The 57,671-nt window shown below is 73.7% G+C and carries 46 protein-coding genes (2 of these 46 cut by a window edge); 40 read left to right on the forward strand and 6 right to left on the reverse strand.

The window, feature by feature from the left end; translation table 11 throughout:
- The 7 genes from rph to mmsB all read left to right on the forward strand — a co-directional run.
- Positions 1-64 carry the final stretch of a rifamycin-inactivating phosphotransferase gene (gene rph / locus CO540_RS00770; protein ID WP_099160432.1) on the forward strand. 2,540 nt of this gene lie to the left of the window's left edge, so 64 of the gene's 2,604 nt are visible here — the last part of the coding sequence; the start codon falls outside the window, past its left edge; it ends in the stop codon at positions 62-64.
- A gap of 173 nt (positions 65-237) precedes the next feature.
- On the forward strand, positions 238-606 hold the full coding sequence (locus CO540_RS00775) for a MerR family transcriptional regulator (RefSeq protein ID WP_091573854.1): 369 nt from the start codon (positions 238-240) through the stop codon (positions 604-606).
- Between the two features lie 44 nt (positions 607-650).
- A complete protein-coding gene (locus tag CO540_RS00780; RefSeq protein ID WP_099160434.1) occupies positions 651-1,745 on the forward strand; it encodes a 12-oxophytodienoate reductase in 1,095 nt (364 codons plus the stop codon).
- A gap of 165 nt (positions 1,746-1,910) precedes the next feature.
- Positions 1,911-3,266 (forward strand): endo-1,4-beta-xylanase, encoded by a 1,356-nt coding sequence (locus CO540_RS00785; RefSeq protein ID WP_099160436.1) that lies wholly within the window; start codon positions 1,911-1,913, stop codon positions 3,264-3,266.
- A gap of 195 nt (positions 3,267-3,461) precedes the next feature.
- Positions 3,462-4,601, forward strand: coding sequence for a multiple monosaccharide ABC transporter substrate-binding protein (chvE, locus tag CO540_RS00790; protein ID WP_099160437.1), 1,140 nt, complete (start codon positions 3,462-3,464; stop codon positions 4,599-4,601).
- A 79-nt stretch (positions 4,602-4,680) separates the two neighbouring features.
- Positions 4,681-6,219, forward strand: coding sequence for a multiple monosaccharide ABC transporter ATP-binding protein (gene mmsA / locus CO540_RS00795; RefSeq protein WP_099160439.1), 1,539 nt, complete (start codon positions 4,681-4,683; stop codon positions 6,217-6,219).
- Positions 6,216-7,466 (forward strand): multiple monosaccharide ABC transporter permease, encoded by a 1,251-nt coding sequence (mmsB, locus tag CO540_RS00800; protein ID WP_099160441.1) that lies wholly within the window; start codon positions 6,216-6,218, stop codon positions 7,464-7,466. The genes mmsA and mmsB overlap by 4 nt, the downstream gene beginning before the upstream one ends.
- Before the next feature lie 59 nt (positions 7,467-7,525).
- Here mmsB and CO540_RS00805 read toward each other — a convergent pair whose 3' ends face one another.
- On the reverse strand, positions 7,526-9,178 hold the full coding sequence (locus tag CO540_RS00805) for a glycoside hydrolase family 27 protein (RefSeq protein WP_099160443.1): 1,653 nt from the start codon (positions 9,176-9,178) through the stop codon (positions 7,526-7,528).
- A gap of 646 nt (positions 9,179-9,824) precedes the next feature.
- Here CO540_RS00805 and araB point away from each other — a divergent pair.
- The 9 genes from araB to CO540_RS00850 all read left to right on the forward strand — a co-directional run bounded on the left by araB (position 9,825) and on the right by CO540_RS00850 (position 22,079).
- On the forward strand, positions 9,825-11,504 hold the full coding sequence (gene araB, locus CO540_RS00810) for a ribulokinase (RefSeq protein WP_099160445.1): 1,680 nt from the start codon (positions 9,825-9,827) through the stop codon (positions 11,502-11,504).
- On the forward strand, positions 11,501-12,256 hold the full coding sequence (locus CO540_RS00815; protein ID WP_245666300.1) for an L-ribulose-5-phosphate 4-epimerase: 756 nt from the start codon (positions 11,501-11,503) through the stop codon (positions 12,254-12,256). Before araB ends, CO540_RS00815 begins: the two co-directional genes overlap by 4 nt.
- Positions 12,253-13,245 carry an ABC transporter substrate-binding protein gene (locus CO540_RS00820; protein WP_091573861.1) on the forward strand — a complete coding sequence of 331 codons (993 nt, stop codon included), beginning with the start codon at positions 12,253-12,255 and terminating at the stop codon, positions 13,243-13,245. The genes CO540_RS00815 and CO540_RS00820 overlap by 4 nt, the downstream gene beginning before the upstream one ends.
- A 68-nt stretch (positions 13,246-13,313) precedes the next feature.
- Positions 13,314-14,858, forward strand: a complete 1,545-nt coding sequence (locus CO540_RS00825; protein ID WP_099160447.1) for a sugar ABC transporter ATP-binding protein — start codon at positions 13,314-13,316, stop codon at positions 14,856-14,858.
- Positions 14,855-15,925, forward strand: coding sequence for an ABC transporter permease (locus CO540_RS00830; protein WP_099160449.1), 1,071 nt, complete (start codon positions 14,855-14,857; stop codon positions 15,923-15,925). Before CO540_RS00825 ends, CO540_RS00830 begins: the two co-directional genes overlap by 4 nt.
- Positions 15,922-16,914: a galactofuranose ABC transporter, permease protein YjfF gene (gene yjfF / locus CO540_RS00835; protein ID WP_099160451.1), complete on the forward strand. Its 993-nt coding sequence runs from the start codon at positions 15,922-15,924 to the stop codon at positions 16,912-16,914. Before CO540_RS00830 ends, yjfF begins: the two co-directional genes overlap by 4 nt.
- A 26-nt stretch (positions 16,915-16,940) precedes the next feature.
- The gene (araA, locus tag CO540_RS00840; protein WP_099160453.1) at positions 16,941-18,443 is read left to right on the forward strand and encodes an L-arabinose isomerase; all 1,503 of its coding nucleotides are present in this window, start codon (positions 16,941-16,943) and stop codon (positions 18,441-18,443) included.
- Positions 18,444-18,712: 269 nt separating this feature from the next.
- Positions 18,713-20,770, forward strand: a complete 2,058-nt coding sequence (locus CO540_RS00845; RefSeq protein WP_099160454.1) for an RICIN domain-containing protein — start codon at positions 18,713-18,715, stop codon at positions 20,768-20,770.
- A 319-nt stretch (positions 20,771-21,089) separates the two neighbouring features.
- The gene (locus CO540_RS00850) at positions 21,090-22,079 is read left to right on the forward strand and encodes a LacI family DNA-binding transcriptional regulator (RefSeq protein WP_172967769.1); all 990 of its coding nucleotides are present in this window, start codon (positions 21,090-21,092) and stop codon (positions 22,077-22,079) included.
- Between the two features lie 6 nt (positions 22,080-22,085).
- Here CO540_RS00850 and CO540_RS00855 read toward each other — a convergent pair whose 3' ends face one another.
- Positions 22,086-23,027, reverse strand: a complete 942-nt coding sequence (locus CO540_RS00855; protein ID WP_099160456.1) for an acyltransferase domain-containing protein — start codon at positions 23,025-23,027, stop codon at positions 22,086-22,088.
- A 205-nt stretch (positions 23,028-23,232) separates the two neighbouring features.
- On the opposite strand from CO540_RS00855, the gene CO540_RS00860 reads away from it, so the two are divergent.
- On the forward strand, positions 23,233-24,168 hold the full coding sequence (locus CO540_RS00860) for a peptidoglycan-binding protein (protein WP_099160458.1): 936 nt from the start codon (positions 23,233-23,235) through the stop codon (positions 24,166-24,168).
- A 56-nt stretch (positions 24,169-24,224) separates the two neighbouring features.
- On the opposite strand, the gene CO540_RS31115 is transcribed toward CO540_RS00860, so the two are convergent.
- Entirely contained in the window at positions 24,225-26,633 is a 2,409-nt protein-coding gene (locus tag CO540_RS31115; RefSeq protein ID WP_157779033.1) for a family 10 glycosylhydrolase, read from the reverse strand.
- 168 nt (positions 26,634-26,801) lie between these two features.
- On the opposite strand from CO540_RS31115, the gene CO540_RS00870 reads away from it, so the two are divergent.
- The 17 genes from CO540_RS00870 (at position 26,802) to CO540_RS00950 (ending at position 46,868) form a co-directional block, all read left to right on the forward strand.
- Positions 26,802-28,112, forward strand: a complete 1,311-nt coding sequence (locus tag CO540_RS00870; RefSeq protein WP_099160462.1) for a sugar ABC transporter substrate-binding protein — start codon at positions 26,802-26,804, stop codon at positions 28,110-28,112.
- Positions 28,113-28,179: 67 nt separating this feature from the next.
- The gene (locus tag CO540_RS00875; RefSeq protein ID WP_216642321.1) at positions 28,180-29,064 is read left to right on the forward strand and encodes a carbohydrate ABC transporter permease; all 885 of its coding nucleotides are present in this window, start codon (positions 28,180-28,182) and stop codon (positions 29,062-29,064) included.
- Positions 29,061-30,185: a carbohydrate ABC transporter permease gene (locus tag CO540_RS00880; RefSeq protein ID WP_253866320.1), complete on the forward strand. Its 1,125-nt coding sequence runs from the start codon at positions 29,061-29,063 to the stop codon at positions 30,183-30,185. The genes CO540_RS00875 and CO540_RS00880 overlap by 4 nt, the downstream gene beginning before the upstream one ends.
- Positions 30,182-30,913, forward strand: a complete 732-nt coding sequence (locus CO540_RS00885; protein ID WP_099160464.1) for a GntR family transcriptional regulator — start codon at positions 30,182-30,184, stop codon at positions 30,911-30,913. Before CO540_RS00880 ends, CO540_RS00885 begins: the two co-directional genes overlap by 4 nt.
- Positions 30,910-31,824 (forward strand): ROK family protein, encoded by a 915-nt coding sequence (locus CO540_RS00890; protein WP_099160466.1) that lies wholly within the window; start codon positions 30,910-30,912, stop codon positions 31,822-31,824. Before CO540_RS00885 ends, CO540_RS00890 begins: the two co-directional genes overlap by 4 nt.
- Positions 31,821-33,290, forward strand: a complete 1,470-nt coding sequence (locus tag CO540_RS00895) for a DUF4127 family protein (RefSeq protein WP_099160468.1) — start codon at positions 31,821-31,823, stop codon at positions 33,288-33,290. The genes CO540_RS00890 and CO540_RS00895 overlap by 4 nt, the downstream gene beginning before the upstream one ends.
- The gene (locus tag CO540_RS00900; protein WP_172967770.1) at positions 33,287-34,957 is read left to right on the forward strand and encodes an FAD-dependent oxidoreductase; all 1,671 of its coding nucleotides are present in this window, start codon (positions 33,287-33,289) and stop codon (positions 34,955-34,957) included. The genes CO540_RS00895 and CO540_RS00900 overlap by 4 nt, the downstream gene beginning before the upstream one ends.
- On the forward strand, positions 34,954-35,643 hold the full coding sequence (locus CO540_RS00905; protein ID WP_099160472.1) for an N-acetylmannosamine-6-phosphate 2-epimerase: 690 nt from the start codon (positions 34,954-34,956) through the stop codon (positions 35,641-35,643). Before CO540_RS00900 ends, CO540_RS00905 begins: the two co-directional genes overlap by 4 nt.
- On the forward strand, positions 35,640-38,150 hold the full coding sequence (locus tag CO540_RS00910) for a hypothetical protein (protein WP_099160474.1): 2,511 nt from the start codon (positions 35,640-35,642) through the stop codon (positions 38,148-38,150). Before CO540_RS00905 ends, CO540_RS00910 begins: the two co-directional genes overlap by 4 nt.
- Before the next feature lie 81 nt (positions 38,151-38,231).
- Entirely contained in the window at positions 38,232-39,494 is a 1,263-nt protein-coding gene (locus CO540_RS00915; protein WP_216642322.1) for a cyanophycinase, read from the forward strand.
- Between the two features lie 132 nt (positions 39,495-39,626).
- Positions 39,627-41,054, forward strand: coding sequence for a hypothetical protein (locus tag CO540_RS00920; RefSeq protein WP_099160476.1), 1,428 nt, complete (start codon positions 39,627-39,629; stop codon positions 41,052-41,054).
- 100 nt (positions 41,055-41,154) lie between these two features.
- Positions 41,155-42,039: a MurR/RpiR family transcriptional regulator gene (locus tag CO540_RS00925; RefSeq protein WP_172967771.1), complete on the forward strand. Its 885-nt coding sequence runs from the start codon at positions 41,155-41,157 to the stop codon at positions 42,037-42,039.
- Between the two features lie 92 nt (positions 42,040-42,131).
- Complete coding sequence (locus CO540_RS00930; protein WP_099160478.1) at positions 42,132-43,073, forward strand: transporter substrate-binding domain-containing protein; 942 nt, start codon at positions 42,132-42,134, stop codon at positions 43,071-43,073.
- A 113-nt stretch (positions 43,074-43,186) separates the two neighbouring features.
- A complete protein-coding gene (locus CO540_RS00935; RefSeq protein ID WP_099160480.1) occupies positions 43,187-44,044 on the forward strand; it encodes an amino acid ABC transporter permease in 858 nt (285 codons plus the stop codon).
- Positions 44,041-44,802 carry an amino acid ABC transporter ATP-binding protein gene (locus CO540_RS00940; RefSeq protein WP_305777690.1) on the forward strand — a complete coding sequence of 254 codons (762 nt, stop codon included), beginning with the start codon at positions 44,041-44,043 and terminating at the stop codon, positions 44,800-44,802. Before CO540_RS00935 ends, CO540_RS00940 begins: the two co-directional genes overlap by 4 nt.
- Positions 44,802-45,977, forward strand: coding sequence for a M20/M25/M40 family metallo-hydrolase (locus tag CO540_RS00945; protein WP_099160481.1), 1,176 nt, complete (start codon positions 44,802-44,804; stop codon positions 45,975-45,977). The genes CO540_RS00940 and CO540_RS00945 overlap by 1 nt, the downstream gene beginning before the upstream one ends.
- 45 nt (positions 45,978-46,022) lie before the next feature.
- Positions 46,023-46,868 (forward strand): DUF6671 family protein, encoded by an 846-nt coding sequence (locus CO540_RS00950; protein WP_099160483.1) that lies wholly within the window; start codon positions 46,023-46,025, stop codon positions 46,866-46,868.
- Between the two features lie 14 nt (positions 46,869-46,882).
- On the opposite strand, the gene CO540_RS00955 is transcribed toward CO540_RS00950, so the two are convergent.
- A complete protein-coding gene (locus CO540_RS00955; protein ID WP_099160485.1) occupies positions 46,883-47,425 on the reverse strand; it encodes a carbonic anhydrase in 543 nt (180 codons plus the stop codon).
- 92 nt (positions 47,426-47,517) lie between these two features.
- Between CO540_RS00955 and CO540_RS00960 the strand changes: the two genes are divergently transcribed.
- The 6 genes from CO540_RS00960 to CO540_RS00985 all read left to right on the forward strand — a co-directional run bounded on the left by CO540_RS00960 (position 47,518) and on the right by CO540_RS00985 (position 55,890).
- A complete protein-coding gene (locus tag CO540_RS00960) occupies positions 47,518-51,777 on the forward strand; it encodes a putative inorganic carbon transporter subunit DabA (RefSeq protein WP_099160487.1) in 4,260 nt (1,419 codons plus the stop codon).
- Complete coding sequence (locus tag CO540_RS00965) at positions 51,774-52,124, forward strand: DUF190 domain-containing protein (protein WP_099160488.1); 351 nt, start codon at positions 51,774-51,776, stop codon at positions 52,122-52,124. Before CO540_RS00960 ends, CO540_RS00965 begins: the two co-directional genes overlap by 4 nt.
- An 80-nt stretch (positions 52,125-52,204) precedes the next feature.
- On the forward strand, positions 52,205-53,386 hold the full coding sequence (locus tag CO540_RS00970) for a sensor histidine kinase (protein ID WP_099164520.1): 1,182 nt from the start codon (positions 52,205-52,207) through the stop codon (positions 53,384-53,386).
- Positions 53,383-54,060 carry a response regulator transcription factor gene (locus CO540_RS00975; protein ID WP_091573888.1) on the forward strand — a complete coding sequence of 226 codons (678 nt, stop codon included), beginning with the start codon at positions 53,383-53,385 and terminating at the stop codon, positions 54,058-54,060. Before CO540_RS00970 ends, CO540_RS00975 begins: the two co-directional genes overlap by 4 nt.
- 91 nt (positions 54,061-54,151) lie before the next feature.
- Complete coding sequence (locus tag CO540_RS00980; RefSeq protein ID WP_091573889.1) at positions 54,152-55,072, forward strand: ABC transporter ATP-binding protein; 921 nt, start codon at positions 54,152-54,154, stop codon at positions 55,070-55,072.
- Positions 55,069-55,890: an ABC transporter permease subunit gene (locus CO540_RS00985; protein WP_099160490.1), complete on the forward strand. Its 822-nt coding sequence runs from the start codon at positions 55,069-55,071 to the stop codon at positions 55,888-55,890. Before CO540_RS00980 ends, CO540_RS00985 begins: the two co-directional genes overlap by 4 nt.
- A gap of 7 nt (positions 55,891-55,897) precedes the next feature.
- Here the strand turns inward: CO540_RS00985 and CO540_RS00990 are convergent, their stop codons facing one another.
- Together CO540_RS00990 and CO540_RS00995 are read right to left on the reverse strand one after the other, a co-directional pair.
- Complete coding sequence (locus tag CO540_RS00990; protein ID WP_157779034.1) at positions 55,898-57,061, reverse strand: low temperature requirement protein A; 1,164 nt, start codon at positions 57,059-57,061, stop codon at positions 55,898-55,900.
- Positions 57,062-57,147: 86 nt separating this feature from the next.
- A protein-coding gene (locus CO540_RS00995; protein ID WP_099160494.1) for a response regulator transcription factor crosses the window boundary here: on the reverse strand, positions 57,148-57,671 show its 3' portion. Its footprint extends 112 nt past the window's final position; the window shows 524 of its 636 coding nt (coding positions 113-636); the start codon falls outside the window, past its right edge; its stop codon occupies positions 57,148-57,150.

Raw genomic sequence — 57,671 nt, forward strand, 5'->3', positions numbered from 1 at the left:
GATCCGGGACGGGCAGCGGATCCGGGTGCACGGCTCCGGCGGCTACGTCGAGCTGCTGCCCTGACCGGCCCGGACGGTCCGGGCGTCGACCACCCGGCGGGGATGCGTTCCCGCACCCCGCCGGCGAAGACGTCGCGCGATTCGAGCGGCGTCGAGTAGACGTACCCGATCGGCAGTCGAACACCACGGCGGCGGCTGGCATGCTCGAGGCACAGGTCGGAACGGACGGGAGGCGTGATGCGCATCGGGGAGCTGTCGGCACGCACCGGGGTCAGTGCCCGGTCGATCCGGTACTACGAGCAGCAGGGCCTGCTCGCGGCCGTACGCAACGCCGGCGGACAGCGGGTGTTCGCGGAGTCGGCGGTCGAGCGGGTCGACCTCATCCGGCGGCTCTTCGACGCCGGGTTGAGCAGCCGGCGGATGTCCGAGCTGCTGCCCTGCGTCACCAATCCCGACATCCGCACCGGGTGGCTCACCGACCGGCTGCGCGAGGAGCGGTCCCGGATGGTCGCCGAGATGGCCCGTCTCGCGCACGCCGTGTCGGTGCTCGACGACGTGGTCGCCGACATGACCGTCCCCGGGGAGGCCGCGACACCGGCCGCCTGAACGGGCTTGCCCCTGACACCGGTGTCACCTCCTACGGTCGGGCCATGACCGCAACCGTCGACACCGTTTCACCGGTGGCCGCCCTGCTCGAACCCGCCACCGTCGCCGGGATGCCGCTGAGATCGCGAATCGTCATGGCCCCGATGACCCGCAACCGCGCGCCCGGCGGGGTGCCCGCCCCGGAGGCGGCCGACTACTACCGGCGGCGCGCCGAGCAGGGCATCGGGCTGATCGTCACCGAGGGCGTCCTGGTGGACCACCCCAGCGCCGGCCACGAGGACACGGTGCCGAGGCTGACGCCCGGCCCGGCCGAGGCCGGCTGGCGGCGCGTGGTCGAGGCGGTCCACGCCGCCGGCGGCCGGATCGCCGCCCAGCTGTGGCACCTGGGCAGCCTGCGCGAGCCGGTGGACGGCCGCCCGGCGTGGACGCCGTCCGGCGTGCCGGAACCGGGGCGGCCGGCCGCCTGCGCGATGACGCTCTCCGACGCCGACGAGCTGCTGGCGGCGTACGCGGCCGCGGCGCGGGCGGCCGGCCGGGTCGGCTTCGACGCCGTGGAGATCCACGCCGCGCACGGGTACCTGCTGGACGAGTTCCTCTGGCCGTACACCAACCGGCGGACCGACCGGTACGGCGGCTCACCGGCGCGGCGGGCGGCCTTCCCGGCCGAGGTCGTGCGCGCGGTGCGCGAACAGTTTTCGGCGGACCGTCCGGTGATCGTGCGGTTCTCGCAGTTCAAGGAGCGCGCCTTCGACGCCCGCATCGCCGAGACCCCGGCCGAGCTGGCGGAGATCCTCACCGCGTTCGCGGACGCGGGCGCGGGCGTCCTGCACGCCTCGCAGCGCCGGTTCTGGCAGCCGGCGTTCGCCGGCTCGGCGCTGAACCTGGCCGGTTGGGCGAAACGGCTCACCGGCCTGCCGTCGATCACCGTGGGCTCGGTGGGACTGACCCGCGAGTTCCTGCGTCCGGGTGGCCCGGAATCGGTCTCCGGCCTCGCGAGCCGGCTGGTCGGCGGGGAGTTCGACCTGGTCGCCGTGGGTCGCGCGCTGCTCGGCAACCCGGCCTGGGCGACACTCGCGGCGACCGGCCGCCTGGCGGAGATCGCGGACTACCGCAAGGCGCACGAGGACGTGTATCCCTAGCCCGCCGGGCTTGACGGGGCGGATGTTATCGCTCACAGTCGATGGCAGGGCAGGAGCACCGCAGGGCTCACCGGGCGAGCCGTGCTGGTCGGACCTCGACACCACCGCCGGAAACGGGTCGAGGCGTCGCATCACCACCGTCGCAATCCCGGAAGAGGAATCCGTATGAGACCAACGAGAGCCCTGCTGTCCACCGGCCTGCTGGCCGGCGCGCTGGCGGCCGGCATGGCGGTGGCGCTGGCCCCCGCCGCCGACGCCGGCACGACGCTGCGCGCGGCGGCGGCCGAGAAGGGCCGCTACTTCGGCGCCGCGGTCGCCACCGGCAAACTGTCCGACAGCACGTACTCGACCGTCCTGAACCGCGAGTTCAACTCCGTGGTGGCCGAGAACGAGATGAAGTGGGACGCCACCGAGCCCCAGCAGGGGCGGTTCAGCTACACCGGCGGTGACCGGCTGGTCAGCCACGCCCGGGCCAACGGCATGAGCGTGCGCGGTCACACGCTGCTCTGGCACGCGCAGCAGCCGAGCTGGGCGCAGGGGCTGTCCGGCAGCGCGTTGCGCAACGCGGCGATCAACCACGTCACCCAGGTGGCCACCCACTTCCGGGGCCAGATCTACGCCTGGGACGTGGTGAACGAGGCGTTCGCCGACGGCGGCTCCGGCGGGCGCCGGGACTCCAACCTCCAGCGCACCGGCAACGACTGGATCGAGGCGGCCTTCCGGGCCGCGCGGGCCGCCGACCCGGGCGCGAAGCTCTGCTACAACGACTACAACACCGACGGGATCAACGCGAAGTCGACAGGCGTCTACAACATGGTCCGCGACTTCAGGTCCCGGGGCGTGCCGATCGACTGCGTCGGCTTCCAGTCGCACCTGGGCACCACGATCCCGGGTGACTACCAGGCCAACCTCCAGCGCTTCGCCGACCTGGGCGTGGACGTGCAGATCACCGAGCTGGACGTGACGACCGGCGGCAACCAGGCGAACATCTACGGCACGGTCACCCGCGCCTGCCTCGCCGTGTCGCGGTGCACCGGCATCACGGTGTGGGGAGTGCGTGACTGCGACTCGTGGCGCGGTTCGGACAACGCGCTGCTGTTCGACTGTGCCGGGAACAAGAAGGCCGCGTACACCTCGGTGCTCAACGCGCTCAACGCCGGCGGGACCACCACCCCGCCGCCGAACACCACGTCGCCGCCGCCCACCACCACCTCGCCGCCGCCGACGCAGGGCGGGTGCTCGGCGTCGGTGTCGCTGAACTCGTGGACCGGCGGGTTCGTGGCCACGGTCCGGGTGACCGCCGGTTCGGGTGGCACCCGGGGCTGGACGGTCACCATGACGCTGCCCGGTAGCGCGAGCGTCACCAACACGTGGAGCGCCACGGCCAGCGGCAGCACGGGCACGGTCCGGTTCGCCAATGTGGACTACAACGGCCAGCTCGGCGCCGGGCAGAGCACGGAGTTCGGGTTCCAGGGCAACGGCAGCGGTTCGGGCATGACGCCCACCTGCGCCGCCGCCTGACCACCCGCCGAAGGGGCGGCGCGACGACCCTCGCGCCGCCCCTTCGCGGTGCCGCTCGCCGCCGCCCGCGTCGACTCCTGTTACGAGACCGAGACATATGCGTTTCGTCCGATCGGTTGACGCTGCAACTTGTGAGCGTTAACACTCCGGAGGGGATACCGGTGCGGTTCCGGCAGTGGAGGGGAGATGAGGCTCGTGCGCAGACGTTTTCTGGCCGCTCTGGGCGGCGTGGCGATCGCGGTCAGCCTGGCCGCGTGCAGTGGAGAGGGCGCGGGAGGCGGCGGGGACACCAAGGGGGCCGAGCCCGGTGACCTCACCATCGGCGTGTCGATGCCGACGCAGACCTCCGAGCGGTGGATCGCCGACGGCAACTCGGTGAAGGAGAAGTTGCAGGCCAAGGGCTACAAAGTGGACCTGCAGTACGCCGGGGACGAGATCCCCACCCAGTCGCAGCAGATCGATCAGATGATCACCCAGGGCGCGGACGTGCTGGTCATCGCCGCGATCGACGGCACCGCGCTCAGCGGCCAGCTCCAGGCGGCGGCCAACGCGAAGATCCCGGTCATCTCCTACGACCGGCTCATCCGCAACAGCCCGAACGTCGACTTCTACGTCAGCTTCGACAACTACAAGGTCGGCGTGGCGCAGGCCAACGCGCTGCTGGTCGGTCTCGGGCTGCAGAACAAGGACGGCTCGAAGGGCTCCGCCGCCGGTCCGTTCAACATCGAGCTGTTCGCCGGCTCCCTGGACGACAACAACGCCCACTTCTTCTTCAGCGGCGCCATGGACACGCTCAAGCCGTACCTGGACGCCGGCACGCTGAAGGTGAAGTCCGGCCAGACGAAGATCGAGCAGGTGGCCATCCTGCGCTGGCAGCAGGAGACCGCGCAGAAACGGATGGAGGATCTGCTCACCTCCAGCTACAACGACGGCGGCAAGGTCGACGGGGTGCTGTCGCCGTTCGACGGCCTGTCCCGGGGCATCATCACCGCCCTGCAGAACGCCGGCTACCGCGGCGGCGCCAAGAAGATGCCGGTCGTCACCGGCCAGGACGCCGAGGTCGCCTCGGTCAAGCTGATCAACGACGGCGTGCAGAGCTCGACCGTCTTCAAGGACACCCGCCTGCTGGCCGACCAGGCCGTGGTCGCCGCCGAGGCGTTCCTCAAGAAGGAGCAGCCCAAGGCGAACGACACCAAGACGTACGACAACGGGGTCAAGGTCGTGCCGTCGTTCCTGCTGCCGGTGCAGACCGTCTACAAGGACGACATCCAGTCGGTGCTGATCGACTCCGGCTACCTGACGGCCCAGGAGGTCGCCGCCGGACGAGCCGGGTGACCGCCCGGCGGGCCCGGGGCGGACGCCGCCGCCGGGCCCGCCAGCAGCGGACCCGACGGCCACGACCAGGACGGTTGCCATGAGCGATCACATCCTCGACATGCGGAACATCACGAAGACCTTTCCCGGGGTGGCGGCGCTCCAGGACGTCTCGCTCGCCGTGCGGCGCGGCGAGATCCACGCGATCTGCGGCGAGAACGGCGCCGGCAAGTCCACCCTGATGAAGGTGCTGTCCGGGGTGTACCCGACCGGCAGCTACGACGGGGAGATCGTCTTCGACGGCGAGCCGGTCGACTTCCGCGGGATCCGGGACAGCGAGTCCTGCGGCATCGTGATCATCCACCAGGAACTGGCGCTGGTGCCGTACCTGTCGATCGCCGAGAACATCTTCCTCGGCAACGAGCGCCGGGGCCGCGGCGGGCTCATCGACTGGCACCGGACCAACGCCGAGGCGGCGGCGCTGCTGCGCGAGGTCGGGTTGCACGAGAACCCGGTCACCCCGGTGGTCCAGCTCGGGGTGGGCAAGCAGCAACTGGTCGAGATCGCCAAGGCGCTGTCCAAGAAGGTGCGACTGCTCATCCTGGACGAGCCGACCGCGGCACTCAACGACGTCGACTCGGCACACCTGCTGGACCTGATGCGCCGGCTCCGCGACCAGGGCATCACCTGCATCATGATCTCGCACAAGCTGGGTGAGATCACGGCGGTCGCCGACTCCACCACGGTGATCCGGGACGGTCGGACGGTCGAGACGCTCGACATGCGCGACGGCGCCGTGACGCAGGAGCGGATCATCCGCGGCATGGTCGGGCGCGACCTGTCCGCGTTCTACCCACCCCGGTCGGTGACGCCCGGGGCCGAGGTGCTGCGGATCGAGGACTGGACGGTGCGTCATCCGACCCAGGACCGGCTGGTGGTCGACCGGGCCTCGCTCTCCGTGCGCGCCGGCGAGGTGGTCGGCATCGCCGGCCTGATGGGCGCCGGCCGCACCGAACTGGCGATGAGCGTGTTCGGCCGCGCGTACGGGCGGGAGATCAGCGGACGGCTCTACGTCAACGGCCGCCAGGTGCGGGTCCGGACGGTGGCCGAGGCCATCGCGAACGGCATCGCCTACGCCACCGAGGACCGCAAGCACTACGGCCTGAACCTGATCGACGACGTGCGCGGCAACATCTCGGCCGCCGCTCTCGGCAAGCTGGCCCGGCACGGCTGGATCGACGGCAACCGGGAGATCGACGTCGCCGAGCGGGGGCGGCGCGACATGAACATCAAGACGCCGACGGTGATGGCGTCGGTGGGCAAGCTCTCCGGTGGCAACCAGCAGAAGGTCGTGCTGGCGAAGTGGCTGTTCACCGACCCCGACGTGTTGATCCTGGACGAACCGACCCGGGGCATCGACGTGGGAGCGAAGTTCGAGATCTACACGATCGTCAACCGCCTGGTGGCGGACGGGAAGGCCGTCGTCGTCATCTCCTCCGAGCTGCCCGAGCTGCTGGGCATGTGCGACCGCATCTACACCCTGGCGGCCGGTCGGATCACCGGCGAGCTGCCGGTGGGCGAGGCCACCCAGGAGAACCTGATGGAACTCATGACCAAGGACAGGGATCGCGTCGGATGACCAGCACGAAGCCCTCCAGCTCCCCGAAGGTGGCCGCGCCCGACGCCGGGGCGACCGCCACCCTGCACACCGGGACCAGCGACCCCCGCACGCTGATCCTCGGCAACCTGCGCCAGAGCGGCATCTACATCGCCCTGGTGGTGATCGTCGCGCTGTTCGCGGTCCTCACCGACGGCGTCTCGCTCAGCCCGGGCAACATCACCAACATCGTGCTCCAGTACTCCTACATCCTGGTGCTCGCGATCGGCATGGTCATCGTGATCATCGGCGGGCACATCGACCTGTCCGTGGGGTCGGTGGTGGCGCTCACCGGCGCGGTCTCGGCGGTGCTCGTCATCCGGGAGGGCCTGCCCTGGTGGGCGGGCGTCCTCGCCGCGCTCGCCGTGGGCGTCGCGGTGGGCGCGTGGCACGGCCTCTGGGTCGCGTACGCCGGGATCCCGGCCTTCATCGTCACCCTGGCCGGCATGCTGCTGTTCCGCGGGCTGACGCTGCGGGTGCTGGACAACATCTCGCTCTCGCCCTTCCCGGAGGAATACCAGCGGGTGGCCGCCGGGTTCCTCAACGGGCTTCTCGGCGGGCAGGGGTTCGACGCGTTCACGCTGTTCATCGGCGCCTTCGCGGTGGTCGGTTACGCCGCCAGCGTCTTCCGCACCCGGGTGGCCCGGGTGCGGCACGAACAGCCGGTCGAGTCGTTCCCGCTGTTCGTCCTCCGGGTGGCGGTGGTCGGCGCGGTCGTCATGTGGTTCGCCTGGCAGCTCGCCCACGCCCGGGGCCTGCCGATCGTGCTGATCGTCCTGGCCGTGCTGGTGCTGGTCTACGGCCTGCTCACCCGCCGCACGGTGTTCGGCCGGCAGGTGTACGCGATCGGCGGCAACCTGCCGGCGGCGACGCTGTCCGGCGTGCGGGTGAAGACCGTCAACTTCTGGGTCTTCGTCAACATGGGCTTCCTCTCCGCCGTGGCCGGGGTGATCTACTCCTCCCGCTCCAACGGGGCCCAGCCGGCGGCGGGCAACATGTTCGAGCTGGACGCGATCGCGGCGGCGTTTATCGGCGGCGCGGCGGTCACCGGCGGGGTCGGCACCGTGGTCGGCGCCATGGTCGGTGGCCTGATCATGGCGGTGATGAGCAACGGCATGCAGCTCATGGGCGTCGACCAGTCCGTGCAGTCGGTGGTGAAGGGCCTGGTCCTGCTCGTCGCGGTGGCGTTCGACATCTGGAACAAGCGCCGCGCCGCGGGCGCCCGGTGACGACCGGCCGGACGGTCACGTGCCGTCCGGCCGGCCGTTCGGTCACCTACCGGCGTCGGTCAGGCCCGGCTCCACCGCTGGTTGGTGTTGCCGTGACAGGTCCAGACGATCACCCGGCTGCCGTTGGCGGTGCCGCCGTTCTCCACGTCCAGGCACAGCGACGGGAAGCGGACGTTGCTCACCGTGCCGTTGCCGTTGAACGTCCACTGCTGGTTCGTGCCGCCGTTGCAGTCCCAGATCTGCACCCGCGTGCCGGCGCTCGCGCTCGTCGGCACGTCCAGGCACTTGCCCAGCACCTGCAACGCCTGCCCGGTGGCGGTGAACTGCTGGTTCGGGTTGCCGTGACAGTCCCAGACCAGCGTGCCGGTGCCGTTGGCGGTACCGGAGTTGTCGACGTCGAGGCAGCGCCCGGCCGACTCGCTGCGCAGCCGGAACGTGGTCGGGGTGGGCGGCGGGGTGGTGGTGCCGCCGCTGACCCGGTAGACCACCGTGCCGTGGGCCGGCACGCTGGCGGAGATCGCGCCCGAGGTGCTGGTGGTGGCGTCGGTCCAGGCGTCGCGCAGGGTGAACGAGCTGCCGTTCTTGCCCACCGCCGCGGCCGTGGTGGAGACGGTCGTGGTGCTGCTGCCCTGGTTGAACAGGGCGACCGCGACGTCGCCGTTGGCCAGCGGCTTGGCCAGCACCCGCCGGGTGCCGTCGTTGGCGATCTGGACCGCCTGACGGCCGAGCGTGTCCTGGTTGATCGCGACCAGGTTCTGGTTGCGCAGGATGGCCAGCGTGGCCGCGTTCGTCGACCGCGCGTCGTGGCCCATCATCAGCGGCGCGGCCAGGACCGACCAGAGCGCGAAGTGGCTGCGCATCTCGGTGTCGGTCATGCCGCCCCGGCCGACCTCCAGCATGTCGGGGTCGTTGAACCCGCCGGGGGCGGCGTAGCCGGCCAGGGGCACGGTGACGTCGACGATGTTCTGGATCCCCATCGGGTAGCCGTTGGTCTGGCCGGTGTTCCACGCGTTGGTGATGTCCTCGGTGGTGCGCCAGAGGTTCGCCACGTCGCTCCAGTTGCGCTGCGGCCCGGTCTTGGCGTGGTAGCTGTTCGGGTTGATGCTGTAGACGATCTGCCGGCCGGTGGACGCCAGCGCGTCGCGCATGATGCCGAACCTGGCCACCTGGTCGTTGATCGTCCCGGTGGAGGAGCACCAGTCGTACTTGAGGTAGTCCACGCCCCACGCGGCGAACTGCCGCGCGTCCTGGTACTCGTGGTTGAGGCTGCCGGTGGCGCCGGGAAAGGCGCCGCCGACCTGGGCGCAGGTCTTGTCCAGCGGCACCTGGTAGATGCCGAACAGCAGTCCCCGGGCGTGCAGGTAGTCGCCGAGCGCCTTCATCCCGCTCGGGAACCGCTGCGGGTGGGCCTGCAGGTTGCCCTGGGCGTCCCGGTTGGGGTCGAACCAGCAGTCGTCGACCACGACGTACCTGTACCCGAGGTCGCGCAGCCCGTTCGCGACGATCGCGTCGGCGGTCTGCCGGATGAGGGTTTCGTTGATGTTGCAGCCGAAGGTGTTCCAGGTGTTCCACCCCATCGGCGGGGTGCGCGCGACGCCGTTGTCGAGCGCCCGGGCCGGGCGTGGGGCCATGACCCCGTCGGTGACGGTGGCCGCGAGCGTCACCGCCGTGACGCCCAGGGCGGCCAGCATCCATCGTGTCCGTCTGCGCACTGATCCTCCTCGCTGGGCGGACGCCGGCCGTGCCGACGGCCGCGGCGGAGCGGCCCGCCTGTCGCCGGCCAGCGCGCCGGCCCGGGACGAGACGGCGCGGCGTTCGGGACGGGTCGGCGGATCGCGGTCGGCCGCTCCGGGTGGTGGGTCCGGCGGTCACCCGGGTCGTCGTCCGTCGCCGCCGCGCTGCGGTGCGGGGTCGTCCACGGAGTGCCACGCCGGTGCGGTGATGCCGCGGATGTTATCGCTGACATAAAAGCCTGTAAATAGCAAAGGGCTCCGCCCGGCGGGGTGGCCGGCACCTCGCCGGAGTGGGTGTGGACGGGGAAATGGCCGCTGAAAGGCCCTCTGTCGGCTCGCCGGGGGCGTCGACGGGCGGATCCCGAGGGTTGTCGACCGAACCCTTGCAGTGATCACCAGAGACGCACGATGTTTTCGCTAACACCGGTGCGATTCCGCACCTGGACCGACCGTCGCCGCGGAGTGTCGGGGATCTCGTCCGCACGGCGGCCCCGCCGGTCCGGTGCCCACCGTAGTGATCGCTCACCCGATCGCGCTCCCCGTTACGTAGCTGTTGCGCAGAGGTGTCTTGACGGATGTATATGTGAGCGCTAACACTAACCTCCGTGATGCGGCGGAGGTGCAGATGAGCGAAGTGGACGCGGCCGACCGGTACGTGGTCGGGGTCGATTTCGGCACGCTGTCCGGGCGGGCGCTCGTGGTGCGGGTGCGCGACGGCGCGGAGGTCGGCACGGCGGTGCACGACTACCGTCACGGGGTCATCGAGTCGGCCCTGCCCGACGGCGGCCCGGCGCTGCCGCCGGACTGGGCGCTCCAGGACCCCGACGACTACCGCGACGTGCTGCGCGAGGCGGTGCCCGCCGCGCTGGCCGTCGCCGGCGTGGATCCGGCCCTGGTCGTCGGCATCGGCACCGACTTCACCGCCTGCACCGTCCTGCCGACCCTCGCCGACGGCACCCCGCTGTGCGAGGTGCCGGAGCTGCGGCACCGGCCGCACGCCTGGGTGAAGCTGTGGAAGCACCACGCCGCCCAGCCGCAGGCCGACCGGATCAACGCCCTCGCCCACGAGCGGGGCGAGCCGTGGATCGGCCGCTACGGCGGCAAGATCTCCGCCGAGTGGCAGTTCGCCAAGGGGTTGCAGATCCGCACCGAGGATCCCGAGGTCTATCGCCGGGCCGAGCGCTTCGTCGAGGCCGCCGACTGGATCGTCTGGGAGCTGTGCGGGGTGGAGACCCGCAACGCCTGCACCGCGGGCTACAAGGGCATCCGGCAGGACGGCCGGTACCCGTCGGCGGACTACCTCGGCGCGCTCGACCCCGGCTTCACCGACTTCGTCGCCAAACTGGACGGTCCGCTGCTGCCGCTGGGCGCGCGGGCGGGCACGCTCGGCGCCCGGGCGGCGGCCTGGACCGGGCTGCCCGAGGGCATCGCGGTCGCCGTGGGCAACGTCGACGCGCACGTCACCGCCGCCGCCGCGCAGGCACTGCGCCCGGGTCGGCTGGTGGCGATCATGGGGACGTCCACCTGCCACGTGCTCAACGGCACCCACCCGGCCGAGGTGCCGGGCATGTGCGGTGTGGTCGACGGCGGCATCAGCCCCGGCGCCTGGGGCTTCGAGGCCGGGCAGAGCGGCGTGGGTGACATCTTCGGCTGGTTCGTCAGCAACGCCGCCCCGGCGGGTCTGGACTCGCACGAGCGGCTCACCGAGCTGGCCGCCGCCCAACCGGTCGGCGCGCACGGTCTGGTCGCGCTGGACTGGTGGAACGGCAACCGGTCGTTGCTGGTCAACCACGACCTCAGCGGGCTGGTCGTCGGGCTGACGCTGGCCACCCGGCCGCCGGACGTCTACCGCGCCCTGCTGGAGGCCACCGCGTACGGCACCCGGATGATCATCGAGGCGTTCGCCGAGGCGGGCGTGCCGGTCGACGACCTGGTGGTCGCCGGCGGGCTCACCTCGAACCGGCTGCTGATGCAGATCTACGCCGACGTCACCAACCGTCCGCTCGGCATCATCGGCTCCGCCCAGGGGCCGGCGCTCGGGTCCGCGATCCACGCGGCGGTCGCCGCCGGCGCGTACCCGACGATCCACGAGGCGTCGGCCGCGATGGGGCGGGTGGACGAGGGCGTCTACCGGCCCGTACCGGAGAACGTCCGGGCCTACGACGCGCTCTACGCCGAGTACCGCGCGCTGCACGACCACTTCGGCCGCGGCGGTGACGACGTGATGCTCCGCCTGCGGGCGATCCGGAACGCGGCGCGGGACGCCGCCGCGCGGACCGACCCGGTTCTGGAGGTGATCGGATGAACGCCGACGTCGCCCGGCAGGTCGCCGCGGTGCGCGAGACCGTGGCCCGGCTGCACCGCGAGCTGACCCGCTACGACCTGGTGGCCTGGACCGCCGGCAACGTCTCGGCCCGCGTTCCCGGGCAGGAGCTGATGGTCATCAAGCCCAGCGGGGTGGACTACGACGATCTGACCGCCGACACGATGGTGGTCTGCGACCTCGGCGGCACCGTCGTGGACGGCGGCGGCTCGCCGTCGAGCGACACCGCCGCGCACGCGTACGTCTACCGGGCGATGCCCGAGGTCGGCGGTGTGGTGCACACCCACAGCGGCTACGCCACCGCGTGGGCGGCGCGGGGCGAGGCGATCCCGTGCTGGCTGACCGCCCAGGCCGACGAGTTCGGCGGCGAGATCCCGGTCGGGCCGTTCGCCCTGATCGGCGGCGACGACATCGGCAAGGGGATCGTCAGCACCCTGGCCGGGCACCGCTCGCCCGCGGTGCTCATGCGCAACCACGGCGTCTTCACCATCGGCCGGGACGCCCGGGCGGCGGTCAAGGCCGCGGTGATGTGCGAGGACGTGGCCCGCACCGCCCACCTGGCCCGCGCGCTCGGGCCGCCGCTGCCGATCGCGGCGGCCGACGTCGACGCGCTGCACGACCGCTACCAGAACGTCTACGGCCAACGCCCGACCACCGACCCCACCACCACACCCGGTCGTGCCGGCCCTGCCGGCCGCGCGTCCGGCTCACCCCACCACGAGGAGAACCGATGAGAACCAGGAGCACGGCACGCACCGTCATCGCGGCCCTCGCCGGCGTGCTGCTCGCCGGCGGCATGGTCGCCTGCGGCAACAGCGACACCGGCGGCGGGTCCGGCGGCGACGACAAGATCGTCCTGGGCTTCTCCCAGGTCGGCGCGGAGAGCGGCTGGCGCACCGCGAACACCACCTCGATCAAGGAGGCGGCGGGCGAGGCCGGCATCGAGCTGAAGTTCGACGACGCGCAGCAGAAGCAGGAGAACCAGATCAAGGCGATCCGCAACTTCATCCAGCAGAAGGTCGACGTCATCGCCTTCTCGCCGGTCGTCGAGTCCGGCTGGGACACCGTGCTGAAGGAGGCCAAGGACGCCAAGATCCCGGTGATCCTGACCGACCGCGCGGTCGACTCGGCCGACAAGTCGCTCTACAAGACGTTCCTCGGCTCGGACTTCAAGAAGGAGGGACGGCTCGCCGGCGAGTGGCTGGTGGAGCAGAAGAAGTCGGCGTCCGGCCCGGTCAACATCGTCGAGCTGCAGGGCACCACCGGCTCGGCGCCGGCGAACGACCGCAAGGAGGGCTTCGCCGGCGCGATCGCGGCCAACCCCAACCTGAAGATCATCGCCTCGCAGTCCGGTGACTTCACCCGCGCCGGCGGCAAGCAGGTGATGGAGCAGTTCCTCAAGGCCAACCCGAAGATCGACGTGCTCTTCGCCCACAACGACGACATGGGTCTGGGCGCGCTGGAGGCGATCACCGCGGCGGGCAAGGTGCCCGGCAAGGACATCACCATCATCACCGTCGACGCGGTGAAGGACGGCATGCAGGCGCTCGCGGACGGCAAGTTCAACTTCATCGCCGAGTGCAGCCCGCTGCTCGGCCCGCAGCTGATGGACCTGGTCAAGAAGGTCAAGGCCGGCGAGGAGGTCCCGGCCCGGATCGAGACCGAGGAGACCACCTTCACCCAGGAGCAGGCCAAGGAGGCGCTGCCCAACCGCAAGTACTGACCCACCCGCGGGGGTCGCCGTCGCGCCGACGGCGACCCCCGCGCCACCACCGTCGAAGAAGAGGTCCGATGGGTACGGGTGACCGTCCGGTCCTGACCATGACCGGCATCAGCAAGACCTTCCCCGGGGTTCGCGCGCTGCACGACGTCGACTTCCGGCTGTTCCCGGGCGAGGTCCACGCCCTGATGGGCGAGAACGGCGCCGGCAAGTCGACCCTGATCAAGGTGTTGACCGGCGTCTACGGCACCGACGCGGGCGTCGTCACGCTCGCCGGTGAGCAGGTCTCCTTCAGCGGGCCGATGCAGGCCGCCGCGGCCGGCGTGAGCACCGTCTACCAGGAGGTCAACCTCTGCACGAACCTGTCGGTGGCGGAGAACGTCTTCATCGGCCGGGAGCCGCGCCGCCTCGGCGCCGTGCGCTGGGGCGAGATGCGCCGGCGCGCCCGCGAGCTGCTGGCCCGGCTCGACCTCGACCTCGACGTCACCGCGCAGCTCGGCACGTACTCGCTGGCCGTGCAGCAGATGGTGGCGATCGCCCGGGCGATCGACGTGCGGGCGCGGGTGCTCATCCTCGACGAGCCGACCTCCAGCCTCGACGCGGGCGAGGTCGCGCAACTGTTCCGGATCATGCGACAGCTGCGCGACGAGGGGATCGCCATCCTGTTCGTCACCCACTTCCTGGACCAGGTCTACGGCATCGCCGACCGGATCACCGTGCTGCGCAACGGGACCCTGGTGGGGGAGTACCGCACCGAGGAGCTGCCCCAGTTCAGCCTGGTCGAGAAGATGATCGGCCAGGAACTCGACGTGCTGGAACGGCTCGACGAGCAGCAGAAGCGCGCCACCGTCGCCCCCGCCGGGGCGGACCCGCTGGTGGACGCCGTGGAGCTGGGGCGGCGGGGCGCGGTCGCCCCGTTCAGCCTGCGCATCGAGGCCGGTGAGGTGGTCGGCCTGGCCGGCCTGCTCGGCTCCGGCCGCACCGAGGTCGCCCGCCTGCTCTTCGGCGCCGACCGCGCCGACCACGGCCAGGTCCGCCTCGACGGGGGCCGCTCGCCGCTGCGTACCCCGGTCCAGGCCATCGAACAGGGCATCGGCTTCTGCTCGGAGAACCGCCGCGCGGAGGGCATCGTGCCGGAGCTGTCGGTCCGGGAGAACATGATCCTGGCGATGCAGGCCGCGCGTGGCTGGCTGCGTCCGGTTCCGCGCCGCCGGCAGGACGAGCTGGTCCGCCGGTACGTCGAGGCGCTCAGCATCCGGCCGGCGAACCCGGAGCTGCCGGTGCGCAACCTCTCCGGCGGCAACCAGCAGAAGGTGCTGCTGGCGCGCTGGCTGATCACCGAGCCGCGCCTGCTCATCCTGGACGAGCCCACCCGCGGCATCGACGTCGGGGCCAAGGCCGAGATCCAGAAGTTGGTGGTGCAGCTCTCCGACGGCGGCATGGCGGTGCTGTTCATCTCCGCCGAGCTGGAGGAGGTGCTGCGCCTGAGCCACCGGGTCGCGGTCATGCGGGACCGCGAGATGGTCGCCCAGCTCACCAACGACGACTCGCTCGACGCCGACCGCGTCATGCGCACCATCGCCAGCGGAACCCCGAGGGAGGAGGTGACCCGATGACCACCGTCGCCGACCGCCTCCGCCCGGTGACCGGCCACCGTCTGTTCTGGCCGGCCCTCGTGCTCGTGGTCATGATCGCCGCGAACACCGTCTACCGACCCGGCTTCCTCGCCGTGGAGGTCAAGAACGGCCACCTGTACGGCACGCCGGTCGACATCCTCCGGTTGAGCGCGCCGCTGATCCTGGTCGCGCTCGGCATGACCCTCGTCATCGCCACCGGCGGCATCGACCTGTCCGTCGGCTCGCTCTGCGCCATCAGCGGGGCGATCGCCTGCCTGCACATCAGCCGGGCGGCCGACCCGGACAGCCCGTCCACAGTGCTCACCGCGCTGGCCCTGGCCTTCGGGGCCGCGTTGGTGCTCGGCGCCTGGAACGGGGTGCTGGTCGCCGTCATCGGCATCCAACCCATCATCGCCACGCTGATCCTCATGGTGGCCGGGCGGGGGATCGCCCAGCTGGTCACCGAGGGGCAGATCATCACGATCAACTCCGGCCCGTACCGGGCGATCGGGCTCGGACACCTCCTCACCCTGCCGCTGGCCGTCCTGATCGCCCTGGCCGCGGCGCTGCTGGTGGCCGCGTTCACCCGGCGCACCGCGCTCGGGCTGATCGTCGAGTCGGTGGGCGGCAACGCCGAGGCGAGCCGGCTCGCCGGCATCCGGTCCCGGCGGATCATCTTCCTGGTCTACGTGGTCAGCGCCGCCTGCGCCGCGCTCGCCGGCTTCATGGTCACCGCGAACGTGTCCAGCGCGGACGGCAACGCCGCCGGCCTGTGGATCGAACTCGACGCGATCCTCGCGGTGGTGATCGGCGGCACCTCGCTGGCCGGCGGCCGGTTCTCGCTCGGCGGCACCGTCCTGGGCGCGCTGATCATCCAGACCCTGACCACCACGGTGTACGCCATGAACATCTCACCCCAGACGTCGCTGCTGTTCAAGGCCGTCGTCGTCATCGCGGTCTGCCTCGTGCAGGCCCCGGCGTTCCGGGCCCGGTTCCGTCGCCGACGCCGTGGCGTCGAACCCGGCCCGACGGCGCCCCAACGGGAGAAGGAGCAGGTGCCGGCATGAGCAGCACGTCGTCGACCGTCGCCCGGTCCTGGCGGCCCGGCCTGCCCCGGCGGCACGTCCCGGTCCTGGCCACGCTGGCCCTGCTGCTGGTCATGTACGGCATCGGGGTGTCCCAGTACCGCGCCTTCTCCAACGTCCAGGTCGTCTTCAACGTCTTCATCGACAACGGCTTCGTGCTCGTCGTCGCGGTCGGCATGACCTTCGTGATCCTCACCGGCGGCATCGACCTCTCCGTCGGCTCGGTGGTCGCCATGACCGCCATGGTGTCGGCCGCCCTGCTGCGCGACGGCATGCCGGCGGCCCTGGTCCTGGTCATCGCGCTGCTGATCGGACCGACGCTGGGCTTCCTGATGGGCTGCGCGATCCACTTCTTCGACATCCAACCGTTCATCGTCACGCTCGCCGGGATGTTCTTCGCCCGGGGCATGTGCACGTTCATCAGCGGCGCCTCGATCTCCATCACCGACGGCTTCTGGACCGGCATGTCGCAGCAGCGCATCGGGAACCCGGCCGGCAACTTCGTGTCGATCAGCGTGCTGATCGCGTTCGCGGTGGTCCTGGTGGCGGCGTACGTGCTGGCCTACACCCGGTTCGGCCGCAACGTGTACGCCGTCGGCGGCAACGCGCAGTCGGCGCTGCTGATGGGCCTGCCGGTGGCGCGGACCCGGATCGCCGTCTACACCATCAGCGGGCTCTGCTCGGCCATCGGCGGCATCCTGCTGTCGTTCTACACGCTGTCCGGCGCGCCGCTGATCGCCGTCGGCATGGAACTGGACGTGATCGCCGCCGTCGTGATCGGCGGCACCGTGCTCACCGGCGGCTCCGGATACGTCTTCGGCACCGTCCTCGGCGTGCTGGTGCTGGGCGTGATCCAGACCCTGATCACGTTCGACGGCAGCCTCAACTCCTGGTGGACCAAGATCGTGATCGGCGGCCTGCTGTTCGCGTTCATCCTCCTCCAGCGCCTCATCGGCATCCGGTTCAAGTGACGGTTCCTAGCGCGGAAGGCAACAACATGGCAACTCACCCCCAGCCCGAGGTCTGGTTCCTCACCGGCAGCCAGGGCCTCTACGGCGAGGACACCCTGCGGCAGGTCGCCGAGCAGTCCCGGCAGATCGCCGCGTGCCTGGACGAGTCGCCGGACATCCCCGTACGCGTGGTCTGGAAGCCGGTCCTGACCTCCGGCACGGACATCCTCGCCGTCTGCCGGGACGCGGCCGTGCGGGGCGCGGTCGGGGTGATCGCCTGGATGCACACGTTCTCCCCGGCGAAGATGTGGATCGCCGGCCTGGACGCGCTGCGGACGCCGCTGCTGCACCTGCACACCCAGGCGAACGTGGCGCTGCCCTGGGACACCATCGACATGGACTTCATGAACCTGAACCAGGCCGCGCACGGCGACCGCGAGTTCGGCTACATCCAGACCCGGCTCGGGGTGGCCCGCAAGACCGTCGCCGGGCACGTCACCGACCCGCGGGTGGTCGGACGGGTCGCGGCCTGGGCCCGCGCCGCCGTCGGCTGGTCGGCGGTGCGGTCGTTGCGGTTGGCCCGCTTCGGCGACAACATGCGCGACGTCGCGGTGACCGAGGGGGACAAGGTCGAGGCGGAGCTGCGGTTCGGCGTCTCGGTCAACACCTACGGGGTGAACGACCTGGTCGCGGCCGTCGACCAGGTCGCCGACGCGCAGGTGGACGACCTGGTCAAGGAGTACGACGACACCTACCGGGTGGACGCCGACCTGCGGCCCGGCGGCGCCCGGCACGACTCGCTGCGCTATGCCGCCCGTCAGGAGCTGGGCCTGCGGGCGTTCCTCGACGAGGGCGGGTTCCGCGCCTTCACCACCAACTTCGAGGACCTGGGCGGGCTGCGTCAGCTCCCGGGCATCGCGGTGCAGCGGCTGATGGCCGACGGGTACGGCTTCGGCGGCGAGGGCGACTGGAAGACCTCCGTGCTGGTGCGGACGCTGAAGGCGATGGCCGTCGGCGTCGACGGCGGCACGTCGTTCATGGAGGACTACACCTACGACCTGACGTTCGGCCAGGAACTGGTCCTCGGCGCGCACATGCTGGAGGTCTGTCCCAGCATCGCCGCCGACGTGCCCACGGCGGAGGTGCACCCGCTGAGCATCGGCGGGCGGGAGGATCCGGTCCGGTTGGTGTTCGACGCGGCGTCCGGCCCGGCCGTCGTGCTCGGCATGGCCGACATGGGGGAGCGGTTCCGGCTGGTCGCCAACGAGGTGGACGTGGTGCCGCCGCCGCACCCGCTGCGCCGGTTGCCGGTGGCCCGGGCGGTCTGGCGGCCGCGCCCCGACCTGGCCGGCTCGGCGGAGGCGTGGATCACCGCGGGCGCCCCGCACCACACCGTGCTCTCCCAGGCCGTGGGGGTGGAGGAGCTGCGCGACCTGGCGGCGATGGCCCGCACCGAGCTGGTCGTCATCGACGCCGACACGGCGCCGCACCGGTTCGCCGACGAGCTGCGCTGGAACCAGGCGTACTACCGGCTAGCCCGGGGGTTCTGAGGCGCGCCGGCGGCACGCCGGGTGGCGGGTCCCGGGCCGGGGCCCGCCACCCGGATGTGTCCGCCGGGTCACGCCTTGACGAACGTCATGTTATCGCTCACAGTCGATGTGTCGGGTCGTCGACGTCGCGCGCGGACCGTTCCGGGCCGAGACCGCGCCGCAGCTGTGCGGAGATCCGACTCCCTTCCGGCGCGGACGGCTGTTAGCGATCACATGGGCGGTGCCGCCGTGCGTCGTCCCGCCCCGGAACCGGTCGACGAAGGAGAGTCATGGTGAGCAGAGGTCGGTTGGCCCGGCTCCTGGCGGGGTTGGCGGCGATGCTGGTCGGCGGCGCGCTGGTGACGGTGGCGCCGGTGCCGGCGTCGGCCGCGACGGTGGACACCGGCGCGTGGTACGTGCTGGTGAACCGCAACAGCGGCAAGGCGCTGGACCTGTACAACCAGGCCACGAACGACGGGGCGCGGATCACCCAGTGGTCGCGCAACGACGGGGCCTGGCAGCAGTGGCAGTTCGTGGACTCCGGTGGCGGCTGGTACCGGATCCGGTCGCGGCACTCGGGCAAGGTGCTGGACGTGACCGGCGCCTCGACCGCCAACGGTACGGCCGTGGTGCAGTGGTCCGACCACAACGGGACCAACCAGCAGTTCCGGCTGGCGGACTCGGACAGCGGCTACGTGCGGCTGGTCAACCGCAACTCGAACAAGGTCGTGGAGGTGCAGAACGCCGCCACGACCGACGGCGGCAACATCGTGCAGTACGACGACTGGAACGGCGCGAACCAGCAGTGGCAGCTGGTGCGTGTCGGGGACGGCGGCAACCCGAACCCGGGCGGCACGTTCACCAACCCGGCCGTCTGGCAGGACTTCGCCGACGTCGACATCATCCGGGTCGGGGACGTCTACTACATGTCCGCCTCGACCATGCACTACTCGCCGGGCGCGCCCGTGCTGCGCTCCTGGGACCTGGTGAACTGGGAGTTCGCCGGGCACTCCGTCCCCCGGCTCGACTTCGGCGCGAAGTACGACCTGACCAACGGCGCGCACGCGTACGTGGACGGCATCTGGGCGTCGACGTTGAACTACCGGCCGAGCAACCGGACCTACTACTGGGCCGGGTGCGTCGACTTCGCCCAGACCCACATCTACACCGCCGACGCGGTCGACGGCGCCTGGAGTCGGCTGACCACCATCCCGAACTGCTACTACGACGCCGGGATGCTGATCGACGACAACGACACGATGTACGTGGCGTACGGCAACGGCACGATCAGCGTGGCGCAGCTGTCCGCCGACGGGCGCAGCCAGGTGCGGGCCCAGCAGGTCTACCAGACGCCGTCGAGCATCGGCACGCTGGAGGGGGCCCGCTTCTACAAGCGCAACGGCGCCTACTACATCTGGCTCACCCGGCCGGCCAACGGCCAGTACGTGCTCAAGTCCACCAACGGCCCGTTCGGCCCCTACGAGCAGCGGCAGGTGCTGCTCAACCTGCCCGGTCCGATCTCCGGCGGGGGCGTGCCGCACCAGGGCGGGCTCGTGCAGACGCAGAACGGCTCCTGGTACTACATGGCCTTCACCGACGCGTACCCGGGCGGCCGGATGCCGACGCTGGCGCCGATCACCTGGACCGCCGACGGGTGGCCGCAGGTGCAGACCGTCAACGGGGCCTGGGGCGCGAGCTATCCCAACCCGCTGCCGCTGCGCCCGGTCAAGCCGCTCACCGGCACCGACACCTTCGCCGGCAGCACGCTCGGCGTGCAGTACGAGTGGAACCACAACCCGGACAACAGCCGCTGGTCGGTGAACAACGGCCTGCGGTTGCAGACCGCCACCGTGACCACCGACCTCTACCGGGCCCGCAACACGCTGACCCACCGGATCCAGGGCCCGACCTCCACCGGGACCGTGGAGCTGGACTACTCGGGCATGCGCGACGGCGACCGGGCCGGGCTCGCGATGCTGCGCGACAGCTCGGCGTGGATCGGGGTCCGGCGGGACAACGGCGCCACCCGGGTGGTGATGACCAACGGCCTGACCATGGGATCCGACAACTGGAACACCACCTCCACCGGGACCGAGATCGCCGGCGCCCCGGTCTCCGGCGGGCGGATCTGGTTGCGGGCCAACGCCGACATCCGGCCCGGCTCCGGCCGGCAGGCACGGTTCTCCTACAGCACCGACGGGGTCACCTTCGTCCCGTTGGGCAACGCGTTGACGCTCAACAACGCGTGGCAGTTCTTCATGGGATACCGCTTCGGCATCTTCAACTACGCCACGCAATCACTCGGTGGCGCGGTGACCGTACGCCAGTTCTCGTTGACGACCCCGTGACAACGGTCACCATTTACGACCGTTGACATATCTGCGAATTGCCCGGGGTGGGGTTCCGGTAATCATCGGAAAAGCCTCACCCCGGGCCCAATGCACCGGCGCGGAGCTGGGATTTCGCGGTCCCGACCGGAGGAGGGGAATGGGGCCGTGGACGATTCCGTGGCATTCGGTGGCCGGCGCCCGGACGCGGGCCCGACGGTGCCGTTCCGGCGGGAACGGCTGGCGTAGACTGTCGCCACCCGGGCCGGTCCGGTCGAGATCGACCGGGTTCGGCCACCGCGGGCTGTCGGAAAGTGAGGTGGCCGTGCGCGGTCCTGCGATGACGGACGTGGCTCGCCTCGCCGGGGTGTCGCACCAGACGGTGTCCCGGGTCCTCAACGGGCATCCCAACGTGCGCGAGCAGACCCGGCTCCGGGTCCAGGCGGCCATCACCGAACTCGGCTACCGGCCCAACCGCGCCGCCCGCGCGCTGGTCACCGGCCGGTCCCAGGTGATCGGCGTGGTCGCGCAGAACACCACCCTCTACGGGCCGGCCTCCCTGCTGGCCGCGCTGGAGCAGACCGCCGCCGAGGCCGGTTTCGCGGTCAGCGTCGGCAGCGTGAGCGACCTGGACCACCGCTCCATCTCCGCGGCGGTGGAACGGCACCTGGCCCACCGGGTGGCGGGCATCGTGGTGATCGCGCCGGTCGAGTCGGCCGGGGAGGCGCTGGAGCGGCTTCCCCAGGACGTGCCGCTGGTGACCGTCGACGGCGACCCGCGTCGACCGATCCCGCTGGTGACGGTCGACCAGGTCGCCGGCGCCCGGGCCGCCACCCAGCACCTCCTCGACGCCGGGCACCGCACGGTCTGGCACGTCTCCGGCCCGTCGGACTGGTTCGACAGCGCCGGCCGGATCGAGGGCTGGCGCGAGGCCCTGCAGTTGGCCGGCGCCGAGATACCGCCGCTGGTCCCGGCCGACTGGTCCGCCGCCGCCGGCTACCGGTCCGGGCAGATGCTGGCCCGCATGCCCGAGGTCACCGCCGTCTTCACCGCCAACGACCACCTCGCGCTCGGGGTGCTCCGCGCGCTGCACGAGCACGGCCGGCGGGTGCCGGACGACATCAGCGTGGTCGGGTTCGACGACGTGCCCGAGGCGGCCTACTTCATCCCGCCGCTGACCACCGTGCGCCCCGACTTCGCCGCGGTCGCCGGGGCCAGCCTCGACCTGCTGCTGGCGCAGATCGAGTCGGCCGGCGTCGGCCCGTTGCGCCAGACCATCGCGCCGACGCTGATCCCGCGACGCAGCGTGGGTCCACCGCCGCGACGCTGAGCCGGGTCAGATCGGGAAGCGGCCACGCCGCCACTGCCAGTGGCGGCCGGCGCGGAGGTGCTCGACGACCGCGCGCTGGAGCACGGTGCGGCGCGGCAGTTCGTCGAGCGGCGTGCTCAGCGTGCGGAACACGAACCGCAGCACCTCGACGTCGCCGTCCAGCCCTTCCGGCTCCTCGTAGGGCTCCAGCTCGAACCGCCGCTGGAAGCGGATGATGTTCGAGTCGTCCGGCAGGTATTCGCGCAGTTGCGGGTCGAGCAGCCACGAGCCGCAGGAGAACTCCGTGTGCCGCTCGTCCGGGAAGTGGCGCGGGAAGAACGCGCGGGCCTCGTCGAGCGACGCCGTGACCGCCTGCGGGGTCAGCGGCCCCGCGTCGGGGATGTGCAGGCCGATGGTCTCGCCGCGCTGGTGCTGGAGCCGGCCCAGCTCGTAGAGACCGCCGCGGGTGTGCAGCGTCAGCCAGCTCTGCATGACCGGCCAGCCCTCGCCGTCCATCCGCCGGTCGACGGCCAGGTTGCGGCCCAGGTCGGCCAGTGTCGCCCAGGACACGGCGTCGGGCAGGCCGTGGTCCCGGTGGTAGCCGCGCACGACCTCCACCAGGGCCAGGTACGCGTAGACGTAGAGGTGCCGCCAGGCCGGGCCCCGGTCGCGCGGTAGCGCCGGACCGGGCGGCAGCCACTCGTGGCCACCGAGGTCGGCGCGGACCATCGCGGTCGAGCGGTCGAGCAGCCAGCGCAGCTCCGGGGTCCACAGTGGGGAACCCGGGTCGGGCCAGCCGGCCAGGATCTCGGCGGCGTCGTCCGGCGGCACCGCGAGGCGGTCCAGCAGGGCGGGCGCGTCGGCCCGCGCGGGCAACGGCGCCGACGGGTGGTCGGCGGCGAGCCGGTGCACGCGGTCGACCTCGTCGACCGGAACCCCGAGCCGCGCCGCGGTGTCGTCGAGATCCACGTGAGCGACCCTACCGACCGGCGGGGGCGCGGCGACAGGCCCGATCCGGGGCCGGCGTGCCGGTGCGCGTGGTGGACGTCGCCGCAGGGTCGTGAAGAATACTTGCGGAACTGACTCCCATCGATGAGCATATCCTTCACATCGACTGACGCGTATCGATGAGTTCGCGGCGGTTCCCCGGGTGGCCCAGGTGTGAGGAGTGCAGATGAGGATTCCCCTTCGACGCGTGGCCGGAGTGCTCGCCGCCCTGGCGTTGACCATCGCCGGGGTGCTGACGGGCCCGACCGCCGCGCAGGCGGCCACGCCCGCCTGGCCGACGTTGAGCGGCGGCACGTCCGGTCCGAATGTCGCGTCGGCCCAGTTCCTGCTCCGCCACCACGGCGGGACCCTGACCGTGGACGGCGCCTTCACGGCCGGGACCACCACCGCGGTACGGACGTTCCAGGCCGCCAACGGGCTCACCGCCGACGGGATCGTCGGTTCCCTGACCTGGGCCCGCCTCGTGGTGACCCTGGACGCCGGCGCCAACAACAACGCCGTACGGGCACTGCAGACCGCGCTCAACAAGTACGGCTACGGCCTCACCGTCGACGGCGCCTGGGGCGCGGCCACCACCAATGCCGTCACCAGCTTCAAGACCACCAGAGGGCTCACCGGCGGCGCCACCGTCGGCGCGACCACCTGGCAGTGGCTCCTCGGGGACGGTGGTGGTGGAGGCACCTACGCCCTGGTCATCGGGCGCTCGGTGCTGCCGCGCACCGAGTACGACGACCCGCACCACGACTATCCGGCGATCGACCTGCCCACCAACAGCGGCGTGACGACGTACGCGATCACCGCCGGCACGGTCGGCCACGCCGGCGGTGGGTGCGGCTACGGCATCGGCATCACCGCCGACGACGGCACCTACTACCTGTACTGCCACCTGTCCTCCCGGGCGGTGGCCGACGGGGCGCGGGTCGTCGCCGGCCAGGTCATCGGCTACACCGGCTCCACCGGCAACTCCACCGGCCCGCACCTGCACCTGGAGGTACGGGTCGGCGGCGCGAACCGCTGCCCGCAGAATCTCCTGCTGGCCCTCTACGACGGGTCGGCCGTGCCGGCCCCGGGCACCCTCCCGTCGACCGGCTGCACCTACTGACGGGGGCCGGGGCGGCGCGGGCGACCCTGGACAGGTCGTCCCGCGCCGCCCGCGGCTCAGGCGAGCTCCGCCCAGCGGGCGTACATGGTCAGGTCACGGACGGTGCGCCGGGTCAGCTCCGGCGGAACGCCGTCCCCCCAACCGGCGGCGACGGTCGCCGCCCTGCGCAGCTGCCGCGCGGCGGCGTCGGCCGAACGGGCGGACAACCCGTCGGCCAGCAGCCGTTCGGCAGTGGCGAGCCGGAGCCGGACCCCGGCCGTGGTGGCGCCCGGCGCGCAGGCCGTGGCCAGCCGTAGCGCCTCCCGCAGCGACGCCGTCCCGGCGCGGGCGGCGGCCCGGTAGTCGGCGTGCGGGACCGTCGCCGCGGTCCGGAACGTGCCTTCCCGCAGGGCCTCCTGCTGCCGGGCGTTGAGTTGGTTGTACGCGAACAGCGCCGCGCCGTCGGAGTCCGCGTCGTTCACCGCCTGCACCTGGTCGAGCATCAGATCGGGGGACGACCCCCGCAGCGGGCCGTAGGTGGCGGTGTAGAGCGGCACGTCGCCGACCCGGCGGCGCATCACGGCGGTGTCGTGCCCCACCGAGTCCGCGGAGGTGCCGAAGGACATGCCGGTGAGGAAGTCCAGCGTGCCGGCGTCGACCCAGGCGCCCCAGTTCTGGAACTTCTTGGCCAGCCCGTCGGTCGGGTCGGCGAACACGGCGGCGGAGAGCTTCCGGTCGCCGGCGACCCGCCGCTGCATCGTGCGGACCTGGTCGACGAACGTGGTGACCTGCTTCTCCCGCCAGGCGTTCCAGGTGGGCCACTGCGGTGATTCGGGGTTCAGCGTGTACGGGTCCACGCCGTGCTCCGCCGCGAACGTCGCGCGGCTGTACGCGGAGTAGGAGAAGTCCGCGCCGTAGGGCAGGGAGACCGGGTAGCGGATGTAGTCCAGGTGCAGACCGTCCACGCCGTAGCCGCGCAGGATCTCCTCGAACGTGGCGAGCACGTGCGCGCGTACCGCCGGGACCGCCGCGTCCATCCAGTAGTAACCGGGCTCCATCCGGGACGGCTGCGGGCCGGCCTTGCCGACGTCCTCGCGCTCCACCGCCGCCCACTCGGGGTGCGCGGTGAGCACCGGTCCACCGCCGGACTCGACGCCGACGAAGAAGGTGTGCGTCCAGGCGTGCAGCTCGATGCCCCGGGCGTGCGCCTCGGCGATCCAGACCTTCAGCGGGTCGAAGCCGCGCATCTCGGGCCGCTGCGCGGGCATGCCGGCCCGCTCGGCGACCGGGCTCGGGTAGATGGTGTAGCCACCCCAGACCGTCTCGAGGAACACCATGTTGAACCCGGCCGCGGAGATCCGCTCCACCGTGGCGCGGATCTGCTCCGGGCTGGTCTCGATCGGGCGGACCCAGAGGCCACGGCCCTCCACCGGACGGGACTCGCGGGCCCGGTAACCGGCCACGTCGGCGCGGCGGGCGGCGTCGCGGGCCAGTTCCGCGGCGCGTTCCGGCTCGGCGGCGGCGGCGTCGCGGGCCCGGCCCAGCAGGCCCGCGGCCTCGGCGAGCGCGGTGTCCACGGCGGCCGGGTCGAACTCCAGGCAGCTCGTCCGCGCGGCCTGGCCGGCCTGGCGCGCCGCGGACACGGCGCGTTCCGCGCCGAGCAGGAAGCTCTCCGCGTCGACGTCCACCGTGACGGTGTCGCCGTCGACGGCCACGCGGGCGCCGAGCGGGGCGTTCCCCTCCAGCCAGGAACCCCGGGAGCCGTGCCCGGACAGCACGTAGCCGTCGGCGGGCACCGCGCTGTCGCCGCCCTGACGGGCGACCACCCGGCCGTCGCGGACGGTGATCTCGTAGCCGAAGTCGTTGGTTCCGGTGCGCTCCCGACCGGCGGCGGGGGTGTAGACGACGAGTTGCTCCGCGCCGCGGCACCCCGGGAAGCACTCGCCCTTGGCCGGGTCGACGCCGGCCGGGTTGGTGGTGGCGGTCGGGTCGGTGGCGTCGGCGGTGGTCGTGGCCCGCCGGATCAGCAGGTTGCGCAGCTGCACCCGGTCACCGGGGCGCAGCCGGTCGCGCAGCCACCGTCGGTCGTCGGCGCCACCGGCCTCGGGTGGCGAGGCGGACAGCACGGCGCCGTCGGCCGGGATGGCGTTGTTGCCGGGCTTCGGGCAGGAGTCGAGCGCGGTGCAGACGCTGACCACGTCGTACGCCCCGCCGCCGGCGGCGCGCAGCACCGCCTCGCCGCCGAAGGCGTTGGTCTTCGTCTCGGCCCCCGAGTCGGGGGTGTAGAGGGCGAGCACGCCGGCGGCGCGCGACGACGGATCGATGGCGTCGATCGTGGCGGTGGCGCCGTCGGCGGCCACGACGGTGGGCGCGCCGGACTCGGCGGTGGGCGGGGCGGCGGTGGCGGGAGCGGTCAGCAGCCCGAGCAGGACCACGCCGGCCGCCCCGCCGGCGGTGGCCCGGCGTAGGGGAGTGGGGGTAGGCATGCGGCCCATCGTGTGGTCACTGGTACGGACAAGTCAAGGCTTCAATCGGATAAACAAACCGGACACGGGGCGCAAAAGGCGAGCTGGGGCTTGACGCGGCGGTGATCGTGGTCCAGTGTCTCCGGCAACTGGTCCGTACCACTCATCCCCCACGCATGGAGGACCCTCATGAGGCGTACCCGCGCCTTCGCCGCGGCCGCAGTGGCCGCCGCGTTCTTCCTCAGCGGCTGCGGCCTGTCCAGCGGCGACGACGCCGGCGCCGGCGGCTCGAACGACCCGATCAACGGTGAGGTCAAGGGCGACATCACGTTCGCCACGCTGGCCCTGAAGCCCACCTTCGACGACTACATCAACGGTCTGATCGAGAAGTTCGAGGCGCAGCACCCGGGCACCAACGTGACCTGGGTCGACCTGCCGTTCCAGGGCGCCCAGGAGAAGATCACCAACGACGCCCAGGCGGGCACCCTGCCCGACGTGGTCAACCTGAACCCGAACTTCGCCCAGAAGCTGGAGAAGCAGGGCGTCTTCGTGGACATGGAGACCAACGCCGCCGACGTCAAGGACTCCTTCGTCCCCGGCGCGTGGGACGCGTTCAAGGTCCCCGGGCAGGCCGGCTCGTACGGCCTGCCGTGGTATCTCACCAGCGAGATCACCATGTACAACAAGGACCTCTTCGCTCAGGCCGGGATGCCCGACGCCGCCCCGCCGAAGACCATCGACGAACTGCTCACCCAGGCCGAGAAGATCTCCACCGCCGGCAAGGGCCGCTTCTACGGCTGGCACCCGGCGCTGGAGAACACGTTCGTGCCGAACCTGGCGAAGCTGGGCGTCCCGCTGCTCAACGACGACGCCAGCAAGTGGACCTTCAACACCCCCGAGGCGGTCCAGTACGTCACCCGGCTGCGTGACCTCTACGCCAGCAAGGCGATCGCGCCGGACTGGCTGACCCAGGACCACGCCAAGGAGACCGAGGCGTACTCGGCCGGACGGGTGGCGCTGTTCCCGTCCGGGCCGAACTTCCTCAAGGTCGTCGGCCAGAACGCCCCGGCCGTCGCCAAGGCCACCGGGGTCGCGCCGCAGATCGCCAGCGCCGACGGCACCACCAACATGTCGGTGATGGGCCTGCTCGTGCCGAAGAAGAGCAAGAATCCGGCCACCGCGCTGGAGTTCGCCAAGTTCGTCAGCAACGCGGAGAACCAGCTCGCCTTCGCCAAGATCGTGACGATCCTGCCGTCCACCTCGGACTCGCTCAAGGACCCGTACTTCACCCAGGTGGACGCCGCCGACCCGACCGCGCAGGCCCGCCGGATCTCGGCCGAGCAGATCGCCAAGGCGCAGAACCTCACCCCGGTGCAGTGGGACGACCGCACCAAGGCCCTGGTGATCGGCAAGGTGCAGCTCGCCGTCAAGGGCGACCTCGACCCGAAGGCCGCTCTGGACCAGGCCGTGGACGAGGCCAACAAGCTGCTCGCCCGCTGACCCGCCGGCGCCGCCCGGCTCCGGCCGGGCGGCGCCACCCTCCCCTCCACGACAGGAGCTCACCGACGTGATCGGCCGTCGCTGGTACGTGCCCTGGCTGTTCCTCACTCCCGCGCTGCTCGTCACCGCACTGATGACGTGGGGGCCGCTCGCCAACACCGGCGTGCTGGCGTTCACCGACGCGCAGGCGCTCGGCGGGGGGCAGTTCACCGGGCTGGCCAACTTCACCCGGCTGGCCGACGACACCGAGTTCTTCCGGGCGCTCGGCAACACCGCGCTCTACCTGGTCGTCGTGGTGCCCGCGCTGGTGCTGCTGCCGCTGCTGCTCGCCCAGCTGGTGCACGCCAAGCTGCCCGGCATCGGTGCGTTCCGGGCGGTGTTCTACACCCCCGTCATCGCCTCGATGGTCGTGGTCGGCCTGATCTGGAGCTGGCTGCTCTCCTCCGACGGCCTGGTCAACGCCGTACTCGTGAAGCTGCGGGTGGTCGCCGAGCCGCTGCCCTTCCTCACCGACGCCACCCTGCTGCTGTTCGCCTGCATGCTGGTGACGGTCTGGAAGGGCCTCGGCTACTACATGGTCATCTACCTGGCCGCCCTGTCCAACGTGCCGAACGAGCTCTACGAGGCGGCCCGGGTCGACGGCGCCGGCGCGGTCCGCCGGTTCCGCTCGGTCACCGTGCCGACCGTCCGCCCCACCATGTTGCTGGTCGGCACGCTCGCGGCGATCTCCGCGACCAAGGTCTTCGCCGAGATCTACGTGATGTCCTCCGGCACCGCCGGACCCGGTGGGCAGGCCAAGTCGATCGTCTACTACATCCGCGAGGTCGGTCTCGGCGTCGACGGTGAGATCGGGTACGCCTCCGCGATGAGCCTGACGCTCTTCGTCGGCACCCTCGGCCTCTCCGTCCTGGCGCTGGTGCTGCGCCGACGCAGCGAGAGGAACGAGGCATGAGCGAACGCACCGAGCGGAGCGAGGGCCGTGAGGGCATGCCCGGTCGGCTCGGCATGAGCGAACGCACCGAGCGGAGCGAGGGCCGTGAGGGCATGCCCGGTCGGCTCGGCATGAGCGAACGCACCGAGCGGAGCGAGGGCCGTGAGGGCATGCCCGGTCGGCTCGGCATGAGCGAACGCACCGAGCGGAGCGAGGGCCGTGAGGGCATGCCCGGTCGGCTCGGCATGAGCGAACGCACCGAGCGGCGCGCCACGGCCGGGCCGCGGGCCGCACGGCCCACCCGGCGATCCGCCGGAGCGGGCCGGTTCGCCGGGCCGGCCCTGCGGTACCTCCTCCTGCTGCTGATGACCGTGCTGCTGGTCGGGCCGTTCCTCTGGCAGCTCTCCACCGCGCTCAAGAGCACCGGCGAACCGATCTACGGCCCGGACACCACGCTGCTGCCGGCCCACCCCACGCTGGGCAACTTCGGCAAGGTCACCGAGGTCATCCCGGTCTGGCGCTACATCGGCAACTCGGCGATCGTGGCGTTCGCCAGCGTCGTGACCAACTGCCTGCTCGGCGCCATGGCCGGCTACGCGCTGGCCCGGATGCGCTTCCGCGGACGGGGCGCGGTCTTCGCCGCCCTGCTCGCCTCGCTGGTCGTACCGTTCGAGGTGATCATGGTGAACGTCTTCCTCACCGTGCGCAGCCTCGGCCTGGTCGACACCCTGCTCGGTGTGCTGCTGCCCGGCGCGGTCAGCGGCCTGTCCATCCTGGTCATGCGCACCGCGTTCCTGGCCCTGCCGCGGGAGACCGAGGAGGCCGCCGCGATCGACGGCGCGGGGGAGTGGGCCCGGTTCTGGCGGGTCGCGCTGCCCAGCGTGCGCGGCTCGTTGGCGGTGGTCGGCGTGTTCAGCTTCCTGTTCGCCTGGGACGACTTCCTCTGGCCGCTCATCGTGCTGAAGAACCCCGACAACTTCACCCTCACCGTGGGCCTGCAGTACCTGTCCGGCACCTTCACCAACGACCAGCGGGTGGTCGCCGCTGGCACGATGATCGCGGTCGTTCCGCTGCTCGCGGTCTTCTTCGCCCTGCAGCGGATGTTCTTCCGTGGCATCGGAGAGGGAGGGGTGAAGGGGTGACCACCACCAGCGGCAACAAGACCGCCTGGAAGCACGAGGCGCTGTACACCGCGTTGCGCGCCGAGATCGGCGAGGCGTTGCGTCCGCACGACCCGCTGCCCAGCGAGCGGGAACTCGTCGCCCGGTTCGGGGTCAGCCGGGCGACCGTCCGGCAGGCCGTCGGCCGGCTGGAGGAGGAGGGCCTGGTCTACCGCGCCCAGGGCGCCGGCACGTTCGTGGCCGACCCGGCCACCATCTCCAAGTCCCTCGCCCTGACCTCGTTCAGCGAGGACATGCGCAGCCGCCGGCTCACCCCGGACTCCCGCCTGCTCGACCTCACGCTCGTCCCGGCCGGCGTGGCCGTGGCCCGGGAGCTGTCGCTGTCCCCCGGCGCCGAGGTGGCCCACGTACGCCGGCTCCGGCTCGCCGACGGCCTGCCCATGTGCGTCGAGGAGGTGTGGCTGCCGACCGAGCGGGTCGGTGACCTCGACGCCGGGCTGGTCTCCGGCTCCCTCTACGACGTGCTCGCCGAGCGCGGTGTCCGGCCGCACCACGCCGACCAGGTGATCTCCGCGACGGTGGTCGACGCCGACCAGGCCGCGCTGCTCGGTGTGGCGCCCTACTCGCCCGCGCTGCGGGTGGACCGGACCACCTACGACGGCACCGGCGTCGCGGTCGAGCGGGCCGAGAGCATCTACCGCGCGGACCGGTACGACTTCCGCATCACCGTGACCCGAAGGACGTCGTGACCGCCCCGCTCCTGGCCGCCGTGGACATCGGCGGCACCAAGACCGCCGCCGCGCTGGTGCGGGCCGGCGCCGTGCTGGCCCGTACCCAGGCCCCGACGCCGGCCCGCGACGGCGCCGCCGCCGTCCTGGACCGGGCCGCCGCGCTGGTCCGCTCGCTCGGCGCCGCGCCGGTGGCCGTGGGCGTCGGCGCCCCCGGCCTGGTCGACCCGGCGACCGGCCTGCTCACCGCCGCCACCTCGTCGATCAGCGACTGGTCCCGGGTGGACGTGCCGGGCGCCGTCCGGGACCGCCTCGGCCTGCCCGGCGCGGTGCTCAACGACGTCCAGGCGTTCACGCTCGGCGAGGCCGTGCACGGCGCCGGCCGCGGGCTGCCCACCGTGATCGGGGTGGCGGTCGGCACCGGCATCGGCGGCGGCGTGCACGTCGCCGGGATGCTGCTCAGCGGTCGATCGGGCGCCGCCGGGCACCTCGGCCACCTGCCCGTGCCGCAGGCGGTCGGCCGCCCCTGCCCGTGCGGCGCGACCGGGCACGTCGAGGCGGTCGCCGCCGGCCCGGCCGTCGCCGCGCGGTACGCCGAGCGCACCGGCGACCAGGTCGACCTGCCCGAGGTGGTGCGACGGGCCCGGGCCGGCGACGACGCGGCACGGGCCGTCCTGGCCGAGGCGGGCGCCGCGCTCGGCACCGCCCTCGCCGGCCTGGCCAACGCCCTCGACCCGGACCGGATCGTGGTCGGCGGTGGCGCCGCCGTACCCGAGGTCCTGGCCGCCGCCGGCCCGGCCTTCGTCGCCGCCTGCATGCCGGTGCTCGGCCCGGTGCCGCTCGTTCCGGCCGCGCTCGGCGCGGACGCCGCGCTGGTCGGCGCCGCCGAGGCCGCCCTGCGGACGATCGAGGAGGGCAGGGTCCGCCGATGATCGACATCGCGCTCGTACCGCTGGACGACCGGCCGGTCTGCCGGTCGCTGCCCGCCCTGGTCGCCGCCGTCGCCGGCGCGCGCGTCCAGGTTCCACCGGCCGACCTGCTGCCGGCCCAGCGGCGGCCCGGCGACCCGGACGGGTTGGCGCGCTGGCTCGCCGGCCGCCGGGCCGACGCCACGGTGGTCGCGCTGGAGACGCTGGGCCTCGGCGGGCTGATCGCCTCCCGGCTGCGCGACGACCCGGTCACCGCCGTGCTCGGCCGCTGGGCCGCCCTGCGCCAGGGCCCCGCGCCGGTCTACGCCGCCACCGTCGTGCAACGCACCCCCGACGCGGACGACGCCGGCGAGGAACCCGACTACTGGGCCCGGCACGGCCGCGCGTTGCACGCGTACTCGGCCGCGCTGCACCGGGGGATCGGCGGCGCCGAGCTGCCCGTCACCGCCGTGCCGGCGGCGATCCGCCGCGACTTCCTGCGCCGCCGGCAGCGCAACCACGTGCTCAACCAGGCCGCGCTCGGGCTCGCCGCCGAGGGCGTGCTGGACACCCTCGTCGTCGGCGCGGACGACACCGCCGTCGCCGCGGTCGGCACCGCCGAGTGGCAGTGGCTGCGGACCTGGACGTCCTGGCTGGAGCTGACCGACCGGGTGCTCGCGCACCCGGGCGCCGACGAGATCGGCGCGGTGCTCGTGGCCCGCGCGCTCGCCACGGCCGCCGGTCACGCGCCCCGGATCGCGGTCGCCTGCGCCGATCCGGACGGGCTGGACCGGGTGGCCCGCTACGAACCGGTGCCGGTCGGCGTCGGGATCGCCAGCCAGGCCGCAGCGGCCGGGGCCGCCGTGGCGGACCACGCCGCCGCCGACGCGGTGCTCGTGGTGCACCCGCCGCAACCCGGCGACGCCGACTGGGCGACCGCCCCGCCGGCCGACACCGACCCCGGGCCGGCCGCGCGCACCGCCGCCCTGGTCCGCCGGCTGCTCGCCGAGGGCCGGCCGGTCGCCCTGGCCGACTGCGCGGTGGGCAACGGCGCCGATCCCCGGCTGGTGGCCGAGTTGGCCGCCGACGGCACGTATGCCCGGCTGGCCGGCTTCGCCGGCTGGAACACCGCCGGCAACACCGTCGGCAGCGCGCTCGCCACGCTGGTGGCGTATGAGGTCGGACGGGCCGCCGGCACCCTCGACCGGTCCGCCTCCCGCCGGCTGCTCGCCCACCGCCTGGTCGACGACCACGTGTGGATGTCGTACGCCCGGCCCCGGCTGCGCCGCGAACGCGGCACCGACCCGACCCGGCACGACCACGTGCCGGACGAGGAGACCGCGCGGGTGACCGACCGGATCGAACAGCTGCTGCGCGAACGGTGGCGGCACCTCGACGCGGTGCCGGGCTTCGCCGTCGCCGCCGGCTCGGTGAGCCTGCCGTGGCACCGCACCTACGAGATCGACTTCACTGTGGAGGAAGACCGGTGAGCACTCCCGAACCGACAGTGACCGCCGACGTGGCCGTGGTCGGCGGCGGGCTCGGCGGGGTGGCCGCCGCGCTCGCCGCCGCCCGCGCCGGCGCCACGGTGGTCCTCGTCGAGGAGTTCTCCCGGGTCGGCGGTCAGGTCACCACCCAGGCGCTGCCCGCGTTGGACGAACACCCGCACATCGAGAGCTTCGGCGCCTCCGCCGGCTACCGGGCGTTCCGCGACGCCGTCCGCGCCCACTACGGCGGCACGGCGAACCCGGGCGGCGGCTGGGTGAGCCGGCTCTGCTTCGAGCCGGCCGTCGCCGGGCGGGTGCTGGACGCGACCCTGGCCGAGGCGAAGGTGACGGTGCTGACCGGCCGGTCCCCGGTCGCGGCGCGGGCCGAGGGCGGCCGGATCCACGACGTGACGCTGACCGACGGCACCGTGCTGGCCGCCGCCGTCTTCTGCGACGCCACCGAGCGTGGCGACCTGGCCCCGCTCGCCGGGTTCGCCACCGTCACCGGCTCGGAGGGCCGCGACGCGCACGGTGAGCCGGATGCCGTGCCCGGCGGCCCCGACCCCGCCGCCCAACAGTCGTTCACCTGGTGCGCGCTGGTGGAGCACCACCCCGGCGCGGACTTCACCGGCCCCGCGCCCGCCCGCTACGCCGAGCTGCGGCACCGGCTCTCCTTCGACATCGCCGGCTGGGACGGCGGCGTGCACCGGTACCGGATGTTCACCGACGGCCCGGACGGACGGCCGCCGTTCTGGACCTACCGCCGGCTGCGCGCCACCGCGCCGGAGCTCGCGGTGCTCAACTGGGCGTCCAACGACTGCGCCGGGTACGACCCGATCGGTGACCCGGCGGGCGCCGAGCGGGCCGGCCGTGAGCTGACCGCCGCGTTCGTGCACTGGCTACGCACCGAGGCGCCCCGCGAGGACGGTGGCCGGGGCTTCCCCGGGCTGCGCCTGGCCCCGGAGGCCGCCGGCACGGCCGACGGCTTCGCCGAGGCGCCGTACCTGCGCGAGTCACGGCGGATCGTGGTCGAGCGGCCGGTCACCGGGCACGACCTCGCCCCCGTGCCCGGACGGGCCCGGGCGCGGCACCTGGCCGGCTCACTCGGCGTCACCTGGTACCACGTCGACCTGCACGAACGCACCGGCCACCCGGATCCGGTCTACCGGGAGACCGCGCCGTTCACCGTTCCGGCCGACGCGCTCGTCCCCCGCGGCGCGGTCAACCTGCTGGCCGCCGCCAAGAACCTCGGCGCCACCCAGGTCGCCGCCGCCGCGTACCGGGTGCACCACGGTGAGTGGGCGGTCGGTGAGGCGGCCGGGGCCCTCGCCGCCCGGGCCGCCCTGGACGCCCGGCCGGTGGGCGTCGTCCGCGACGACCCGGCGTTCCTGCTCGCGGTGCAGCGCGACCTGGTCGCCGCCGGCGTACCGCTGGCCTGGGTGGCCGACGTGCCACCGGACGACCCGCGCTTCGCCGCCGTGCACCTGGCCGCCGCCCACGGGGCGGTGGAGGGGGAGCGGGCCGCCGACCTGGCGGTGGAACCCGACCGGCCGCCCGGACCGGAGGACCTGGCCGCGCTGCGCCGGGCCGCCCGGTCGCTGGGCGCCGACCCGTCCCTCGTGGACCCCGATCGCGCCCTCGGCGCCCTGATGGAGGACATCGTCCGATGACCGTGCTCGACGCGATCCGTGGCCGGCTGGTCGTCTCCTGCCAGGCCGATCCCGGTGAACCGCTCGACGACCCGGCGCACATGGTGGCGCTGGCCCGTTCCGCGTTGCACGGCGGCGCGGTCGGCATCCGCGCCCAAGGGCTGCGTGACCTGCGGGCGCTGCGCGCGGCGCTGCCCGACACCCCCTTGATCGGGCTGGTCAAGGACGGCGTCGAGGGCGTCTACATCACCCCGACGTTGGCGCATGCCGAGGCGGTGGCCGCCACCGGTGTGCAGATCGTCGCGCTCGACGGCACCCGGCGGCCCCGCCCGGACGGGCTCACGCTGGCCGAGACCGTGGCCGGGCTGCGGCGGCGGCACCCCCGGGTGCTGGTGATGGCGGACGTGGCGGACGCCGCCGACGGTCACGCCGCCGTCGCCGCCGGGGTGGACCTGGTCGGCACCACGCTCTCCGGCTACACCGGCGGCGCGGTGCCGCACGACCCGGACCTGGAGCTGATCGGCACGCTCGTCGCCACGCTCCCGGTGCCGGTCGTCGCCGAGGGCCGGATCAACACCCCCGACGAGGCCGCCGCCGCCCTGCACCACGGCGCACACGCCGTGGTGGTCGGCACCGCCATCACCCGGCCCGCCGTCGTCACCGCCCGCTTCGCCGCCGCGCTCGTCACCAGCCGGGAGATGTCATGACCGTGCACGTCGTCAGCCACACCCACTGGGACCGCGAGTGGTACCGGCCGATGGAGTCCTTCCGGGCCCGCCTCGCCGAACTCGTCGCCCGGGTGTGCGACCAGCTCGACGCCGGCGAGCTGCGCCGGTTCCACCTCGACGGGCAGACCGTCACCGCCCTGGACGCGCTCGCCGTCCGCCCGGACCTCGCCGACCGGATCCGGGCCCACGCCGCCGCCGGCCGGCTGCACGTGGGGCCGTGGCACGTGCTCGCGGACAACCAGCTCGTCTCCGGCGAGAACCTGGTCCGCAACCTGCTCGCGGCCCGCCGGGTCGCCGCCGACCTGGGGCTGACGCTCGCCGACGTCGGCTACTGCCCGGACGCCTTCGGCCACCCCGCCGACCTGCCCCGGGTGCTGCGCGGCTTCGGTCTGGACACCGCGCTGGTCTGGCGGGGCGCGCCCCCGCACCTGGCCCGGTTCCGCTGGCGCGCCCCGGACGGCTCCGAGGTGCTCGCGGTCAACCAGGGCTACTACGAGCCGGAGGTGCTGTGGGACGCGGCCTCCGCCGCCGACCGGCTCGCTGCGTTCCGCGACAGGCAGGCCGGCCGGGACGCCGACGGGCCGTACCTGCTGCTCAACGGCGGCGACCACCTGGCGCCGCGGCCGTTGCCCGCGGGCCTGGCCGACGGCGCGGCGGTGGAGAGCACGCTGGCCGGGTACTTCGCCGCGATCCGCGACGCGGTGCCGGCGGAACGGGTGGTCACCGGTGAGCTGCGCCACCCGGGCGACTGGTTGACGTTCGTGCTGGCCGGCACGCTGTCCACCCGGCTCTATCTCAAGCAGGCCAACGCCGCCGCCGAGACGCTGCTGGAGGCGTGGGCGGAGCCGCTGACCGTACGCGCCGGCCGCGCCCACGCGGTCGGCCTGCTCCGGCACGCCTGGGACGAGCTGCTCCAGAACGCCCCGCACGACTCGATCTGCGGCTGCTCGGTGGACGAGGTGCACCGGGAGAACGAGGTGCGCTTCGACCGGGCCCGACAGGCCGGCGAGCACCTGGTCGAACGCGCCCTGCTGGACCTCGGGCTGGACACCCGGCTCGCCGGTGACCCGGTGACCGAGGCCGCCGCCCTGGTGGTGGTGAACCCGCACGCCGCACCGGTGACCGGCCCGGTCGTGGTGGACGTGCACACCGCGCCCGGGCACACCCTGGCCGGGCTGGTCGACGCCGACGGCGCGCCGGTGCCGTTCGAGCTGCGGGAGACCGAGCCGACGCCGTTGTTCTGCGCCGACCTGGACATCCTGCCGGACACCCGGGACACGCTGCGGCACCGCGTCGCGTTCGTCGCCGACGCCCCGGCCGGCGGCTGGACCGGCTACACCGCGACGGTCGTCCCCGGTGCTCCGGCCGCCGTGCCGGCCGGCGTCCCGGGCCGTTCGGTGACCCGGGGCGACTGGACGTTGACCGTCGCCGAGGACGCGTCGTTCACCCTGACCGACTCGGCCACCGGCCGCACCCTGCCCGGGCTGGGCCGCCTCGTCGACGTCGGCGACGCCGGCGACACCTACACCTACGACCCGCCCCGCCGCGACGAGACGGTCACGCCGGTCGTGCGCGAGGCGTGGGTGCACGACGGTCCGGCCGCCTCCCGCCTCGTGGTCCGCGCCGACCTGGACGTCCCGGCCGGCCTCACCGCCGACCGGAGCGCCCGGTCGACCGAGCGGGTGGTGCTGTCGCTGACCGTCACCGCCACGCTCTGGGCCGGGGTGCCGGAGCTGGACTGGCGGCTGGAGTTCGACAACACCGCCGACGACCACCGGCTCCAGGCCCACTTCCCGACCGACGCGCCGGCCACCGACTGGACCGCGGACGCCCACTTCAGCCTGCTCACCCGCCCGCTCAAGGCGGCGCTCGGCCCGCTGCCCGAACAGCGCGGGTACGAGGCCGACGCGGGCGTCGCGCCGGTCCGCTCGCTGGCCACCCTGCCGGGTCTGGCGGTCCTCGCGCCGGGGCTGCCCGAGGTGCAGGGCATCGCGGGGGAGCGGCCGTCCCTGGCCGTGACGGTGCTGCGCGCGGTCGGCTGGTTGTCCCGGCCCGACCTGCGGGCCCGCACCGCCGGCGCCGGACCCCAGCTGCCCACACCGGAGGCGCAGTGCCGGCGGCGGATCACCGCCGCGATCGGGGTACGCCTCGACGACGGCGAGTCCACGGTCACCACGGCGGCGGCGCACCGGCGCGCCCCGCTGCGGGCCTGGCAGCTGCGCCCCGGTGCGGTGGCGCCGGTCGCGACCCCGGGCCTGGGCGTGGACGGCGCGCAGGTGTCGGCGTACAAGCCGGCCGAGGACGGCGACGGCGCGGTGCTGCGGCTGGTCAACCCGACGTCCGCGTCGGTCGTGGCGACGGTGTCGGGGCTCGCCGGCACGCCCGTCGAGTGCGACCTCGCGGAGCGGCCGGTGGGCGCTGCGGTGGTCGGCGACGGGATCACCCTCGGCCCGTTCGCGACGCGCAGCTTCCGCGTCACCGGCTGACTCCCCGGGTGATTGTGGGCGGGACGGGGGTGCCGTACGCTCTGGTCGCGGCCCGCCCTCACGGTCCTGTGAGGAGCAACCATGCCCCTGAACCGCCTGCTGACCCTCGGGGTCGGCGCCTGTGCGGCGGTCGCGCTCAGCGTGCCGGTCGCCGCGGTCCCGGCCTCGGCCTCGGCGTCCCACCACCGCACCGGCGGCAGTCTGGTGCTGGTCGGCGGCGCGCTCGCCGACGACAACCGGGAGATCTACGACGACATCGTCCGGCTGGCCGGCGGCCCCGGCCGGGCCCGGATCGGCATCGTCACCGCCGGTGCCCCGGTGCCGGCCGAGGACCCCGACGCCGGCACCCCGGACTGCAACAACAGCGTCTGCAACGGTGACTACTACGCCGAGCTGTTCCGGTCCTACGGGGTGGCCGACGCGCAGTGGATCCCGATCGACCTGGACCACCCGGCCGCCGCCGACGACCCGGCGGTGGTGCGGCAGATCGAGTCGATGACCGGCTTCTTCTTCGGCGGCGGCGACCAGTACCGCTACGTCACCACCATGACGCGGGGGACGGCGCAGCGGGACAGCGCCGCGCTGGCCGCCGTCCGGCGCAAGCTGCGCGGTGGCGCGGTGGTCGCCGGCACCAGCGCCGGCGCGCAGATCATGGCCGGCCGCGACATGATCACCGGTGGTTCGACCGAGCCGGGGCTGCGCGACGGTGCGAAGCCGGGCTACTTCGACGACCCGGCGGTGCTCGGCTACCTGCCCCGGGGCGGGTTCGGGTTCTTCACCGCCGGGCTCGTGGACACCCACTTCTCCCGTCGCGGGCGGGAGGCGCGCTCGATCCGGCTCGCCTCGGACACCCGGCACACCCGGGTCTTCGGCCTGGACGAGAACACCGCGCTGGAGGTCACCGGGGTGGGTGGCCGCCGCACCTCGCTGCGGGTGCTCGGCCAGCGTGGGGTCAGCGTGCTCGACCTGCGCCGGGCGCGGGTCACCGACCACGCCGGGGTGTGGGGGATCGAGGGCGTGCGGTGGAGCCGGCTGACCGCCGGCGACGCCTACCTCGCGTCGCGCTGGACGGTGGTGCCGGCTGCCGGCAAGCCGCGCGTGCGGCCGGCGGTGGGACCGTGCACGGCGACCCCGTCGGAGGACGTCTTCTACGACTACGCCATGGTCGGCCTGGTCGAGGAGGGGCTCGCCGCCCGCACCGGCTGCGTGGCGGTCGGCGGCACGTCGTACGAGAAGGACCCGCAGTGGGCGGCGCGGTTGACCCGAGGCTCCGGGTTCGCGGCCTTCCGGGGCACGACGGCGACCACGTTCACCGACGTGGTGGTCGGCATCCGACCGGCCTGACGTGGGTGCGGCGGCGTCGGGCCGGGCGCCCGGCGCCGCCGTCACGAAGATGTAACAGAAGTTACGTATTGAGCAGTGAACTTAATGGATGTAACTTCTGTTTCATCGCTTCGTGGCCCCTCGGAGGTGCCCATGTCCCCTTCCCGCAACTCCCGTCGACTCGCCGTGACGGCCGCCGCCGCCGCGCTGCTCACCGTCGCCCCGCTCGGCGTCACCGCCGCCCACGCCCAGGTCACCCGGGTACGCCAGGGCAGCGCCACCGACGCCAGCCGGGCGAGCTGGTCCGGCCCGGCGTACACGATGAACGGTTCCGGCGGCATCGTCACCGCCACCATGACGAAGGCGGTCGACGCCATCCGGGGCGGCACCGGCGCGATCGACGTGGTGGTGATCGCCGGCTCCGGCTCAGGCACCCCGGAGTGCGACGTGATCACCCCGTTGGCCGGCGTCAACTCGTGCACCACGCTCACTCTCACCGCGGCCAACGACGGCAACAACAGCCAGGTCAACACCGACATCCGCAACGCCGAGTTCGTCTACTTCGCCGGCGGCGACCAGTGCCGCTACGTGGCCTGGAAGGGCACCGCGCTGGAGGCGTCGGTCGAGTCGGTGGTGGCCAAGGGCGGCGGCGTGGGCGGCGGCAGCGCCGGGCACCACGTCAACAGCGACGTCGTCTACGACGCCTGCACCGCCAGCGCCACCTCCTCGGGCGCGCTGGCCAACCCGTACGACCGGTCGCTGACGTTCACCACCGGCATGTTCCGCTGGCCGAACTACGCCGGCACGATCAACGACTCGCACTTCGTCACCCGCGACCGGATGGGACGGACCATGGCGTTCGTGGCCCGCGCGGTCAAGGACGGGCTGGTGTCCGGCGGCAAGGCGTGGGGCGTCGGGGTCGAGGAGGGCGCGTCGCTCTACCTCGACCGCGCCGGCCGGGCGACGCTCAGCGGCCCGAGCGCCTACGTCGTGCTCGGCGACCACCAGCCCGAGGTGGCCGTCTCCGGTCAGCCGCTCACCTACACCAATTTCAAGATCTGGAAACTGACCAACGGGCAGAGCTACGACTTCGCCAACCGGCCCACCTGCGGCTACTACCTGCGCAGCGTCCGCGCCGGAGTGCCGGACGCCAGTCTCTACAGCGGCACCCCGATCACCGACTGCTCGACCACCCCGCCGCCCTCGGGCGGGTCCACGTTCGCCGAGGCGGAGTCGAACGACAGCCGTACGGCCGCGAACGACATCTCCGGGCTGACCTTCCCGGCCACCGTGACCGGCGACATGAAGAGCACCTCCGACCGGGACTACTTCTCCCTCACGCTCGGCAGTGGACAGACGCTGACCGTGAACTGCGCGGTCCCGTCCGCGTACGACGCCGACCTCTACCTGCTCAGCGCGAGCGGGAGCACGCTGACCCGCTCGGTGAACGACGGCGCCGGGGCGGACGAGTCGGTCACCCTGACCCGGACCGCGTCCGGCTCGGCCACCTACTACCTCGACCTGGAGGCGTACGCCGGCTCCGGCACGGCCGACTACTCCTGCACCGTCGCGAAGTCCTGACCCGGCACCCCCCGAAGGGTCCGCGGGCGGGCGGCGACGCCCCGCCCGCGGACCCGCCGCCGTAGCCGGGAGCGGAGTGGCGGGCCGCTACGCTCTGCTCGTGTCGAACCCCGTACCTGCCGACGAGACCCACGCCGTGGGGGTCGCGGCGCTGATCCGCCAGCGGCTCGGCGAGTGCAGCCCGGCCGAGCGCCGGGTGGCCCGCGCCCTGCTCGCCTCCTATCCGTCCGCCGGCCTGGGCACGGTCGCGGCGTTGGCCGAGCGGGCCGAGGTGAGCGCCCCGACGGTGCTGCGCTTCCTGTCCCGGCTCGGCTTCGGCGGTTACCCGGAGTTCCAGCGGGCGCTGCGTGACGAGCTGGCCGAGCGGGAGACCTCGCCCCTGACCGCCTACCGGGCGACCGAGCGCAGTGGGGCGCCGCCGCGCGGGGCGCTGTCCCGGGCCGCCGCGGCGCTGCCCGAGGCGGTGGGCGGCACGCTGGCCGACCTTCCGCAGGGTGAGCTGGACGCGGCCGTGCGCCTCTTCGCCGACCAGCAGTACCGGGTCACCGCGGCCGGTGGCCGGTTCTCCGCGCTGTTCGCCAACTACCTCGTGCTGCACCTGATGCAGGTGCGGGGCAACAGCCGGCTGCTGCCCGCCGGTCCGGTGGAGCGGGCCGACATGCTGGTGGACGTCGGCAGACGTGACCTGGTGGTGCTCTTCGACTTCCGGCGGTACGAGGAGTCGACCCTGGCCCTGGCCCGGGAGGTGACCGGCCGGGGCGCCCGGGTGGTGCTGTTCACCGACCGGTGGCTCTCCCCGGTGGCCGGTCTGGCCGAGGTGGTGCTGCCCAGCCGGGTCGACTCGCCCTCGCCCTACGACAGCTTCGTGCCCACGCTGGCGCTGGTGGAGACGCTGGTCGCGGCGCTGATCGACCGGCTCGGCCCGGTGGCCGGCGCCCGCCTCAAGGCGATGGAGGGGGCGCAGCAGGCGTTCGGCGTCCGCTGAAACGTACGTTACAGAAAACTGTAACCCCACCGAGATCGTAACGTGAGTTACAGTCCGGGGGCTGGCTGTTCCGGCCCCCGGAAGGACTCCCCATGCGCATCCGTTCCCTCGCCCTGCTCGGCGTGACCTCGGCGCTGCTCGCCGCCACCGCCGCCTGCGGCTCCTCCTCGGCCGGTGGCTCCACCGACGAGATCACACCCGTCTCGGTCACCATCGACGGCGTCGGCGCCGTCGAGACCGACAAGGCCCTCGCCGCCAAGGTCCCCGCCGACGTGCGCGGCCGAGGTGGCGTCACGGTCGCCACCAACGCCCCCTACCAGCCGTTCATCGACTTCAAGGTCGAGGGCCGCACCGACGAGTTCGTCGGCCTCGACCACGACCTGTTCCAGGCCGCCTCGGCCCGGCTCGGCCTGAAGGCCACCTTCACCCAGCAGCCGTTCGACGGGCTGGTGCCCGGCCTGCAGGCCGCGAAGTACGACGCGATCGCCGGCGGCATCACCGACAAGAAGGAACGCCAGCAGGTCGCCACGTTCGTCGACTACTCCGCCTCCGGCACCGGCTTCCTGGTCGCCGCCGGCAACCCGCTCGGCGTGAAGACGGTGGCCGACCTCTGCGGCCGCACGGTCGCCGTGCAGAAGGCCAGCAACCAGGCGAAGAACCTGGCCACGTACGCCAAGGAGAGCTGCGCCGGCCGGCCGTTGCAGGTCAAGGAGTACCCGGAGAACCCGCAGGCGGTGCAGGCGCTGATCGCCGGCAACGTGCAGGTCGTCGCCGCCACCCGGGTGAACCTGGTGGACACCGCCGGCGCGCTGGCCGGCAAGGCCGAGCTGGTCGCCGACCCGTCCTCGCCCAACGGCTGGCTGGCCAGCCCGAACGGCTTCGGCTTCCTGAAGGCGCAGAAGGAGCTGGCCGAGGCGTACCGCGCCGCCGTGCAGTCGCTGATCGACGACGGTACCTACGGCAAGATCCTGGCCCACTGGAAGCAGACCCCGATCGCCGTCGAGAAGGCCACGATCGACCAGGCCATCGACTGACCCGGCGGACCACCGCCCCCCGATCCGCGGTCGCCGGGCGCCCTCTGATTCCGTGAGGGCGGGCCCGGAGGCGCCCGGCGACCGCCGCACCCCCTGCCGGAGGCACCCCCGCGATGACCACCCCCGACACCCCGGCGGTACGGGTCGTCCCCGTCCGCCACTACGGCCGCTGGCTGACCGCGCTGGTCGTGGCCGGCTTGGCCGCCCTGTTCCTGCGGGCGCTGCTGAGCAGCCCCAACCTCGAACCCGGCACGGTCGCCCACTACCTGTTCCAGGACTACGTGCTCGACGGCGTGCTCACCACGCTCTGGCTCACCCTGCTCGCCATGGTCCTCGGCACCGCCGGCGGCATCCTGCTGGCCGTGCTGCGGCTGTCGGACAACCCGGTGCTGCGCGGCGTGTCCTGGACGTTCATCTGGGTCTTCCGCGGCACCCCGCTGCTGGTGCAGATCATCTTCTTCGGCTTCCTCGGCGCGCTCTTCCCCCGGCTCACAGTGACCGTGCCGTTCACCGACACCGTCCTGTTCGACCGGCCCACCAGCGTGGTGGTCACCGGCACCGTCGCCGCCGTGCTCGCGCTGTCGCTCAACGAGATGGCGTACGCCGCCGAGGTGATCCGCGGCGGCATCCTGGCCGTCGACGGCGGCCAGACCGAGGCCGCCGCCGCCCTCGGCATGGGCCCCACGCTCACCCTGCGCCGGGTGGTGCTGCCCCAGGCCATGCGCGTGATCATCCCGCCGATGGGCAACGAGACCATCACCATGCTCAAGTCCACCGCGCTGGTGTCGATCATCGCCGGGCGGGACCTGATGACCGCCGTGCAGAGCGTCTACCAGAACAACTACAAGGTGATCCCGCTGCTCGTGGTGGCGGCGATCTGGTACCTCGCCCTGGTCAGCCTCCTCTCCGCCGGCCAGTGGCTGGTGGAGCGCCGGTTCGGCCGCGGCTTCGCCCGGGGAGGCGTGCGATGACGGCGATGGTCCGTGCCGAGGGTGTCACCAAGCGGTTCGGCCCGGTCGAGGTGCTCAGGGGCATCGACCTGACCGTGGCCCCCGGCGAGGTGGCCTGCCTGCTCGGCCCGTCCGGCTCCGGCAAGTCCACGTTCCTGCGCTGCGTCAACCACCTCGAGCGCATCGACGGCGGCCAGCTCTCGGTCGACGGCGAACTGGTCGGCTACCGCCGCCACGGCGACCGGCTGTACGAGCTGAAGGCCCGCGAGGTGGCCGTGCGTCGCCGCGACATCGGCATGGTCTTCCAGCGGTTCAACCTCTTCCCGCACCTCACCGCACTCGGCAACGTGACCGAGGCGCCGGTGCGGGTGCTGCGCACCCCGCGCGGGCGCGCCCGGGAGGAGGCGCTGCGGCTGCTCGACCGCGTCGGCCTGGCCGACCGCGCGCACCACTACCCGGGCCAGCTCTCCGGCGGGCAGCAGCAGCGGGTGGCGATCGCCCGGGCGCTGGCCATGCGCCCGAAGCTGATGCTCTTCGACGAGCCCACCTCGGCGCTCGACCCGGAGCTGGTCGGGGAGGTGCTGGACGTGATGAAGGGCCTCGCCGCCGACGGCATGACCATGGTGGTGGTGACCCACGAGATGGGCTTCGCCCGCGAGGTGGCCGACCAGGTCGCGTTCCTCGACGACGGCGTGGTGGTCGAGGTCGGCCCACCGGACGAGGTGCTCGGCCGCCCCCGGCACGAGCGCACCCGCGCCTTCCTCGACAAGGTGCTCTGATGGACCCGCTGCTCGGCGCGGCCGGCGACCGGCTGTCCGCGTACCACGACCGGCTCGCCCGGCTGGTCGCCGTCGACTCCGGCTCCGGCCAGGTCGACGGTCTGCGGGAGGTCGGTGACCTGGTGCAGGGCTGGTGCCTCGGCGCCGGGCTGGCCGTCGAGCGGGTGCCGGTCGCCGACGCGGCCGGCCAGGCGCTCGGGGACGTGCTGATCGCCCGCCGCCGCGGCGCGGGGACCCGGCGGATCCTGCTCGCCGGCCACCTGGACACCGTCTTCCCGCCCGGCACGGCCGCCGCCCGCCCGTTCCGGGTGCAGGACGGCCGGGCGTACGGCCCGGGGGTCAGCGACGACAAGGGCGGCGTGCTCGCCGGGCTGGCCGCCGTCGAGGTGCTCGCCGCGCTGGACCGGCACCGGTACGGCGAGCTGGTGCTGGTCTGCACGCCGGACGAGGAGATCGGCTCGGTCGGCAGCCGGCCGCTGCTGCGTACCCTCGGGTCGGAGGCCGACGTGGCGCTCTGCCTGGAGTGTGCCCGCGACAACGGCGACCTGGTGTCGGCCCGCAAGGGCGTCGCCGACCTCGCCGTGACGCTGCGCGGGCGGGCCGCGCACGCCGGCATCGAGCCGGAGCGGGGCGCCAACGCGTTGCTCGCCGCCGCCCGGCTGACCATCGCGTTGGACCAGCTCAACGGCCGTTGGCCCGGGGTGACGGTGAACGTGGGCGCGCTGGAGGCGGGCGGCCGGCCCAACGTGGTCGCCGACCGGGCCCGGATGCTGGTCGACCTGCGCGCCTGGCGCACCGGCGAGTACGAGGCGGCGCTGGCCGAGATCCGTCGGCTGGTCGCCGAGCCGGTGGTGTCCGGCGTGCACGCCGACCTGACCGTGCACGCACCCACCCCGCCGTGGGAGCCGGGGCCGGCCGGGCGCCGGTTGGCCGAGCTGGCGGCGAAGGTGGGCGCGGGGCTCGGCGTACCGGTCTCGCACACCGCGACCGGCGGCTGCGCGGACGCGAACCTGCTGGCCGAGGCCGGTGCCGCCGTGCTCGACGGGCTCGGCCCGATCGGCGGCGCCGACCACAGCCCGGGGGAGTGGCTCGACCTCGACTCGGTGGTGCCCCGGGTGGCGCTGCTGGCCGGCCTGATCGACGCGGTCGGATCGGGTGACCGCGCCGGCACGTAGTCAAATTCCTGAATCACCCTTCCTGTATTGGGTAGGATCGGTGGCGTGGAGGCGTCACCGTTCCGGGGCGTGGTGGCCTGCCTGGCGACCATGCACGGCAAGCAGTGGGCGTTGCGTCCGCTGCTGCGTCGTCGGCTCGGGATGAGCGTGCGCGTGGCGTCGGTGGACACCGACGCGCTCGGCACGTTCACCGGTGAGGTGCGGCGGGTCGGGTCGGCGCGGGAGACCGTGGTGCGCAAGGCCCGGCTCGGGATGGCCGCCACCGGATCCCCGGTGGGGCTGGCCAGCGAAGGGGCGTTCGGCCCGCATCCGGCGGCCCCCTGGACGCCCGCCGACGTGGAGTACGTGGCGCTGGTCGACGACCGGTCGGGCCTGACGGTGGTGGAGAGCGCCCTGAGCGTCGAGACCAACCACTGTCACGTCGTCACCGACGGCCGGGACCTGGCCGCCGTGCTCGCGTTCCTGCGCCGGGTCGGGTTTCCGCACCACGCGGTCGTCGTCCGGCCCGCGAGCGGGCCCGGTCGGCCGGTCAAGGGACTCCGTCGGCTCGCCGACGTGCTCGCGGCCGTCCGGCGGGCCGCCGTCGACTCCGACGACGGCACCGCCGTGCTCGGCGCGGACCTGCGGGCCCACGTCAACCCGACCCGGATGCGGGTCATCGCCGCGGCCGGGCGGCGACTGGTCCGGCGTCTCGCCACACCCTGTCCCGCCTGCGCGGCGCCCGGTTTCGGCCCGGTCGGCGCCGAGCCGGGGCTGCCCTGTCGCGACTGCGGCACACCGACCCCGCGGGACGCGTCGCTCATCTCGGGCTGCGGCCGGTGTCCGTACCGCTCGTCTCGCCCGGTGGCGGGCGCCGCCGACCCCGGATCGTGCCCGGCGTGCAACCCCTGACGGCGCCGCCGGGCTCACGGCAACCGCGTCGACGCGCGGTTCGGCGGGCGTAGGCGGCAGGCCCGCCGGGCCGGCGGTGACAGGAGCGGTCGTACCTCGTTGAGGAGCCGGTCCGCGTCGTGCCAGACCATGCCGTGGAGGCCGCAGCGGCCGGCTCGGACGGCCTGGTCGAGCAGCGGTGAGCGGCGGCGCAGCGCGGCGAGGGTGGCGCGCACCCGGTCCGGTCCGCTGCCCCGCGGCAGGGAGCAGGTGGCGTGGCCCAGCACGACCAGCAGCGGCGCGCCGAGGTGCGTGACCGCGTACTCCAGGCTGCCCAGCGCGGCCGGGCCGACCTCCAGGCCGGCGGTGCGGACGGCGTAGACGTCGGCGCCGCCGAACACGGTGACGGCCTCGGGTTGCGGGTCGGCGCACGAGAGGATTGCGGCCACCGGGTCCGCGTCGCCCGGTGGGACGGGCGCGCCGCCCACCCGGAAGCGGTGGTGCCCGGCGCGTAGCCGGGCGAGGGCGAAGCTCGGGCTGGTCTGCCACCCCTGGCGCGGAGATCCGGTCGCGTCCATCGCTCCTCCTCGTGCCGAGCCGCTGTCGTGCGTCTCACGATACACGAATTCTAAATCGTGTAATACAGTGCGGATGTCTGAGGGAGGTGGCGATGTCCGTCGCACTGGTTCTGGGAGTCCTCGCCGGGCCCGCATCGGCGGCGCTGTACGCGCTGGCGGTACCCGACCCCCGTCGAGCCGCCCGGGTGGTGGGGGCGCTGCTCGCTCTCACCGCCGCCGCAGCAGCCGCGCTGGTGACCCGGGTCGCGTACGACCCGGTTGTTCCGGCGCTCCTGCTCCGGCTCGACCCACCCGGGCCGGCGTTCTCCGTCGGGATCCGGATCGACCGGTTCACCGCGCTGTTCGCGCTGCTGGTCTGCGGGCTGGCCGCCGTCGTCGCCGGCTACGCGCGCCGCTATCTCGACGGCGAGCCGGGCGCCCGCGCGTTGCAGGCCCGGGTCGCGGCCGCCACGGCGGCGACCCTGGTGATGGCCACCGCGCCGAGCCTCGTGCAACTGGCCGTCGGCTGGATCGCGGCCGGGCACCTGCTGATCGGGCTCATCGGCCACTACCGGGAGCAGCCCCGGGTGCGGGCGGCGGTGCGCCGTACCCGGAAGGTGTTCCTCCTCGGCGACGTGGCCCTGGTCGCCGGCCTGGCGCTGCTGGTCGTCCCGGCCGGCGACGCGGACCTCGACGCGGTCCGGGCGGCCGCCGGCGACCGGCCCGGTTGGCTCCTGGCCGCCGCCGGTGGGCTGCTGCTGGTGGCCGGCGCGGTGCGCTCGGCCCAGGTGCCGGCGCACCGCTGGCTGCCGTCCACCCTGGACGCGCCGACCCCGGTCTCCGCCTTCCTGCACGCGGGCATGGTCAACGTCGCCGGCTTCCTGATGATCACGCTGGCGCCGGTGGTGGTCGCCGCACCCGGCCTGATGCCGGCGATGGTGCTGGTCGGACTCGTCACCGCGGTGTCCGGGACGGTGTTCGCCGCGGTGCGCACCGACGTCAAGGGCACCCTCGCCCGGTCCACCGTCGCGCAGATGGGGTTCATGCTCGCCCAGTGCGGTCTCGGCGCGTTCGGCCTGGCCGCCGTGCACCTGGTCGGGCACGCCGTCTACAAGGCGTACGCGTTCCTGTCCGCCGGCGGCGCGCTCCAGGCCCAGGCGCGGGCCGCGGCCGCGCCTCGACCGGTCGGCCCGCCCCGGACCCGGACCGTGGTCCTGGCCGGCGCGGCGGTGCTCGCCGCCGTGGCGCTCACCGAGCTGGCACTCGGCGCCAGCCCGAGCGGCCTGCTCAGCACCGCCCTGGCCGGCGCCGCCGCGCTGGCCGCGGTGCGGTCGGCGCTCGCCGACCGCGAGGTGCCGGCGCGGACCGCCGTCGCGATCACCCTCGCGACGGGCGCGCTGGCCGGCGGCTACCTGGTCGCCGGGCGGGCCGTCGCCCGGTGGCTGGGTCTGCCGACCTCGGTGACGGACGCAGGGGTGGGCGTCGCGGCGGCCACGCTGGCCGTGGCGGCCGTCGCCGGGACGGTCCTGCTGCGCCGGCACCGCGCCGCGCTGTGGTGGTGGGCCTGGCGCGACGGCGCCGTCGGCGCGTGGTGGCGCCGGTCCGCCGGCCCGGCGACGGGGGAGCCGGCCGCCTGGGCCGTGACCGCGGTGCGCCGCCGCGACGTGTCCGACCGGTCGGACGCCGCCCGGGTCGTCGCCGCGCTGGCCGCCGCCGGCGACCACGTCGCCGCGGTCTGGCCGCTGGACACGTTCGTCGCGGTGAACCCGCTCGCCGGCCGGGAGCGGGTGCCGTTCGCCCGGGCCACCGCCGAGCTGCGGGCGCTGGGCGGCGCGCGGACCCACCTGCCGGCTGTCGAGTACCGGCGGCGGCTGCGCGACGGCGAGATCGAGCCGGCCGACCTGACCGCCGCGCTTCCCCCGGCGACCTCGGAACCGGTCACGCTCGCCGGGCGGTCGCTCACGACCGCGGACCTCCGGGTCGCCACGCTGTCCCACCCGGTGCACGACGGACCGCCACCACCGCCCGACCTGCTCGCCGTGGCGCGACGCCGGCTCGCCGGGCCCCGGCCCGCCGTCCCGGACGACCCGGACCCGCTCACCGTCGCCGAACTGCTCGACCGGATCCTGGGCACCCGGATCGGCGCGGACGTCGACGAGCTGGTGGCCGGCTGGTGCGCGGCGCACTGCGGCCGCCCGGCCGCCCGCTGGCCGGTGCCCGGTGCGGCCGACGAGAGCTGCTGGACGCGCTGGCGGCGGATGGCCGGCGCCGACCGGAACCCGGGCCCCGCGGGCGTCGGCGGCCTGCGGGCGCTCGTCGCCGCGCTGCCGGCCGCACCCGACCGGGCCGTCGCCGCGCTCCTGCGTGCCCTCGGGGTGGCGCCCGCGAACTGGTCGGCCTACCTGTCCCGGTCCCTGCTCCGGCTGCCCGGCTGGGCCGGCTACGCCCGCTGGTCGCAGACCCACCCGGGTGAGCGGCCGGACCTGACCCCGCTGGACCTGCTCGCGGTGCGGCTCAGCTACGAGCTGGTGCTGGCCGGCGACGTCGCCCACCGCCGCCTCGGGCTCCCGCCGACGGTCGACGCGGTCACCGCCACGACGACGCCGACCGCTGCGACGACGCCGACCGGCGCCGTCGCCGGGCCGGTGCCGACCGTCGGGACCCCGGGGACCGCGCCGACCGCCGGGGCGCCGGGCGCGGACGAGCCGGCGGCTCTCGCCCGGCTGGTCGCCGCGCTCGGCGTCGACGGGCCGACCCTGGCGCTGCTGCCGGAGGAGACGGTGTCGGTGCTGCGTGACGTGGTGGTCGAGCTGTCCCCGGCGCGGCAGGCCGAGGTGTGGCTCGCCGCCGCGGAACACGCGTACCGGCGTCGGCTGCGGGACCGGCTGGACCACGGGGCACGCCCGCGCCCGCGCCGCGCCGCCCGCGCCACCGCGCTCGCCCAGGCGGTGTTCTGCATCGACGTGCGCAGCGAGGGCCTGCGCCGGCACCTGGAGGCGGCCGGGCCGGTGGACACGTACGGCTTCGCCGGCTTCTTCGGCCTGCCCGTGCGCACCGCGGCGACCGACGCCGGCCGGGGCCGGGACCGCTGCCCGGTGCTCATGCGCCCGGTGGCGACCGTCGCGGAGACCGCCGACGCCACGCGGGTGCGCCGCCGGCGGGCCCGGCAGGCGTGGCGCCGGGCGTTCGCCTCGGCCAAGGCCGACCCGGTCGGCGCGTTCGCCTTCGTCGAGGTGGCCGGCGTGCTCGCCACCGCCGCCCTCGCGGTACGCGCCGTCGCACCGGGCCGCTTCGCCCCGGCCGCCGACGACACCGCGCCGACGGTGGCCGACCTCGACGCCGCCCTGACCCTCGACGAGCAGGTCTACTACGCGGAGGCGACGCTGCGCACGGTCGGGCTGACGGCCGACTTCGCCCCGCTGGTGCTGCTCTGCGGGCACGGGGCCACCAGCACCAACAACCCCTACGCCGCCGCGCTCGACTGCGGCGCCTGCGGCGGCAACCGGGGCGGGGTCAGCGCCCGGCTGGTCGCCACGCTGCTCAACCGGCCCGAGATCCGCGAGGCGCTGGTCGCCCGGGGCATCCACCTGCCCGCCGACACCCACGTCCTGGCCGGCGAGCACGACACCGTCACCGACGAGGTGCGCCTGTTCGACGTCGACGCCGTCCCCGCCCGGCTGCGCCCGCACGTCGACGACCTGACCCACCGGCTCGCCCAGGCGGGAGCGGGGCTGCGCGCGGAACGGGCCACCCGGCTGCCCGGCCGGCCGGGCCCCCGCCACCTGCCCCGGCGCGCGTCGGACTGGGCCCAGGTGCGACCGGAGTGGGCGCTGGCGGGCAACGCCGCGTTCATCGCCGCGCCGCGCGAGCTGACCGCCGGGCGCGACCTCGGCTGCCGCACGTTCCTGCACTCCTACGACTGGACCGCGGACCCGGACGCGGTCGCGCTGGAGACGATCATGACCGGCCCGCTCGTGGTCGCGTCCTGGATCAACCTCCAGTACTACTTCTCCACCGTGGACCCGTACCGCCTCGGCGCCGGCACCAAGACCGTGCACACCGTCCTCGGCGACGCCCTCGGCGTCCTCTCCGGCTCCGGTGGCGACCTGCGCGTCGGGCTGCCGCTGCAGTCCGTCGGCGACGGGACCCGGCCGGCGCACGACCCGCTGCGCCTGCTCGCCGTGGTCCACGCCCCGCACCACCTCGTCGACACCGTGCTCGGCCGCAACCCGGGCCTGCGCCAGCTGGTCAACGGCGGCTGGATGTCCCTGACCGTCGTCGACCCCCACACCGGCGAATGGAGTGAGCCGGGCGGATCCCGGCACACCACGCCGCTCCCGGCCCCCGACCCAGAGAAGGAGTACAGCGCATGAACGAGCTCGGACTGACCCGCATGGTCAAGGTGGAGGTCGTCACCCGCGCCGACGACGCCGACGCCGTCCGGACGCTGCTGCACGCCTCCGGCGTGAGCGGCTGGACCAGCCTCAGCGGCGTCTCCGGCTTCGGCCACCACGGCACGCACGAGGGTCGGCTGCTCTTCAACGACCGGGCCGGACTCGTCATGGTGATCGCCGTGCTGCCGCCGGAGCGGGCCGAGCCGGTCGTCACCGGTCTGCGGGACATCCTGGCCCACCGGCCCGGCGTCATGTTCGTCAGCGACGCCTGGGTGAGTCGGCCCGAGTACTTCGGCGCCGACCGGCCGGCGGGCCCGGTGACCTGACGGAGCGACAGTCGCGTCGGGGCGGGGCGGCGACCGCCGGCCACCCCGCCCCGCCGTCACCCGTGGCGTACGGTGACGGCATGGGACGCCTCGCCCGGTGGCGTCGGGTGGCCCGGGAGCATCCGACCGTGGCCGACGCGCTGCTGGCCGCGGTGCTCTTCACGGTCAGCCTGCTTCCGGTGAACCCGCCCGGAGGGCCACCCCGGGACCCGTTGACCGCCGGCGCGGTGCTGCTCGCGGCGGCCGGCTGCGCCGCGCTCGTCCTCCGGCGCCGGTTCCCGTTGCCGGTGCTGGCCGTGGTGACCGTCGCGGCGGCCACGTCGTTGCTCGCCCAGCAGGCGCGGGGGCCGTTCGTGCTGACCGTGGCGGTGGCCGCCTACACCGTGGCCACCCGCACCGACCGGCGGACCGCCGTGGCGGCCGGTGCGGCGAGCGGTCTGCTCCTCGGCGGCTCGGCGGTCGTCGCGCTGGGCGTGGGCTGGCTCGATCCGGCGGTCGTGGTCCTCCTGCTCTGGTTCGGCGTCGCGGTGGCCGCCGGCGACGCGGTGCGCAGCCGGCGGGCGTACGTGGCCGTGCTGGAGGAACGGGCCCGGCGGGCCGAGCGGACCCGGGAGGAGGAGGCGCGCCGGCGGGTGGCCGAGGAGCGGCTGCGCATCGCCCGGGAGCTGCACGACGTGGTGGCGCACCACATCGCGCTGATCAACGTGCAGGCCGGCGTGGCCGGACACCTGCTGCGCGACCGGCCGGACGCGGCCGAGGAGGCGCTCGGGCACGTCCGGTCCGCTGCGCGCACCGTGCTGGACGAGATGGCCGTCCTGCTCGGCCTGCTGCGCCGGGGGGAGCCGGAGGCCCCGACCGAGCCGGCGCCCGGACTGGGTCGGCTCGACGCCCTCGTCGACGGCTTCGCCGCCGGCCAGCCGGTCCGGTGGATCCTGTCCGGCCGCCCCCGCCCGCTGCCGGGCGCGGTGGACGTGGCCGCCTACCGCATCGTCCAGGAGTCGCTGACCAATGCGCACCGGCACGCGCCCGACGCCACCGTCACGGTCGAGGTCCGCTACACCGACACCGCGGTCGCCGTGGAGGTCCGCGACGACGGGCCGGGACCGGGCGGTCCGGGTGACTCCGGAACCGGTCTCGGCCTGCTCGGGATGCGGGAGCGGGCCGAGGCGGTCGGCGGCGCGTTCCACGCCGGTCCCCGTCCGGAGGGTGGCTTCGTGGTCCGCGCGGAGCTGCCCGCCCCGATCCCCCAGGAGGTGACATGACCGTCCGGGTCCTGCTCGCCGACGACCAGACGCTCATCCGCGCCGGCTTCCGCGCGCTGATCGACTCGGCGCCGGACCTGTCCGTGGTGGGCGAGGCGGCCACCGGCCGGGAGGCGGTCGTCCAGGCCCGCGCCACCCGGGCCGACGTGGTGCTGATGGACATCCGGATGCCCGACCTCGACGGCCTGGCCGCCACCCGGCAGATCACCGCCGACGAGGACCTGGCCGGCGTGCGGGTGCTCATCCTGACCACGTTCGAGGTCGACGAGTACGTCTTCGAGGCCCTGCGGGCCGGCGCCAGCGGCTTCCTCGGCAAGGGCGTGGAGCCGGTCGAGCTGCTCGACGCGATCCGCACCGTCGCCGCCGGGGAGGCGCTGCTGTCGCCGAAGGCCACCCGTGGGCTGATCGCCCGGTTCCTCGCCCAGCCCGACCCGGAGCCCCGGGCCACCCCGGAACGGCTGCGGGTGCTCACCGAACGGGAACGCGAGGTGGTGGCGCTGGTCGCCGCCGGGCTGAGCAACGAGCAGATCGCCCAGCGGCTGGTGGTGTCCCCGCTGACCGCGAAGACCCACGTCAACCGGGCGATGGCCAAGCTCGACGCCCGGGACCGGGCCCAGCTCGTGGTGATCGCCTACCAGAGCGGGCTGGTCCGGGCCGACCCGCCGGCGCGGTAGCCGGGCCGCCCGGATACCGCGACCGCGGTACGCGCAGGTGTCCGCGCCCGGCCGACGCGGCGGCCGGGGTACGCGGGCCAGGGTTGAGCACATGATCGAAGCCCGCGACCTCAGCAAGCGCTACGGCGACCGGCTCGCCGTCGACTCCCTGACCTTCACCGTCGCGCCGGGCGTGGTGACCGGATTCCTCGGTCCGAACGGCGCCGGCAAGTCCACCACCATGCGCATGATCCTCGGCCTCGACGCGCCGACCGGGGGCACCGTGCGGGTCAACGGCCGCCGGTACGCCGACCACCGGGACCCGCTGCGCCAGATCGGCGCCCTGCTGGAGGCGAAGGCGGTGCACACCGGCCGCTCCGCCCGCGACCACCTGCTCGCGCTGGGCGCCACCCACGGCATCGGCCGCCGCCGGGTCGACGAGGTGATCGACCTGGTCGGCCTGCGGGAGGTGGCCGGCAAGCGGGCCGGTGGGTTCTCCCTCGGCATGGGCCAGCGGCTCGGCATCGCCGCCGCGCTGCTCGGTGACCCCGCCGTGGTGATGCTCGACGAGCCGGTCAACGGCCTGGACCCGGACGGCATCCGCTGGATCCGCGGCCTGCTCCGCGGCCTCGCCGCCGAGGGCCGCACGGTGTTCGTCTCCTCGCACCTGATGAGCGAGATGGCGCAGACCGCCGACCACCTGATCGTGGTCGGCCGGGGTCGGCTGCTCGCCGACGTGTCCCTCGCCGAGTTCACCCGCCGGGCGTCGCGCACCACGGTGCGGGTGCGCTCGCCCCAGGCCGCCGCGTTGCGCGACCTGCTGGCCGGACCGGACGTCACCATCACCGGTGGTGAGCCGGGCCTGCTCGAGGTCAGCGGTCTGCGGCGCGAGGTGATCGGTGACCGGGCCGCGGCGGCGGGGCTCACCCTGCACGAGCTGACCGCCACCGAGGCGTCCCTGGAGGAGGCCTTCATGACCATGACCCGCGACGCCGTCGAGTACGCCGGCGCCACCGCAGGAGAGACCCGATGACCACCACCGTGCCCACCACCGTCCCGACCGACGCCCGGATCACCGGCCCGCGCGTGGTCCGCGCGGAGTGGATCAAGTTCCGCTCGCTGCGTTCCTCGTTGATTCTTCTGGCCGCCACCCTCGTGGTGTTCGCCGCCCTCGGGCTCGGCTTCTCGGCGTTCCTGGCCGACGCCACCATCGAACCGGGCACCCCGGCGCCACCCGGCGGGCCCTCGTCACTCGACCCGCTCGGCGCCAGCCTCGGCGGCGTCAACCTCGCCCAACTGCTGATCGCCACGCTCGGCGTGCTGCTGACCGCCGGGGAGTACGCCACCGGCATGATCCGCACCTCCCTGGCCGCGGTGCCCCGGCGCTGGCCCGTGCTCACCGCCAAGATCACCGTCCTGGCCGGCGTGTCGCTCGCCGTGCTGCTGCCCACGGTGCTGCTCACCTTCCTCGGCGGACAGGCCGTCCTGGGGGACAAGGGCATCGCGCTCGGCGACGACGGGGTGCTGCGCGCGGTGCTGGGCACGGCCGCGTACCTCGCCGGGATCGGCGTGCTCGGCGCGGCGCTGGGCTCGCTGCTGCGTACCACCGCCGGCGCGCTGACCAGCGTGGTCGCGCTCCTGCTGGTCGTGCCCGGGGTGGTGTCGCTGCTGCCGGAGAGCTGGTCGGAGACGATCTCCCCGTACCTGCCGTCGAACGCCGGGCAGGCGTTCATGAGCCTCGGCGGCGACCCGAACCTGCTCTCCCCGCAGGCCGGCGCGGCCGTGTTCGTCGGCTGGCTGATCGCCCTCGTCGGCGCCGCTCTGACCAGGCTGCTCCGGCGCGACGCCTGAGCCGGGGTCACCCGGGCCGGCGGCCGGTGCCGCCGGTCCGGGCCGGCGTCAGCCTCTCCGCGTGCGCGATCAGGATGAGCAGCACGCTGAGGATCGCCGACCCGGCCAGCAGCGGCAGGCCCCGACCGGCGGCGGCCAGCGCCACGATCGCGACCAGCCCGACCGGCCGGTGCCAGGACACCCGGTGGTGGACCGCCGCCGCGAGCAGGATCCAGCCGATCAGGAACAGCGCCGGGCCGCTGAGCGCCACCATCAGCGCGGCCGGATCCCGCGACAGCGGTTCGGCGATCATCACCTGGGCGCCGACCGCGGCGGCCACCACCCCGGCCACCATCACCAGGTGCAGGTAGCCGGCGAGCAGGCCGAGCCGGCTGCCGGACGGCCCCAGCGCGTCGATCGCCGCGCCGAGCCGTACGCCGCCGGGCACCAGGTAGAGCCGGCCCAGGCTGACCGCGTTGACGAACGCCAGCGCGAACGCGGCGGTGCGGGAGAGGTCGAACCCGGTGGTGCTGTAGACGATCCCGGCGGTCAGGATCAGCTCACCCAGCGCGATGATGTAGATCTGCTGGTAGCGCTCCGCCAGGTGCTCGCCGATCACCTGGAGATCCGCCCAACTGCTGCGGCCGAGTCCGGGCGTCGGCCAGCGCAGCCGCGCCAGCGACAGGTCCAGGACCACCGCCACGGTCCAGAGCGCCACCTGGGCCGGCTCGACCAGCGCGCCGGTCAGCCACAGTACCGCGGAGAGCGCGAACCAGACCGCGACCCGCAGCGTCCGCACCCGCAGCGGGTTGCCGCGCAGCGCCGGCAGCAGGAACGCCGGACGGCCCAGGTGGATCGCCACGTAGGCACCGGCGAACACCAGCCCGTGCCCGGAGTACGCGCTCGGCGCGGCGGCCGCCATCATCAGCCCGCCGAACATGACCCAGAGCAGCAGCCCGATGATCAGGGGCGTGCCCGGGTCGAACCAGTCCGTCGACCAGGCGGTCACGAACCACACCCACCAGATGGCCGCCAACAGCAGCGCGGCCCGGAACGCCCCGCCCAGGGTGAGGTCCTGCTCCAGCGCCAGGGAGACCCGGTTCAGCGCGAGGATGAAGGCCAGGTCGAAGAAGAGTTCCAGGAACGACGCCCGGCGGGAGGCCTCGCGTGGGCGCAACAGCTGCCCCGGCATCCCACCCCGCATCCCGTCCCTTCCGTACGCCCGGCCCGTCGCACCAGTCGTACCATCCGCCGCCGGGGCGACGAGGGCGAACGCGGTCAGCGGCGGATGACGCCCAGGTCGACCGCGGCGGCGACGGCAGCCGTCCGCGACTGCACCCGCAACTTGGTGTAGATGCGCGACAGGTGCGACTTGACCGTGCCCTCGGTGAGGTGCAGGCGGCGGCCGATCGCCTGGTTGGACAGGCCGTCGGCGACCAGCCCGAGGACCTCGGTCTCCCGCCGGGTCAACGCGGTGTCGGGGGTGCGGAGCCGGTTCACCAGGCGGTCCGCGACGGCCGGCGCGAGCGCGGTCCGGCCGGCGGCGGCGGTCCGCACGGCGGCGGCCAGCTCCTCCGGCGCGGCGTCCTTGAGCAGGTAGCCGGCGGCGCCGGCCTCGATCGCGGGCAGGGTGTCGGCGTCCGTGTCGTAGGTGGTCACCACCAGCACCCGGGGCCCGTCCGGCCGGGCGGTGATGGCGGCGGTGGCCTCCACCCCGCTCATGCCGGCGCCGAAGCGCAGGTCCATCAGGACCACGTCGACGTCGCCTCCGGCGGCGCGTGCCACCGCGTCCTCGGCGGTGG

Origin of the sequence: Micromonospora sp. WMMA2032, assembly GCF_002688545.1 — a bacterium.
Lineage (GTDB): Bacteria > Actinomycetota > Actinomycetes > Mycobacteriales > Micromonosporaceae > Micromonospora > Micromonospora sediminicola.

Coding starts and splice junctions, on each gene's coding strand:
- CO540_RS00935 (WP_099160480.1), top strand. CDS start 43,187: ATGACCACCCCCGACACCCCGGCGGTACGGGTCGTCCCCGTCCGCCAC.
- CO540_RS00845 (WP_099160454.1), top strand. CDS start 18,713: ATGGTGAGCAGAGGTCGGTTGGCCCGGCTCCTGGCGGGGTTGGCGGCG.
- mmsA (WP_099160439.1), top strand. CDS start 4,681: ATGAGCGATCACATCCTCGACATGCGGAACATCACGAAGACCTTTCCC.
- CO540_RS00970 (WP_099164520.1), top strand. CDS start 52,205: ATGGGACGCCTCGCCCGGTGGCGTCGGGTGGCCCGGGAGCATCCGACC.
- araB (WP_099160445.1), top strand. CDS start 9,825: ATGAGCGAAGTGGACGCGGCCGACCGGTACGTGGTCGGGGTCGATTTC.
- CO540_RS00985 (WP_099160490.1), top strand. CDS start 55,069: ATGACCACCACCGTGCCCACCACCGTCCCGACCGACGCCCGGATCACC.
- CO540_RS31115 (WP_157779033.1), bottom strand. CDS start 26,633: ATGCCTACCCCCACTCCCCTACGCCGGGCCACCGCCGGCGGGGCGGCC.
- CO540_RS00830 (WP_099160449.1), top strand. CDS start 14,855: ATGACCACCGTCGCCGACCGCCTCCGCCCGGTGACCGGCCACCGTCTG.
- CO540_RS00930 (WP_099160478.1), top strand. CDS start 42,132: ATGCGCATCCGTTCCCTCGCCCTGCTCGGCGTGACCTCGGCGCTGCTC.
- CO540_RS00785 (WP_099160436.1), top strand. CDS start 1,911: ATGAGACCAACGAGAGCCCTGCTGTCCACCGGCCTGCTGGCCGGCGCG.
- araA (WP_099160453.1), top strand. CDS start 16,941: ATGGCAACTCACCCCCAGCCCGAGGTCTGGTTCCTCACCGGCAGCCAG.
- CO540_RS00860 (WP_099160458.1), top strand. CDS start 23,233: ATGAGGATTCCCCTTCGACGCGTGGCCGGAGTGCTCGCCGCCCTGGCG.
- yjfF (WP_099160451.1), top strand. CDS start 15,922: ATGAGCAGCACGTCGTCGACCGTCGCCCGGTCCTGGCGGCCCGGCCTG.
- CO540_RS00920 (WP_099160476.1), top strand. CDS start 39,627: ATGTCCCCTTCCCGCAACTCCCGTCGACTCGCCGTGACGGCCGCCGCC.
- CO540_RS00870 (WP_099160462.1), top strand. CDS start 26,802: ATGAGGCGTACCCGCGCCTTCGCCGCGGCCGCAGTGGCCGCCGCGTTC.
- CO540_RS00850 (WP_172967769.1), top strand. CDS start 21,090: ATGACGGACGTGGCTCGCCTCGCCGGGGTGTCGCACCAGACGGTGTCC.
- CO540_RS00905 (WP_099160472.1), top strand. CDS start 34,954: ATGACCGTGCTCGACGCGATCCGTGGCCGGCTGGTCGTCTCCTGCCAG.
- CO540_RS00780 (WP_099160434.1), top strand. CDS start 651: ATGACCGCAACCGTCGACACCGTTTCACCGGTGGCCGCCCTGCTCGAA.
- CO540_RS00965 (WP_099160488.1), top strand. CDS start 51,774: ATGAACGAGCTCGGACTGACCCGCATGGTCAAGGTGGAGGTCGTCACC.
- CO540_RS00945 (WP_099160481.1), top strand. CDS start 44,802: ATGGACCCGCTGCTCGGCGCGGCCGGCGACCGGCTGTCCGCGTACCAC.
- CO540_RS00980 (WP_091573889.1), top strand. CDS start 54,152: ATGATCGAAGCCCGCGACCTCAGCAAGCGCTACGGCGACCGGCTCGCC.
- CO540_RS00915 (WP_216642322.1), top strand. CDS start 38,232: ATGCCCCTGAACCGCCTGCTGACCCTCGGGGTCGGCGCCTGTGCGGCG.
- CO540_RS00960 (WP_099160487.1), top strand. CDS start 47,518: ATGTCCGTCGCACTGGTTCTGGGAGTCCTCGCCGGGCCCGCATCGGCG.
- CO540_RS00975 (WP_091573888.1), top strand. CDS start 53,383: ATGACCGTCCGGGTCCTGCTCGCCGACGACCAGACGCTCATCCGCGCC.
- CO540_RS00880 (WP_253866320.1), top strand. CDS start 29,061: ATGAGCGAACGCACCGAGCGGAGCGAGGGCCGTGAGGGCATGCCCGGT.
- CO540_RS00990 (WP_157779034.1), bottom strand. CDS start 57,061: ATGCCGGGGCAGCTGTTGCGCCCACGCGAGGCCTCCCGCCGGGCGTCG.
- CO540_RS00775 (WP_091573854.1), top strand. CDS start 238: ATGCGCATCGGGGAGCTGTCGGCACGCACCGGGGTCAGTGCCCGGTCG.
- CO540_RS00910 (WP_099160474.1), top strand. CDS start 35,640: ATGACCGTGCACGTCGTCAGCCACACCCACTGGGACCGCGAGTGGTAC.
- mmsB (WP_099160441.1), top strand. CDS start 6,216: ATGACCAGCACGAAGCCCTCCAGCTCCCCGAAGGTGGCCGCGCCCGAC.
- CO540_RS00825 (WP_099160447.1), top strand. CDS start 13,314: ATGGGTACGGGTGACCGTCCGGTCCTGACCATGACCGGCATCAGCAAG.
- CO540_RS00815 (WP_245666300.1), top strand. CDS start 11,501: ATGAACGCCGACGTCGCCCGGCAGGTCGCCGCGGTGCGCGAGACCGTG.
- CO540_RS00895 (WP_099160468.1), top strand. CDS start 31,821: ATGATCGACATCGCGCTCGTACCGCTGGACGACCGGCCGGTCTGCCGG.
- CO540_RS00820 (WP_091573861.1), top strand. CDS start 12,253: ATGAGAACCAGGAGCACGGCACGCACCGTCATCGCGGCCCTCGCCGGC.
- CO540_RS00955 (WP_099160485.1), bottom strand. CDS start 47,425: ATGGACGCGACCGGATCTCCGCGCCAGGGGTGGCAGACCAGCCCGAGC.
- CO540_RS00940 (WP_305777690.1), top strand. CDS start 44,041: ATGACGGCGATGGTCCGTGCCGAGGGTGTCACCAAGCGGTTCGGCCCG.